Source organism: Blautia intestinihominis (genome assembly GCF_040096655.1).
In the GTDB taxonomy this organism is placed as follows: domain Bacteria; phylum Bacillota; class Clostridia; order Lachnospirales; family Lachnospiraceae; genus Blautia_A; species Blautia_A intestinihominis.
This window is the reverse complement of the sequence record NZ_JBBMEI010000010.1, coordinates 1-57,671: the sequence shown is the minus strand read 5'-3', so window position 1 is coordinate 57,671 and position 57,671 is coordinate 1. Positions and strand designations below refer to the sequence as shown.

General features: G+C 44.3%; 58 protein-coding genes, 1 rRNA gene and 2 pseudogenes (1 of these 61 running past the window's edge). 13 read left to right on the top strand and 48 right to left on the bottom strand.

The window, feature by feature from the left end; translation table 11 throughout:
* From WMO75_RS05015 to WMO75_RS04975, 9 genes are all read right to left on the bottom strand, one after another.
* Nucleotides 1-1,168: the 5' portion of an acetyl-CoA carboxylase biotin carboxylase subunit gene (locus tag WMO75_RS05015; protein WP_118699104.1), read on the bottom strand. The gene continues 200 nt to the left of window position 1, outside the view; only the first 1,168 of its 1,368 coding nucleotides appear in the window; its start codon is at nucleotides 1,166-1,168; the stop codon falls past the left edge of the window.
* 10 nt (nucleotides 1,169-1,178) lie between these two features.
* Nucleotides 1,179-1,607: a 3-hydroxyacyl-ACP dehydratase FabZ gene (gene fabZ, locus WMO75_RS05010; protein WP_118252329.1), complete on the bottom strand. Its 429-nt coding sequence runs from the start codon at nucleotides 1,605-1,607 to the stop codon at nucleotides 1,179-1,181.
* Between the two features lie 21 nt (nucleotides 1,608-1,628).
* On the bottom strand, nucleotides 1,629-2,084 hold the full coding sequence (gene accB, locus WMO75_RS05005; protein ID WP_303223292.1) for an acetyl-CoA carboxylase biotin carboxyl carrier protein: 456 nt from the start codon (nucleotides 2,082-2,084) through the stop codon (nucleotides 1,629-1,631).
* A gap of 6 nt (nucleotides 2,085-2,090) precedes the next feature.
* Nucleotides 2,091-3,332 carry a beta-ketoacyl-ACP synthase II gene (gene fabF, locus WMO75_RS05000; RefSeq protein ID WP_118252330.1) on the bottom strand — a complete coding sequence of 414 codons (1,242 nt, stop codon included), beginning with the start codon at nucleotides 3,330-3,332 and terminating at the stop codon, nucleotides 2,091-2,093.
* On the bottom strand, nucleotides 3,329-4,078 hold the full coding sequence (fabG, locus tag WMO75_RS04995) for a 3-oxoacyl-[acyl-carrier-protein] reductase (protein ID WP_303223294.1): 750 nt from the start codon (nucleotides 4,076-4,078) through the stop codon (nucleotides 3,329-3,331). The genes fabF and fabG overlap by 4 nt, the downstream gene beginning before the upstream one ends.
* Before the next feature lie 11 nt (nucleotides 4,079-4,089).
* The gene (fabD, locus tag WMO75_RS04990; RefSeq protein WP_303223295.1) at nucleotides 4,090-5,010 is read right to left on the bottom strand and encodes an ACP S-malonyltransferase; all 921 of its coding nucleotides are present in this window, start codon (nucleotides 5,008-5,010) and stop codon (nucleotides 4,090-4,092) included.
* A complete protein-coding gene (fabK, locus tag WMO75_RS04985; RefSeq protein WP_022215487.1) occupies nucleotides 5,003-5,941 on the bottom strand; it encodes an enoyl-[acyl-carrier-protein] reductase FabK in 939 nt (312 codons plus the stop codon). Before fabK ends, fabD begins: the two co-directional genes overlap by 8 nt.
* Before the next feature lie 26 nt (nucleotides 5,942-5,967).
* Nucleotides 5,968-6,195 (bottom strand): acyl carrier protein, encoded by a 228-nt coding sequence (gene acpP / locus WMO75_RS04980; protein ID WP_022215488.1) that lies wholly within the window; start codon nucleotides 6,193-6,195, stop codon nucleotides 5,968-5,970.
* Between the two features lie 68 nt (nucleotides 6,196-6,263).
* Entirely contained in the window at nucleotides 6,264-7,274 is a 1,011-nt protein-coding gene (locus tag WMO75_RS04975; RefSeq protein WP_303223296.1) for a beta-ketoacyl-ACP synthase III, read from the bottom strand.
* Between the two features lie 149 nt (nucleotides 7,275-7,423).
* Between WMO75_RS04975 and WMO75_RS04970 the strand changes: the two are divergent.
* Nucleotides 7,424-7,930, top strand: a pseudogene (locus WMO75_RS04970) (SulP family inorganic anion transporter); the annotation flags it as partial.
* A gap of 79 nt (nucleotides 7,931-8,009) precedes the next feature.
* The gene (locus WMO75_RS04965; RefSeq protein ID WP_118699108.1) at nucleotides 8,010-8,357 is read left to right on the top strand and encodes a molecular chaperone Hsp90; all 348 of its coding nucleotides are present in this window, start codon (nucleotides 8,010-8,012) and stop codon (nucleotides 8,355-8,357) included.
* A 120-nt stretch (nucleotides 8,358-8,477) separates the two neighbouring features.
* Here WMO75_RS04965 and WMO75_RS04960 read toward each other — a convergent pair whose 3' ends face one another.
* A complete protein-coding gene (locus WMO75_RS04960; protein WP_227222684.1) occupies nucleotides 8,478-8,918 on the bottom strand; it encodes a hypothetical protein in 441 nt (146 codons plus the stop codon).
* A gap of 292 nt (nucleotides 8,919-9,210) precedes the next feature.
* On the opposite strand from WMO75_RS04960, the gene WMO75_RS04955 reads away from it, so the two are divergent.
* Entirely contained in the window at nucleotides 9,211-9,528 is a 318-nt protein-coding gene (locus WMO75_RS04955; protein ID WP_118252333.1) for a helix-turn-helix domain-containing protein, read from the top strand.
* Nucleotides 9,529-9,586: 58 nt separating this feature from the next.
* Here WMO75_RS04955 and WMO75_RS04950 read toward each other — a convergent pair whose 3' ends face one another.
* The 15 genes from WMO75_RS04950 to WMO75_RS04880 all read right to left on the bottom strand — a co-directional run bounded on the left by WMO75_RS04950 (nucleotide 9,587) and on the right by WMO75_RS04880 (nucleotide 24,954).
* Nucleotides 9,587-9,757 carry a hypothetical protein gene (locus WMO75_RS04950; RefSeq protein ID WP_331529555.1) on the bottom strand — a complete coding sequence of 57 codons (171 nt, stop codon included), beginning with the start codon at nucleotides 9,755-9,757 and terminating at the stop codon, nucleotides 9,587-9,589.
* An 18-nt stretch (nucleotides 9,758-9,775) separates the two neighbouring features.
* Nucleotides 9,776-9,898, bottom strand: coding sequence for a hypothetical protein (locus WMO75_RS04945; RefSeq protein WP_331529557.1), 123 nt, complete (start codon nucleotides 9,896-9,898; stop codon nucleotides 9,776-9,778).
* Between the two features lie 44 nt (nucleotides 9,899-9,942).
* Complete coding sequence (locus WMO75_RS04940; protein WP_173905689.1) at nucleotides 9,943-10,548, bottom strand: ABC transporter ATP-binding protein; 606 nt, start codon at nucleotides 10,546-10,548, stop codon at nucleotides 9,943-9,945.
* Nucleotides 10,545-11,465: an oligopeptide/dipeptide ABC transporter ATP-binding protein gene (locus tag WMO75_RS04935; RefSeq protein ID WP_173905688.1), complete on the bottom strand. Its 921-nt coding sequence runs from the start codon at nucleotides 11,463-11,465 to the stop codon at nucleotides 10,545-10,547. The genes WMO75_RS04940 and WMO75_RS04935 overlap by 4 nt, the downstream gene beginning before the upstream one ends.
* A gap of 9 nt (nucleotides 11,466-11,474) precedes the next feature.
* Nucleotides 11,475-12,302 (bottom strand): ABC transporter permease, encoded by an 828-nt coding sequence (locus tag WMO75_RS04930; protein ID WP_291581484.1) that lies wholly within the window; start codon nucleotides 12,300-12,302, stop codon nucleotides 11,475-11,477.
* On the bottom strand, nucleotides 12,299-13,294 hold the full coding sequence (locus tag WMO75_RS04925; protein WP_243002373.1) for an ABC transporter permease: 996 nt from the start codon (nucleotides 13,292-13,294) through the stop codon (nucleotides 12,299-12,301). The genes WMO75_RS04930 and WMO75_RS04925 overlap by 4 nt, the downstream gene beginning before the upstream one ends.
* A 6-nt stretch (nucleotides 13,295-13,300) precedes the next feature.
* On the bottom strand, nucleotides 13,301-14,896 hold the full coding sequence (locus WMO75_RS04920) for an ABC transporter substrate-binding protein (RefSeq protein ID WP_303019340.1): 1,596 nt from the start codon (nucleotides 14,894-14,896) through the stop codon (nucleotides 13,301-13,303).
* A gap of 503 nt (nucleotides 14,897-15,399) precedes the next feature.
* A complete protein-coding gene (locus WMO75_RS04915) occupies nucleotides 15,400-16,158 on the bottom strand; it encodes an ABC transporter ATP-binding protein (RefSeq protein ID WP_118699111.1) in 759 nt (252 codons plus the stop codon).
* Between the two features lies 1 nt (nucleotide 16,159).
* A complete protein-coding gene (locus WMO75_RS04910; RefSeq protein WP_303223297.1) occupies nucleotides 16,160-16,960 on the bottom strand; it encodes an ABC transporter ATP-binding protein in 801 nt (266 codons plus the stop codon).
* A gap of 48 nt (nucleotides 16,961-17,008) precedes the next feature.
* A complete protein-coding gene (locus tag WMO75_RS04905; protein ID WP_349077710.1) occupies nucleotides 17,009-18,544 on the bottom strand; it encodes an ABC transporter substrate-binding protein in 1,536 nt (511 codons plus the stop codon).
* Nucleotides 18,545-18,570: 26 nt separating this feature from the next.
* Complete coding sequence (gene nikC / locus WMO75_RS04900) at nucleotides 18,571-19,434, bottom strand: nickel transporter permease (protein WP_173903261.1); 864 nt, start codon at nucleotides 19,432-19,434, stop codon at nucleotides 18,571-18,573.
* Nucleotides 19,431-20,375, bottom strand: a complete 945-nt coding sequence (gene nikB, locus WMO75_RS04895; RefSeq protein ID WP_118699115.1) for a nickel ABC transporter permease — start codon at nucleotides 20,373-20,375, stop codon at nucleotides 19,431-19,433. Before nikB ends, nikC begins: the two co-directional genes overlap by 4 nt.
* A 159-nt stretch (nucleotides 20,376-20,534) precedes the next feature.
* On the bottom strand, nucleotides 20,535-21,443 hold the full coding sequence (locus WMO75_RS04890) for a LysR family transcriptional regulator (RefSeq protein WP_118699116.1): 909 nt from the start codon (nucleotides 21,441-21,443) through the stop codon (nucleotides 20,535-20,537).
* 44 nt (nucleotides 21,444-21,487) lie between these two features.
* Nucleotides 21,488-23,938: a methyltransferase domain-containing protein gene (locus tag WMO75_RS04885; RefSeq protein ID WP_303223298.1), complete on the bottom strand. Its 2,451-nt coding sequence runs from the start codon at nucleotides 23,936-23,938 to the stop codon at nucleotides 21,488-21,490.
* A gap of 110 nt (nucleotides 23,939-24,048) precedes the next feature.
* A complete protein-coding gene (locus WMO75_RS04880) occupies nucleotides 24,049-24,954 on the bottom strand; it encodes an AEC family transporter (protein WP_303223299.1) in 906 nt (301 codons plus the stop codon).
* 246 nt (nucleotides 24,955-25,200) lie between these two features.
* Between WMO75_RS04880 and WMO75_RS04875 the strand changes: the two genes are divergently transcribed.
* From WMO75_RS04875 to pyk, 7 genes are all read left to right on the top strand, one after another.
* Nucleotides 25,201-25,659: a potassium channel family protein gene (locus tag WMO75_RS04875; RefSeq protein ID WP_303223300.1), complete on the top strand. Its 459-nt coding sequence runs from the start codon at nucleotides 25,201-25,203 to the stop codon at nucleotides 25,657-25,659.
* A 160-nt stretch (nucleotides 25,660-25,819) separates the two neighbouring features.
* Nucleotides 25,820-27,148, top strand: a complete 1,329-nt coding sequence (locus tag WMO75_RS04870) for an MATE family efflux transporter (protein WP_118252346.1) — start codon at nucleotides 25,820-25,822, stop codon at nucleotides 27,146-27,148.
* A gap of 594 nt (nucleotides 27,149-27,742) precedes the next feature.
* A complete protein-coding gene (locus WMO75_RS04865; RefSeq protein WP_022215511.1) occupies nucleotides 27,743-28,072 on the top strand; it encodes a metal-sensing transcriptional repressor in 330 nt (109 codons plus the stop codon).
* A gap of 73 nt (nucleotides 28,073-28,145) precedes the next feature.
* The gene (locus tag WMO75_RS04860) at nucleotides 28,146-28,514 is read left to right on the top strand and encodes a heavy-metal-associated domain-containing protein (RefSeq protein WP_022215512.1); all 369 of its coding nucleotides are present in this window, start codon (nucleotides 28,146-28,148) and stop codon (nucleotides 28,512-28,514) included.
* Nucleotides 28,515-28,527: 13 nt separating this feature from the next.
* On the top strand, nucleotides 28,528-31,083 hold the full coding sequence (locus WMO75_RS04855) for a heavy metal translocating P-type ATPase (RefSeq protein ID WP_349077709.1): 2,556 nt from the start codon (nucleotides 28,528-28,530) through the stop codon (nucleotides 31,081-31,083).
* Between the two features lie 111 nt (nucleotides 31,084-31,194).
* Complete coding sequence (locus WMO75_RS04850; RefSeq protein WP_118699121.1) at nucleotides 31,195-32,490, top strand: chloride channel protein; 1,296 nt, start codon at nucleotides 31,195-31,197, stop codon at nucleotides 32,488-32,490.
* A gap of 159 nt (nucleotides 32,491-32,649) precedes the next feature.
* Entirely contained in the window at nucleotides 32,650-34,074 is a 1,425-nt protein-coding gene (gene pyk, locus WMO75_RS04845; RefSeq protein ID WP_118699122.1) for a pyruvate kinase, read from the top strand.
* Between the two features lie 91 nt (nucleotides 34,075-34,165).
* Here pyk and WMO75_RS04840 read toward each other — a convergent pair whose 3' ends face one another.
* From WMO75_RS04840 to WMO75_RS04750, 19 genes and pseudogenes are all read right to left on the bottom strand, one after another.
* Nucleotides 34,166-35,479, bottom strand: a complete 1,314-nt coding sequence (locus WMO75_RS04840) for a hypothetical protein (RefSeq protein ID WP_303223302.1) — start codon at nucleotides 35,477-35,479, stop codon at nucleotides 34,166-34,168.
* A 66-nt stretch (nucleotides 35,480-35,545) separates the two neighbouring features.
* A complete protein-coding gene (locus WMO75_RS04835; protein WP_022215517.1) occupies nucleotides 35,546-36,304 on the bottom strand; it encodes a tRNA threonylcarbamoyladenosine dehydratase in 759 nt (252 codons plus the stop codon).
* On the bottom strand, nucleotides 36,305-37,132 hold the full coding sequence (larE, locus tag WMO75_RS04830) for an ATP-dependent sacrificial sulfur transferase LarE (protein ID WP_118252352.1): 828 nt from the start codon (nucleotides 37,130-37,132) through the stop codon (nucleotides 36,305-36,307). It abuts the gene before it with no gap.
* Between the two features lie 131 nt (nucleotides 37,133-37,263).
* A complete protein-coding gene (locus WMO75_RS04825) occupies nucleotides 37,264-37,806 on the bottom strand; it encodes a histidine phosphatase family protein (protein WP_118252353.1) in 543 nt (180 codons plus the stop codon).
* Nucleotides 37,807-37,945: 139 nt separating this feature from the next.
* On the bottom strand, nucleotides 37,946-38,812 hold the full coding sequence (locus WMO75_RS04820; RefSeq protein WP_303223303.1) for an EamA family transporter: 867 nt from the start codon (nucleotides 38,810-38,812) through the stop codon (nucleotides 37,946-37,948).
* 76 nt (nucleotides 38,813-38,888) lie between these two features.
* Entirely contained in the window at nucleotides 38,889-39,149 is a 261-nt protein-coding gene (locus tag WMO75_RS04815; protein WP_022215521.1) for a hypothetical protein, read from the bottom strand.
* Nucleotides 39,150-39,163: 14 nt separating this feature from the next.
* Complete coding sequence (locus tag WMO75_RS04810) at nucleotides 39,164-39,439, bottom strand: acylphosphatase (protein ID WP_303223304.1); 276 nt, start codon at nucleotides 39,437-39,439, stop codon at nucleotides 39,164-39,166.
* Nucleotides 39,440-39,460: 21 nt separating this feature from the next.
* Entirely contained in the window at nucleotides 39,461-39,976 is a 516-nt protein-coding gene (locus WMO75_RS04805; RefSeq protein WP_303223306.1) for a phosphatase PAP2 family protein, read from the bottom strand.
* Nucleotides 39,966-40,094: a helix-turn-helix domain-containing protein gene (locus WMO75_RS04800; protein ID WP_334290852.1), complete on the bottom strand. Its 129-nt coding sequence runs from the start codon at nucleotides 40,092-40,094 to the stop codon at nucleotides 39,966-39,968. The genes WMO75_RS04805 and WMO75_RS04800 overlap by 11 nt, the downstream gene beginning before the upstream one ends.
* A 37-nt stretch (nucleotides 40,095-40,131) precedes the next feature.
* Complete coding sequence (locus WMO75_RS04795) at nucleotides 40,132-40,350, bottom strand: hypothetical protein (protein ID WP_022215524.1); 219 nt, start codon at nucleotides 40,348-40,350, stop codon at nucleotides 40,132-40,134.
* A 27-nt stretch (nucleotides 40,351-40,377) separates the two neighbouring features.
* Entirely contained in the window at nucleotides 40,378-41,403 is a 1,026-nt protein-coding gene (locus tag WMO75_RS04790) for a transglutaminase domain-containing protein (RefSeq protein ID WP_118699126.1), read from the bottom strand.
* Between the two features lie 20 nt (nucleotides 41,404-41,423).
* The gene (locus WMO75_RS04785; RefSeq protein ID WP_015540605.1) at nucleotides 41,424-41,594 is read right to left on the bottom strand and encodes a hypothetical protein; all 171 of its coding nucleotides are present in this window, start codon (nucleotides 41,592-41,594) and stop codon (nucleotides 41,424-41,426) included.
* Nucleotides 41,595-41,625: 31 nt separating this feature from the next.
* Nucleotides 41,626-43,062: a serine/threonine protein kinase gene (locus WMO75_RS04780; RefSeq protein WP_302700013.1), complete on the bottom strand. Its 1,437-nt coding sequence runs from the start codon at nucleotides 43,060-43,062 to the stop codon at nucleotides 41,626-41,628.
* A 24-nt stretch (nucleotides 43,063-43,086) separates the two neighbouring features.
* Nucleotides 43,087-44,898 (bottom strand): DUF6320 domain-containing protein, encoded by a 1,812-nt coding sequence (locus WMO75_RS04775; RefSeq protein WP_022215527.1) that lies wholly within the window; start codon nucleotides 44,896-44,898, stop codon nucleotides 43,087-43,089.
* Nucleotides 44,865-45,827, bottom strand: coding sequence for an alpha/beta hydrolase (locus WMO75_RS04770; protein WP_118252369.1), 963 nt, complete (start codon nucleotides 45,825-45,827; stop codon nucleotides 44,865-44,867). Before WMO75_RS04770 ends, WMO75_RS04775 begins: the two co-directional genes overlap by 34 nt.
* Before the next feature lie 173 nt (nucleotides 45,828-46,000).
* Nucleotides 46,001-46,606: an outer membrane protein assembly factor BamB family protein gene (locus tag WMO75_RS04765; RefSeq protein ID WP_118252359.1), complete on the bottom strand. Its 606-nt coding sequence runs from the start codon at nucleotides 46,604-46,606 to the stop codon at nucleotides 46,001-46,003.
* 41 nt (nucleotides 46,607-46,647) lie between these two features.
* Entirely contained in the window at nucleotides 46,648-47,466 is an 819-nt protein-coding gene (locus WMO75_RS04760; protein ID WP_022213281.1) for a TolB-like translocation protein, read from the bottom strand.
* Nucleotides 47,467-47,633: 167 nt separating this feature from the next.
* Nucleotides 47,634-48,364: pseudogene (locus WMO75_RS04755) on the bottom strand (histidine phosphatase family protein).
* A gap of 20 nt (nucleotides 48,365-48,384) precedes the next feature.
* Nucleotides 48,385-50,196, bottom strand: coding sequence for an IS1096 element passenger TnpR family protein (locus WMO75_RS04750; protein ID WP_349077705.1), 1,812 nt, complete (start codon nucleotides 50,194-50,196; stop codon nucleotides 48,385-48,387).
* A gap of 191 nt (nucleotides 50,197-50,387) precedes the next feature.
* Here WMO75_RS04750 and WMO75_RS04745 point away from each other — a divergent pair, with 191 nt between their 5' ends.
* The 3 genes from WMO75_RS04745 (at nucleotide 50,388) to WMO75_RS04735 (ending at nucleotide 53,913) form a co-directional block, all read left to right on the top strand.
* On the top strand, nucleotides 50,388-51,683 hold the full coding sequence (locus WMO75_RS04745) for an IS701 family transposase (protein WP_435377830.1): 1,296 nt from the start codon (nucleotides 50,388-50,390) through the stop codon (nucleotides 51,681-51,683).
* Nucleotides 51,684-51,854: 171 nt separating this feature from the next.
* Nucleotides 51,855-52,586 (top strand): LytR/AlgR family response regulator transcription factor, encoded by a 732-nt coding sequence (locus WMO75_RS04740; RefSeq protein WP_173907448.1) that lies wholly within the window; start codon nucleotides 51,855-51,857, stop codon nucleotides 52,584-52,586.
* Between the two features lie 505 nt (nucleotides 52,587-53,091).
* Nucleotides 53,092-53,913 carry a sensor histidine kinase gene (locus WMO75_RS04735; protein WP_173907449.1) on the top strand — a complete coding sequence of 274 codons (822 nt, stop codon included), beginning with the start codon at nucleotides 53,092-53,094 and terminating at the stop codon, nucleotides 53,911-53,913.
* A 34-nt stretch (nucleotides 53,914-53,947) separates the two neighbouring features.
* On the opposite strand, the gene WMO75_RS04730 is transcribed toward WMO75_RS04735, so the two are convergent.
* The 4 genes from WMO75_RS04730 to WMO75_RS04715 all read right to left on the bottom strand — a co-directional run.
* Entirely contained in the window at nucleotides 53,948-54,517 is a 570-nt protein-coding gene (locus WMO75_RS04730) for a hypothetical protein (RefSeq protein ID WP_173907450.1), read from the bottom strand.
* A gap of 122 nt (nucleotides 54,518-54,639) precedes the next feature.
* A complete protein-coding gene (locus WMO75_RS04725) occupies nucleotides 54,640-55,371 on the bottom strand; it encodes a histidine phosphatase family protein (protein WP_303223309.1) in 732 nt (243 codons plus the stop codon).
* Between the two features lie 20 nt (nucleotides 55,372-55,391).
* Nucleotides 55,392-57,188, bottom strand: coding sequence for an IS1096 element passenger TnpR family protein (locus WMO75_RS04720; protein WP_118699129.1), 1,797 nt, complete (start codon nucleotides 57,186-57,188; stop codon nucleotides 55,392-55,394).
* A 346-nt stretch (nucleotides 57,189-57,534) separates the two neighbouring features.
* Nucleotides 57,535-57,671 (bottom strand): 23S ribosomal RNA (locus tag WMO75_RS04715); the annotation flags it as partial.

Here is a 57,671-nt window from a genome sequence, read left to right as displayed (position 1 = left end):
TCACCTTCGCGATCATGGAATCATAGTACGGCGGGATCGTATATCCACTGTACACGGCAGAATCAATACGGATTCCTTTTCCACCCGGAAAATACATATCTGTGATCGTTCCCGGTGACGGTCGAAAACCTTTGGACGGGTTTTCGGCATTGATCCTGCATTCGATCGCATGACCGGTAAGATGAATATCTTCCTGCTTGCAGGAAAGCGGAAGTCCGGAAGCGATACGGATCTGCTCTTTGACAAGATCCACGCCAGTCACCCACTCTGTGACCGGATGTTCCACCTGGATTCGGGTATTCATTTCCATGAAATAAAATCTGCCATCTTTATCAAGAAGGAATTCAATCGTTCCGGCATTTTCATACCCGGCTGCTTTTGCCGCTTTTACTGCTGCCTCACCCATTCTGGCACGAAGATCATCGGAAATCACCTCGCACGGAGACTCCTCGATCATCTTCTGATGATTTCGCTGGATGGAGCAGTCACGCTCTCCCAGATGGATCACATTTCCAAACTTATCTGCCATGATCTGAAACTCGATATGTCTTGGATGACGCACAAAATGTTCCACATACATCGTGGAATCGCCAAAAGCCATCTGCGTTTCTTTCTGTGCAGTACGGAAACTTTCTTCAAAATCTGCCAGAGTGTCAGCAACTCGCATTCCTTTGCCGCCGCCTCCAAGAGCAGCCTTGATGATGACCGGATACCCGATCGTTTCTGCTTCTTTCATTCCCTCTTCTACTGTGTAGATTGGATTTTTACCGCCGGGAATGATCGGAACACCTGCATTTGCCATCGTGTTTTTTGCCGCCTGTTTATTTCCAAGACTTGCGATCACACTGGATGGCGGTCCGATAAAAGTAATATTACACTGCTCACAAAGCTCTGCAAAACGACTGTTTTCGGAAAGGAAACCAAATCCCGGATGGATTGCATCGGCTCCTGTAACGATCGTCGCACTGATGATATTTTCCATGCTGAGGTAGCTCTGGGATGACGGTGCCGGTCCGATACAGACTGCCTCATCCGCAAGCTGTGTATGAAGCGCATCTCTGTCCGCTTCTGAATAAACAGCCACTGTCTCTATTCCCATTTCTCTGCATGCGCGGATGATCCGCACCGCGATCTCCCCTCGATTCGCGATCAGCACTTTTTTAATCATAGTGTGTCACCTATCCAATCATAAAAGTCAGTTCTGCATCAACTACCACTTTGCCGTCGACACTTGCAACTGCATGACCGACACCTACCGGTCCTTTGCATTTGATAATTGTCGTTTCCAGTCGAAGCTTGTCTCCCGGGACAACTTTTCCACGGAATCTGCAGTTTTTGATCCCGCCAAAATATGCGATCTTGCCTTTGTTTTCTTCAAGGCTCAGGATTGCTACAGCTCCTGTCTGCGCAAGAGCTTCCACCATCAGAACACCCGGCATGACCGGTTCCTGCGGGAAATGTCCCCTGAAAAAGTCCTCACGGAATGTCACACATTTATAACCGACGGCAAATTTGCCCGGTTCATAATCCTCGATATAATCCACCAGAAGAAATGGATGTCTGTGAGGAAGAATCTGTTCAATTTCTTTTACACCTAATTTATTCATGATCTATACTCCCCAGTTACTTCACACAATCCGGAACAACGGCTGTCCATACTCCACTGCCTGTCCGTTCTGCACATAAATCTCTGCAACTTTTCCGTCGAAATCGCTTTCGATCTCGTTCATCAGTTTCATCGCTTCCACGATGGCAAGTGTCTGGCCTTTTTTCACCTGATCACCAACAGAAACAAACGGATCTGCATCCTCAGACGGTGCTGCATAAAAAGTTCCCACCAGAGGAGATTTTACGATCATACCCTCCGGCTCGCTGGACGCTGCCTGTACAGTTTCAGCATTTACAGTCGCCGGACTGGCTGCTGCAAGACCCGCGATCGGCACATCCGGCTGATTTCCTGCAACCACTACCGTTTCTTTTTTCTTCTTCAGATGAATGCTGGTTCCGTTTTCTTCGTAAGCAAAATCTGTCAGTTCAGAATCTGATACTGTTTTTATTAATATAAGAAGATTTTCAAACTCCATAATCTATCAACCCTCGTATTTCTTCACAAGAAGTGTCGCATTGTGTCCGCCGAAACCAAGAGAATTGCTCATTGCATAGCGGATCTCTTTTTCCACCGGAGCACCGATCGCATAATTCAGGTCACACTCTTCATCCGGCTCTGTGGTTCCAACGGTCTGATGGATAAATCCCTCTTCCAGAGATTTTACACATGTTACAAATTCCACACCGCCAGCTGCACCGAGCAGATGTCCGATCATGGATTTGGTTGAATTTACAACCAGATTTTTTGCCGCATCTCCAAATGCCTTGTGGATCGCTCTTGTCTCAAACAGGTCGTTGTGGTGCGTGCTTGTTCCATGTGCGTTGATGTATTCCACCTCAGATGGCTGTACGCCGGCTTCTTCCATTGCCAGTTCCATTGCTCTTGCTGCGCCTGCTCCGTCCTCTGCCGGAGAAGTGATATGGAAAGCATCAGCTGTTGCACCGTAACCGACAAGCTCGGCGTAGATCCTTGCGCCTCTTGCCTTCGCATGCTCCAGTTCCTCAAGGACCACGATGCCGGCACCTTCACCAAGCACAAAACCACTTCTGTCTTTGTCAAACGGGATAGATGCTCTTGCGGCATCTTCTGTTTTGGTAAGGGCAGTAAGGGCAGTAAAACCTGCAACACCTGTCGGGCAGATACAGCTTTCCGTTCCACCTGCCAGCATGATCTCGGCATCCCCGTACTGGATCGCGCGGAATGCATCACCAATGCTATGAGTTCCGGAAGCACAGGCTGTCACAACATCTGTACATTTGCCGCGGAGTCCGAACTGAATGGAGATATTTCCTGCTGCCATGTTGGAGATCATCATCGGTACCATCAGAGGATTTACTTTTCCAGGTCCTTTGGTGAGGATTTTTTCATAGTTATTCTCTACCTGCGGAAGACTTCCGATACCGGAGCCAACGATCACGCCTGCGCGGAAAGAATCTTCTTTTTCCATATCGATCCCGGAATCTTCCAGGGCTTCTTTTGCTGCCGTCACTGCATACTGGCAGAACGGATCCATACGTCTCGCAGATCTCGGATCCATATGGTCTTTTGCGTTAAAATCCTTCACCTCTGCGGCAATCTTTACTTTGTAATCGGTGGTATCAAACTTCGTGATCGGTCCGATGCCGACTTTTCCCTCGCGGATCCCTGCCCAGAAATCCTTTACATTATTTCCAATAGGGGTAACTGCACCAAGTCCGGTGACAACGACTCTTCTCTTACTCATATGACCATTCCTCCATCGACCCGAATTACCTGTCCTGTGATGTATGCAGCATCGTCAGATGCCAGAAAAGCGACTGTTTTTGCGATATCCTCCGGCTTGCCAAAATGTCCGAGCGGAATCTGTGCGGCAGATGCTTTTTTTACTTCTTCGGATAATACTGCTGTCATTTCTGTCTCAATAAATCCCGGTGCCACTGCATTTACAGTAATTCCACGGGATGCAAGTTCTCTCGCCGCACTCTTTGTCATGCCGATGATCCCTGCCTTGGATGCCGCGTAGTTTGCCTGTCCTGCATTTCCGGCAATTCCAACTACAGATGCCATGCTGATGATACGTCCGCTGCGCTGGCGGAGCATCTGTCTGGAAACAAAACGCATCATATTGAAAGTTCCCTTGAGGTTGACATCGATCACGTTGTCAAAATCTGCTTCAGACATTCCCATCAGAAGGCCATCCTTTGTGATTCCTGCATTGTTCACCAGGATATCAATACTTCCATGTGTCTTTACGATATCTTTTACGGCACTTTCGCAGGCTTTATGATCAGCGACATTCCACTGTCTGGTCTCTGCTTCGCCGCCTTTTTCCTCGATCTCTTTCTGTACTTCCTTTGCGCGTTCCTCAGAACCGTTATAATTGATCACAACTGTTGCACCTCTCGACGCAAGTTCCAGGGCAATGGCTCTTCCGATCCCTCTGGAAGCACCTGTTACAACAGCAACTTTCTTTTTATTCTGCTCTGCCACTTATTTTCTCCTTATTTAAGTTCCTCACACACCAAAACAGCTTCTTCCCAGCTTCCAATGTGATAGGATTTTACATTTTTATCGATCTTTCGAAGGAATCCTGTCAGTGTTTTGCCCGGTCCGATCTCTACGAAGGTATCCACGCCTTCGCGGATCATGGTCTCCACACTCTGCTGCCAGCGGACAGATCCGCTGACCTGCGCTACCAGAAGTTCTTCGATCTTTCCGCAGTCTGTAATTACCTCTGCGTTGATGTTCGCCACATACGGAACTTTCAGGGGATTCATACTGACTCCGGCAAAAACCTTCGCCAGTTCTTCTCCTGCCGGTCTCATCATCGGTGAATGGAAAGGTCCACTTACTTTAAGCGGAAGTACCCTTCTTGCACCTGCCTCTTTGAGAGCTGTTCCCGCCTCGGCAACTGCTTTCGCTTCACCGGTAATGACAATCTGTCCCGGGCAGTTGTAGTTTGCAATGGAAACGCCCTCTCTGCCATTTAAGACATCCTCAATGACTGCTGCATCAAGTCCGAGTACTGCGGACATTGCCCCGGTTCCTTCCGGTGCTGCATGTTCCATAAAAATCCCTCTGGAGCGAACAGTGCGTACTGCATCCATGTCGCACATTCCGCCTGCCACTGCGATCGCACAGTATTCACCAAGGCTTAAGCCCGCTGCCATATCCGCATGAAGTCCCATTGCTTCGACAGCTCTCGTCATTGCAAGACAGGCTGTTACCATCGCCACCTGTGTATATTCTGTTTTGTCCAAAAGATCATTTTCTTCGAAACAAAGTTTCTTAAGGTCAAGATCTACCGCTTCAGATGCCTGATCAAAAACGGCTTTGGACAGAGGACTTTTTTCATAAAAATCCTTTCCCATTCCAACTGCCTGTGCGCCCTGTCCCGGATAAATAAAAGCGATCTTACTCATCTGCATTTACCCCGTTCATCAGCTTGCCTGCATCGACAACAGTTGTTTTGATGATGTCTTCACAGGAACGTTCCTCTTTGATCATGCCTGCAATCTGACCTGCCATCAGGCTTCCGTTCTTTGCATCACCTTCCTGAACGGCTTTTCTGAGGCTTCCCAGAGTAAGCTGTTCCAGTTCCTCAAACGGTGCGCCTGCTTTTTCCAGTTCCAGATATCTGCGGACCATGTCGTTACGGAGAACACGGATCGGATGTCCGGTGCTTCTTCCTGTTACACGACTGTCGATGTCTTTTGCTTTGATGATGCTGTTTTTATAATTTTCATGGATCACAGATTCTTTGGATGCTGCAAAAACGGTTCCCATCTGGATTCCTTTTGCGCCAAGCATGAATGCTGCTGCCATTCCTCTGCCATCTGCGATACCGCCTGCTGCGATCACCGGAATCTTCACTGCGTCAACGACCTGCGGAACCAGTACCATTGTGGTAAGCTCTCCGATATGGCCGCCTGCCTCACAGCCTTCGGCAACGACCGCATCTGCACCGCAGCGTTCCATACGTTTTGCAAGTGCTACGGATGCAACGACCGGGATAACTTTGACTCCGGCTGCTTTCCAGTCTGCCATGTATTTCTCAGGGCTTCCGGCTCCTGTGGTAACGACTTTGACGCCTTCCTCCACGATAACCTTAGCAACTTTTTCTGATTCCGGATTCATCAGCATGATATTGACACCAAACGGTTTGTCTGTCAGTTTCTTTGTCTCACGGATCTGCTCTCTGACCCATTCTGCCGGCGCACCGCCTGCTGCAATCAGTCCAAGACCGCCTGCATTGGATACAGCTGCTGCCAGATGACATTCCGCAACCCATGCCATGCCACCCTGGATCACCGGATATTCAATTCCTAATAATTCTGTGATCTCTGTTTTCATAATAAAATCCTCTTGTCCTGTGACTCTTATGCCTGATGCTCTGTCAGGTAGTTCATTGCGTCTGCTACGGTTGTGATCTTTTCAAGATCTTCACTTGGAATCTCTACAGAAAATTCTTCCTCAAGTGCCATTGCCAGTTCAAAAAGATCAAGGGAATCTGCATGAAGATCATCCATGAAGGATGTCTCTGCAGTGATCTCTGCTGCGTTTGCTCCTAAAGTGTCTGCTGTAAGTTCGATGATTTTTTCTAACATTTTTGTTTTCTCCTTTTTCTGTTCTATTTTTTATATTTATAAATTCAGATTATCTGTAAGTTGCTTTATCACTTCGTATGGCTGTCAATCCCCCACTCCAATACACTTGCTCCCCACGAAAGCCCTGCGCCAAATCCTGCCAGAACCAGCTTCTGCCCTTTCCTGAGGATACCCTTCCGGTTCAGTTCATTCAGCAAAATCGGAATGCTCGCGGATGACGTATTTCCATAATCCTGAAGGTTCATTGGAAACTTCCCGATATCCAGGCGAAGCCGCCTCGCAACTGCATCCACGATCCTCGCATTCGCCTGGTGAAGAACAAACCAGTCAATGTCCTCTATAGAAAGTTCATTTTCTTTCAAAACTTCCTGTATCACCTGCGGAACATTGCGGACCGCAAACTGAAAGACATCCTTGCCATTCATGGTAATGTATTCTGTTTTTGCTTCTTTGCAGTCTCTGTCAATACTTCGGATTCTGCCTGCGGCTCCCGGTCCGGTAAGTGCCGATCCGCCTTTTCCATCGGAGTGTGCCGCCGGTCGGTAGCTCTTGCCCTCTGCTGCCTTTAGAAGAACCGCTCCGGCCCCATCTCCAAACAGGATGCAGGTTCCGCGATCCGTCCAGTCCACCAGTCTGGAAAGACTCTCACTTCCTATGACCAGGATCGTCCGGCAGATTCCGGATGAGATATAAGCCTGGGCAGTATTATAAGCAAAAAGAAATCCGCTGCACGCAGCATTGAGATCAAATCCGACCGCTCTGACCGCTCCAAGTATTTCCTGTACCTGACAGGCTGTACATGGAAAAACCCGGTCAGCTGAACCCGTTGCCACCAGAATCATATCTACTTCTTCCGGTGAAACTCCGGCTTCCTCAAGTGCCTGGCGGCCTGCTTCCGCTGCCATGGAAACTGTCGTTTCCTTTTCCACAATGCGCCGTCGCTCCACACCAGTCCGTTCCCGGATCCATTTATCACTGGTATCTACAAAACCTGCGATCTCATTGTTATCCAGAACTCTCTCAGGGACACAGGCTCCCGTTCCCCGGATGACTCCGGTTATGGTCTGTTCTTTATTCATAATAGTTGTTTCCTCATATTCCTAATTTGTTTTGATTTTAGAATATTTTGATTGTCAAAGTATATCTCCAAAAAAAGCTTTTGTCAAGAGAAAAAATTAACAACTTTGCATTCCGCAGCTTTCTGGTTTGTATATAAACACAAACATGCCCGGCAACAGGAGCAATCGCAAGAACTGCTGCCAATATCAAAAACGGCGGACGTACACCGATCGCCGGAATGGTCCACTCTGTCACACTTGTCATCGTGCTTGTCGTTCTGATGCCTTATGCCGGAATGATCCCTATGCCGACGATCGCCGCGATCCTTTTTATTGTTGTCTACAATATGTGCCAGTGGAGAACGTTCCGTGATCTGCTCAAAACCGCTCCAAAAAGTGACATTATCGTACTTCTGGCGACTTTCGTGCTGACAGTCCTCTTTGACCTGGTCGTTGCCATCGAAATCGGTATGGTGCTTGCATGTCTGCTCTTCATCAAACGAATGAGCGAAGAAACCCATGTTGACAGCTGGGTTTATACGGACGATGATACACCGGATATCAATGAACAGCCAATGCGCGTTATGAAAAAAGCCGGCTTTGTTGAACTTGTCGGAGAAGAAAATTTCCGCCCGAATATATCCGCGGCATTAAAAAGAGCTGAAGAGGTTATCTAAACCTTTTCAGCTTTTCCTTTTGTCGATTTCGCGCTATAATAGAGTTATCAATATACAACATAGGAAGGGAGATTTTATCATGTCCAAAACAATCCGTGAATTAACAGAAGACCTGCTCGCAGCACCATCCGCATGTGCCGAAGTCAAAGAAACTGCACAGAATTATCTCGATGCTATCGGCGGCGAAAATGAAGCTGCTGCTGCCAAAACATTCGTAGCAGAACTTGAAGAAGACATCATGCCGATCGACGGTCTGATTGCTTTTGCAGAGTCCGATATGGGTGCCAAAGTTTTCGGTGAAGAAGGTGCAAAAAACATCCTGATCCACGCCAAAGAGATCAAATCCAACGGAGCAAAATACTGCGACTGCCCTGCATGTGCAGCGTGTGAAGCACTGCTTGAGAAGAAGGATGAAATCCTGAAATAAGGGTTATTGTTTATCAGATAATTACATAAGCATTTAGAATGCCCAGACAATGCCGCATACGTTTTATCGGCTGCCATTGTCTGGGCGTTTGTCTGACAAGCTAAAGAGACCCGCTGGCATTTACTTAATGTCCATCAGCTTCTCCTGCACTTTCGCCGGAACTCTGATCAGCTCGAACTTCCAGAAAATACTATATATGTAAGAAATACCAAAAATCTGCCCTATCGCCTTCGGTCCTTTATATTCTGGCAGGATCAGCTCTGCTTTTCCATCTATATCACAAATCTGAGTTGCATCGATCACTTTGTGAAACGCCAGAAGCACAGAACTTCGAGTCAGAGTTTTGCTGCTTTCCTTACGGGACACCAGCAGTTCTCCACTGTATTCCCCGTTTCGCTTTCTCTTCACCACATAAGAAAACGGAAGCCCCGATGAAGTATTAAAAAACTCCCCCTGACCTGCCAGAAGTGCATCCCACAATAATTTATCAAGTTCTGTTTTCTTCTCCAAAATCCCCTTCTGCAGCCTTTTCACTGCCACCTCACGCTCGCTCTGATACATACTCACAAAACATCACCGTTCCTTAGTCTCAAGTGTTTTAGTTTTTTATAATTAAGTCATTATGTGTAATATATCACTTAATTTAAGTCTGGCATTACGCAAGAACGAAACGCTCTTTAATCTTACCAGTATCTCCAATATTTCTCTTCCAAAGATAATTTTGTCTCTGGTTTTATTCCATATTTTTCCAAAATTAAGTATTATATATCTTGCTTTTTATATTTCAGGTTTTATATATCCTGTTTCAAGTAAGTTGGTGATATAAAATGTCACAAAAAGGAGAATTTGTGATATGAATACGAAGGAAAGTTTCAGCACACGGCTTGCGCAGTTAAGAACGGATGAAGAAATCTCTGCCAGAGAAATGAGCCTTGATCTTGGTCAGAATCCCAGTTACATAAATCGAATTGAAAATCAGAAAGCTTATCCATCTATGCAGGTCTTTTTCTATATTTGTGATTATCTCAAAATCACTCCTGGAGATTTTTTTAACCAGCATATGAGTTACCCGAAAGAAATAAATGAATTAATCAAAATCCTTCAGAATCTGAACTCCGAGCAATTGAAGTTGATCAAACAGATTGCAGAACAGTTTTGTAAAAAGAAATAAAAAATTAAAAAATGAACCACAGAACAGTTTTTGACAGCTATTCTGTGGTTTTTGTTTTTTATTTCAATGTATCCCAGTCAATCTTACGATCTCTGTAGTAATACTCTCTGTCATGGTCGTTGAGTTCTCGAAGGACACGGCAGGGATTACCAAGATGAACATGCCGTCCGCCCCAGTTTGCATAAAACGGCGGCTCGATATAACAGCCTTCTCCTGCTTCTGCGAACATTTCTTTGATCAGCTCTGCTCATTTTTCCATCTGGGATGGGCGGGTCTGATTGTAGTCGTACATTTTTTCCAGGCAGGTCATCTGGAAACCTACAAGTTCTTTGATGTTTGGATTGAAAAAAAATACCAGCTTATAAAGCATAGTGTTGATGTTCCATACTATATCTTTATAAACTGGTGTTTCTTCTATTTATCTAACTCAATTACTCTTGTGCAGACTTTCTTGATCAGTTCCGGGCTGTGGCTGACTACGAGCATTCCGATATTTCTTCGTTCTGTTTCTTCGATGAGAAAATGCCAGATCTGGCTCTGGGTGATGAGATCCAGCATGGTTGTGATCTCGTCTGCCAGAAGGAAACGGGTTCTCTGTCCCAGGGCTCTTGCAATGCAGAAGCGCTGTAATTCTCCTCCTGAGAGTTCTGTCGGAAATCTATTCATCCAGTCAGGTTCTATTCCCAGCTTTTCGATCAGTTCCGGTGCTGTCCTGTCTCCTTCTTCGATTACATTTTTCATGCGGAGTCTTGGATTTACCGCCTGCTCCGGGTGCTGCCAGATCATCTGTACCGGACAGTATGCGCCATATTCGCTGAGTGGTTTGCCATCAAGAAGCACTTCGCCACTTTGCGGTGCTTCATATCCGGACAGGATCTTACACAGAGTTGTTTTGCCAAAACCACTGGGAGCTATGATTCCTACACGTTCACTGCTGTCTGCACTTAAACTGAACTGTCTCAGTATCTGTCTGCCTTTTACATCATAACTAAAAGACAGATTTTTTGCTTCAAGTCTCATAATATGCACCTCACATATCCACTGCCGGAAGCTTTCCATGGAATCTCGCCCTGACATTCCTGTGATTTCCTGTCGCATCGTGGTGCAAACGGGCATCCCTGCAGGTTATCTTTTACATAAGGCTGTACCCCGTCAATATATCGAAAACCGTGTTTCGGCATCGCACGCCAGAGTGCTCTGGTATATGGATGCCTAAGAGTTTCTTCCTCATTAAAATCATCCACTGCCGCATCTTCGATCGTATAACCGGCATAAAATACCTGTACTCTGTCTGCCGTTTCCAGGGCAAGTTCCAGATCATGTGTAATGACAAGAACAGCAGCTCCCATATCCGCAAGCTGGCGAAAATGTTCCATTGCACGTTTTGCGAGTTTCGGATCCAGCCCGGGTGTCGGTTCATCCGCGATGACCAGCTTTGGATTCTCGATCAATGCTGTAGAGATCATGATTCTCCTGGTCATTCCCCCGGAAAGTTCAAACGGATACTGTTCCTGAACCTTTTTATCCAGAGAATATTGTTCAAAAATAGAATCCAGATGTTTCTTCTTTTCTTTGTTCTTTTTTCCTTTGCAGATCTGCTGTCCGACCTTCATTAATGGATCCAGATAAGAAGTACTCTGCGGGACCAGAACGATTTCTTTCCCCCGCAGTTTCCGGATGTTTTTTTCTGTCAGCGGCTCTCCGCAGTATCGTATTTCTCCACCCATTTCAGCATTATATGGCAAAATCCCCATGATTCCATGTGCCAGCAGACTTTTGCCCGAACCGGAAGAACCGACTACTGCCACCATTTCTCCTGCATGGATCGTGACACTCAAATCTTTGATCACAGGCAGTTCTGTCTGCTGTATTCCTTTCTGGTACTGGGTAAAAGATATTTTCATGTTGTTGATTTCCAGAATTTTTTCCCTTTCCATTCTCTTCTCCTATTCGTGTGCACTTGCCGGATCCAGCAGCCTGCGGAGATTTTCACCTGTTGTATAAAAACATACAACGGTGATCACCAGCATAATTCCCGGAAATAATGCAAGCCACCACTTGCCTGTGATCAGATATTTCATTGCTTCTGACAAAATAATTCCGATCGCAGGCTGTTCATTTGACAGCCCGAACCCAAGAAAAGTGATACTGGATTCATGAAGGATCGCATGCGGAAAAAGAAGGACAAGTCCGACAATAAACTGCGGAAGCAGATGTGGAACCATGTGTTTCATTACGATATACAAGTTGCTTTTTCCCAGTTTTCTGGCTGTTTTTATGTAAATCTGTTCTTTGAGCTGCAGCACTTCACCTCTAATCAGTCTCGCCAGAGATGTCCAGTGCGTCAGTGCAACTCCAAGAATGACTCCCTTAAGTCCTCTTCCGCATGCAACGCAGATAAGGATCAGAAGAAGCATATGCGGAATTCCCATGACCAGGTCTATGATCCATGTCACAATGGTATCTGCTGTTTTTCCCATTGTTGCAGATACAACTCCAAGAATAAATGCCATGACCGCGCTGAACGTAGCTGCACATACTCCTATGATGATACTGATAGAAAGTCCTCTGACTGTCCGTGCAAACATATCTCTTCCAAGCCAGTCTGTACCAAACGGATATTTCAGGCAGGGTGCAAGGTTTTTTCTGGAAAAATCTGTTGCCCTTGCTGCATCTTCGCAGAACAGGCCGCTGATACAGACTGCTATAAGAAACACCACGGCGATAACAAGCCAGAGTACCAGAGTTTTTCTGCGGTTCCATCTGTTTTTCATCTTCCCGCACCCCCTCTTCGGATCCGCGGGTCGATGACTCCGTACAGAATATTGGCTATAAAGTTTCCTCCAAACACAAACAGTGCACTTATGATCGTGATCGCCATCAGAAGCGGCATATCACTTCCAAGACCTGCACTGACCGCTGCCTGTCCAAGTCCCGGATAGGAAAAAACCTGCTCCACAAGCACTGAGCCGCCAAATATCTCGCTGATCGAAGCAAACTGAAGTGTCACTGCCGGGCCAAGGACATTGCGGAAACCATGGTTTTTGAATATCTGCCAGTTACTCTCTCCTCTTGCTTTTGCAAAAAGCACGTAATCGCTGTCACAGATGTCGATCATTTTTTCTCTGGTATGCATGGCAATATTGGATATTCCTGTGATGGAAAGTGTCACCGCCGGAAGGATTGCATGACGCACACGGTCAAAAAAAGTCACTCCGCTTGCCTCAACTCCAATCGGTACACTTAATCCTATCGGAAGTATTTTGAGCCATACTCCAAAAATGATAAGCAACAGCATAGCAATCCAGAATGCCGGGGTACTGGAGATCACCAGACAGTATCCTTTGATGATCTTATCAATCGGTTTTCCACGGTTCATCCCTGCAAGTGAGCCCAGCAAAAAACCAATCAGTCCTGACAAAATCCATGCAATGATCATCAGAAACAGGGAATTTCCAAGTTTTACGGCGATCACTGTCGTTACCTTCTGTCGATAAAGGAGAGATATTCCCATATCTCCCCTCACAAAATCTCTGAACCATGCAATGTAGCGCTGCAGGGGCGGCTGTCCCACGCCCCAGTATTCTTCAAGTTTTGCGATCTGTTCCTGACTCATGCTTCCAAGCGCAGCCTGTCCGACGTTCGCTTTCAGAGGATCGATCGGAGAAGCTGTCATAAGTGCAAAAGCAGCAACACTGACCGCAAACAGCAGAAGCAGCACTTTAATGAAATTTTTTAAGATAAATTTTGCTTTTGAATTATTCAAGATCTGTTACTCCCATGACCACTGATCTACGTTATTTACGATAGACCAGCCATGTCCGTGTGGATGGATCTTCTGGTCAGCTACTTTGAGTCCGTCTTTTACAAAGTACAGATGATCAATATTGCAGAGCCAGATCCACGGGATATCTCCCTCCTGCGTAATTCCGCTCTCTCCGTCCCACTGGGCTTTTTTCCAAAGGTCATACGATGCTTCCAGATCACTGGATTTCAGAGCTTCATCCATATATTTGTCTACGGTTTCGTTCGCATATGGAGAGTACTCTGCAAGGCCGGTCTCGCTCATTGTATGATAGATGTTGTACAGCTCCATTGGTGTATGTGCGCCCCATCCCCATACAAGTGGCTCAGACTCTGCTCTTGTGTAGGCAGTATCCCAGTCAACGCCCTCTGTTGTCACTTCAATTCCAAGTTCGGCAAGCTGATTCTTGCTGTCTTCTGCCAGTGCCTGGCGAACAGAATCGGATGCCGGATACAGCATGGTAAGTTCCGCACGTACGCCGTCTTTTTCACGGATTCCGTCATCACCTTCTGCCCATCCTGCTGTTTCAAGAATTTCTTTTGCTTTATCCAGATCGTATTCTACTTCTGCTTCCTCGTTATACCATGGCATTTTATCGCACACACTGTATGCCGGGGTTCCGTAACCATTCAGGACATTCTGGATCATTTCTTCACGGTCAATGCCGATATTGATCGCACGTCTTACTTCCACATCGCTGGTGAAGTCATTTCCATAAGTTACTCCGTCAATTTCCTCTGCTGCAGTTGCCGGAAGGTTGAATCCGCGGTTATCTACTGTCTGCACGCTGAACAGATCATATCCGTCAACCGTCATATCTGAATAAGATGCCGCCGTATGTGCCACGTCTACCGTGCCGGACTGAGCTGCTGCCAGTGCTGCATCTTCTTCCATGAAAAGAACGGTTACTTTTTTCATTTTTGGTGCTTCGCCGTAGTAGTCCGGATTCGCCTCAAAAATAACCTGCTGTCCTTTGTCCCACTGTTTCATGATATAACGTCCGGAACCGATCGGATCCTGTCCGTAATTCTCATCATAAGCATGTTCCGGAACGATTCCCACAATTGCCATTGTATATGGCCAGACTGCAAATGGTGTGTTCATGTGAAATTCAACCGTTGTATCATCCACAGCCACTGCTTCTTTCAGCATGGAAAAATCATTGACGGAACTGTTATCGCGGCAGTTGTTGTATGTAAATGCCACATCGGATGCTGTCAGAGCTTCACCGTCTGTAAATTTGACATCATCCCGGATCTTAACAGTCCAGGTAAGTCCATCATCGCTCACAGAATAATCTGTCGCCAGGTCCATACCGATAGAAAGATCTGTGTTTGTAGTAGTAAGTGTGCTCTGGATCAGTGGCTCATGCACATGCTCTCCTGCGCCCCATCCATATGCCGGGTCAAAACCGGACTCCGGCTCAGATGTTGTCGGCATGGTTACGATTACTTCATCTTTCGCTGTGCTTTCTTCCTGTGCCGCAAATACAGTTGCAGATCCTCCTGCAAAGGATGCTGTCACACAGACCGCCATCATAATTGCCAGTAATTTTCTCTTCATTGTCTCATTTCCTCCTTTTGTTCTTATTTATGCATAACGCTGTGTCTATCAACAGTTTTATGGTTTGTTTTTATTTATTATGCATAACAAGTTCTATCAGTATACCATCAATTTCGGTCATATATAACCGCCCCTAGGGGATATTGACATATTCATATATCGCATGGATCATACTGTTTTTTTCATGGCTTTACATCCCCCTGGGAGGCTTGTTTTTACACTGCGTTTTGTTAAAATATAGTCAACACAAAGAACTGTGTTATTTTATCAAATAAAGGTGCACAGACCTCCACCCTTAAGGCACCAGTTAACCCATAATAAAAAAAGTACTTCTAATCCGCGGGAAGTACTTTTTTTATATTTATATCATTTTTAATTCATGGTCTTCATTCATAACCGCAAATCTGCTTCCGATCGTTTCTGCAAGATGTCGATTATGTGTGATAGTAATCAATGTCTTTCCTGCCCTCCGGTTATTATTCGCTGATTATTATGCTGTTGATTTATAAAACTGAATCTATTAATTTCTTTGTATAATCCATCTTCGGATGATTGATGATATCATCCGGTGTTCCATATTCTACTGTCTTTCCATGATAGAGAACCAGTACTTTGTCGCAGAAGGCCTGCACCAGCGCAAGGTCATGACAGATCAGGATAAATGACAGATTCTCTTTTTCTTTCAGTTCAATCAGAAGTTCCAGGATCTGTTTCTGCACAGTTACGTCAAGTGCGCTGGTGGCCTCATCACAGATCAGGATCTCCGGACTGACTGCAAGTGCTCTGGCAATTGCGGCTCGCTGGCACTGCCCTCCGCTGACCTGATGCGGATAACGGTCCGCGTATTCTTTAGAAAGGCCGCATCTTTCGAGAAGATTTTCCACACGTGTTCGTGTTTCTGTGCGATTTATCCCCATATTCCGGAGACTTTCCCCAATTCCGTCGCCCAAAGTACATCTCGGGTCAAAAGATTCCATTGGCATCTGAAAAACCATCTGGATATCCTGATAGGTTTTCCTTAAGCTTTTGCCTCCGACATGGGTAATGTCCTTTCCTTTAAGAAAAATCTGCCCATCCGTCACCGGCTCCAGATGTGTGATCATTTTGGCAATCGTACTTTTACCGGAACCGGATTCGCCTACGATTCCAAGGCATTCCCCCCGTTCCAGTTCAAAGCTTACATCATCCACTGCAGTCATGGATTTTTTCCCTGATATAAATACTTTTTTGAGATGATCCGCTTTCAGGATAATATCCGCCATTCTACTGCACCTCCTGATTCTCTGCCCGATTCAGATGAAGCACAGAACCCATCAACTTCTTTGTATATGGATCTTTCGGATGATCCAGGACAGCCTCAGTTTCTCCATACTCTCTTACCTGTCCGTTCTGTAGAACCAGTATCCTGTCTGTCATCATCCTTACAACGCCGATATTGTGAGTTACAAGAATCATTGCAGTATTGTATTCTTTACGCATGAGCAGAAGTTCTTCCACTACCTGCTTCTGAACAGTCACATCCAGTGCACTGGTCGGTTCATCTGCCAGAAGCAGATTCGGATGCATGATCATGGCTGTACAGATCCCCACTCTCTGGTTCATTCCACCGGAGAGTTCAAACGGATAACTGTCCAGCACACGGTCACTGTCATCCAGACCTATCTTCTTCATGATCTCTCCGGCACGTTCCCGGATTTCCTTTTTGCTGACTTTCTCATGTTCGGATACTGCCTCATGTATCTGTGCTCCAATTGTCCGAACGGGACACAATGCAGTTTTACAGTCCTGGAAGACCATTCCGATCTCTGTTCCCAGAAACTTACGGAGTTTTTTTTCACTCATGTCTGTAAGGTTCTCACCTTTGTACCAGATATCACCTCTTGTAACCAGACCTTCTTCTCCCAGAATCCCCATGATTGCCTTGATGATCGTACTTTTGCCGCTTCCGGACTCGCCCACGATTCCAAGGATTTCGCCCTGCTTTAATTCAAAGCTGACATCCTCAACCGTTGGTTTTCCATTATAAGAAATTGTCACATGCTCTACACGAAGCAAAGAATCCATAATTTATTTTCTCCTCAAAAATTGCTGCTGCAAGCAGAAGCAATAATTTTATTCTACATCCAGGTCAGCAGTGATCTCATAGTAATCACATGGATGTGCTGCCATTCCTGTAACATTTGACTTGGTTACGATTCCCATATTCAGATGAGATACAAAGAAGAACACATCATCATCCAGAATATCCTGCTGAAGTTCTACTGCAAGTTTTGCTCTTTCATCCTTGTCAAACGTCTGGTGAAGCTGATCTGTCAGTTTTGTTACTTCTTCATTCTGATAGTTACCATAGTTCTTGGCACCTGTTACTGTACTGGTAAAGAAGTATTCCGGATCACCTGTCGGTGCTGTAGTTGTAGAACTTACATATACATCAAAGTCTCCATTCTTTGCAATCGTCATATGGTCAGATGTATTATTTACAACCACATCGATTCCGATATCTTTCAGTGTAGCCTGTGCGTACTCGGCAAGTTTCGGCTGTTCCAGACGGGTTGGGTAAGTCAGCCAGTTAATGCTGAGTTTCTGTCCGTCTTTATCCACATATCCGTCTCCGTCTGTATCCGTCCAGCCGGATTCCTCAAGAAGTTTCTTAGCGCCTTCCGGGTCATAGGAAACCGTTTCTACTGCATCATTTCCATAAGAAAAGCCGCTTGGGAAAGCTGCTTTTGCCGGAACTCCACGTCCTTCCATGATGACAGAGCAGAATCCGTCTTTGTCGATTCCCATCTCAACAGCTTTACGAACATTCTGGTCTTTCATGATCTCTGAATCCATATTGAACTGACCAAAGAAGCATCGGCTGGTCGCACAGGAATTAATCGTGTAATCTGAATTATTTTCAAATAATGCATAGTTGTCATACTGGAGTCCATAAGTACCCTGAATATCACCTGTCTGCAGGGCTGCGGTCAATGCACTTCCGTCTGCAAAAGATTTGACTGTAACTTTATCTACTTTCACTTCACCGCCCCAGTAGTTATCGTTTTTTACCAGATCGATCTGGGTTGGAGTGACGTTCTCTGCAATATATGGGCCAGTTCCGGCCACATTGGCAGAACCGCCTTCACCCTGGATTCCATAATCCATGTCAATGATCGCACCATATGGATCACCAAGATAATTGATGATCGCCGGACATGGCTCTGTTGTATAAATGGTAAGTGTCAGACCATCTGCATCAATATGATCGATCTTGAGGTCATAAGGTGCACGGTCATGAACTGCGATCAGATCTTCCAGACATTCCTTGACTGCTTCCGCATCCATGGTACGTCCACTGGAAAACTGTACTCCGTCACGAAGTGTGATCTTTACAGTTGTATCATCCACAAATTCATAATCAGTTGCAAGCCATGGCTCTACTTCCATGTTGTCATTATATTTGAACAGAGTTTCGCCAACGCCATAACGAAGTGCACTCCAGCCTGAATAGTTGTCATGTGGGTTTAATCCCGCATCTCCCATTTCCTCGCTGTATCCGGTTGTTCCATAAACAAAAGCCTTTTCACCGTCAGCCCATACGGTTGTAGACATTCCTGCTACAAGCATTGCTCCTGTCAGAATTGCTGCAAGTAATTTCTTCTTCATAATCGTTGTTTCCTTTCTTTATTCTCTTATTTCTTTGCTCTTTCTTTTGGATCCATAAAATCTCTGAGTGTATCCCCGAGAAGATTAAAGATCATAACGGTTATAAATATGGCAAGTCCCGGTGCAAGTACCATCCATGGTGAGATCTGAAGCATACTTCTTCCATCATTAATCATGCTTCCCCACTCTGCCATCGGAGGCTGTACGCCAAGTCCGAGGAAGGACAGTCCTGCAAGTTCCATCATCATAGTTCCGATATCAAGAACAGAGGTAACCAGTATCGGACCTGCAATATTCGGTAAAATATGTTTAAACATAATTTTCAGTGTGCTGCTTCCCGAAAGTCTCACCGCCATCAGATATGGTGAATCTTTCTGTGCAAGAGTCAGTCCTCTGGCAAGTCTGGCAAACTTCGGCCATCCGATGACAGCCAGTGCTATGATCGCATTCTGGATGCCACCGCCAAGTACACCAGCTACTGCGAGGGCAAAAACAAGGCTTGGGAACGCAAGAAACAGATCTGATATACGCATCAGCACAGTATCTATGATTCCTCCACACCACCCGCAGATGATGCCGATCACCGTTCCAAGTATCGTGACGATTGCCACCAGAAGCAGTGTCGCATAAATACTGGTCGTACTTCCTACCAGTACACGCGAAAACATGTCTCTTCCGTAGCGGTCTGTACCCAGTATATGTTCTGCACTTGGCGGTTTCTGTGCCAGCAGAAGATCCTGTACATCCGGATCATACGGACAGAGCTTCCGTGCAAAAACAGCAACAACCAGAAGTATCAGGGTCAGTATTGTAAAAAAGATCAGTTTTTCTCTCACATGGTTTTTCTTTATCTTCTGTTTTCGGACAGATATCTGTTTCTTCTGCGTCATGCTCTGTCACCTCCTAATCTTACTCGAGGATCCAGATAGTGATAAATGATATCCGTGATCAGGTTTACAACCACATAAATGATTGCCATCCAGGCTACATATGCCTGAATGATCGGGTAATCTCTCATGGTAATGGCATCTACTGCCATTTTGCCAACACCATCCCACATAAAAATAGTCTCAACGATCGTAGTTCCTCCCAGAAGACTTCCTATTGATAAAGCCAGCAGAGTAATGATCGTCAGCATGGAAGACTTCATAACATTCTTCCAGATGATCACGCTTCCTCTCACACCTCTCGCCTTTGCTCCGACCACATAATCTTTGTTCAGTTCTTCAAGGATCGTAGTTCTCACCTGTCTGGTATACTTGGATGCCATAGATATGGCAAGTGTCAGTGTTGGCAGAACGAGGCTTAAAGCTATATTGTCCGTTGTGATTACCGGAAACCATCCAAGTCTGATGGAAAAAAAGTACATCAGCACCAGTGCTGCAAAGAAGTTTGGCATGGAATTCCCGATAAAACTCAGGAAACGTATCAGGTAATCGCTCCATTTATTATGCTTTACCGCCGAAAAAATGCCGAGTGGAATTGCGATCAGCATTGTCAGCAATACAGATGATACGGTCAGCATGATCGTTGCCGGAAGTTTTTCTACAAATGTTTCATAAACATCTCGTTTGGATACATAGCTCTTGCCCATATCTCCGGTTGCCATTCCTGCAAACCATTTCGCATACTGAATAAGAAATGGCTGATCCAGACCATATTCCTTCCGCGTCTCATCAATGACTTCCTGTGAAACTGCTGAACCGGCATTCTCATACATATACGTTACCGCATCACCACCTGCCAAACGCATCATGGCAAAAGACAAAAAAGTGATCCCAATTAGAATCGGGATCAGCTGAAGAAGTCTTTTAAAAATGTATTTAATCATGAATTCTCCTTTTGTGTCTGTAAATCCTCAGACAAAATATCCGCATAGTAATTCGTCAGATAAAGTCTATCAGATGTCAAAAAAGCACACAACCCCGTGGGAGGGTTATGTGCTATTCGTAGTTCGAATACCTTTCGTCTGTTCTGGAATGAGTCGGAATTAACTTTTGGGAAGTCTGCTTACCAGAAAGTCGAGAAATTCCTGTATACTTTCATCAATTTTTTCGCCTTTGTGGAGCATATAGCCAAAAATAACCTTACTGTCACCCATATTCAGCGGGATTCCCGGCGTAGTACCTGTTTTGTTCTCGGAAAGATAACTGCCGCTTACATTTGCAACCCGGCTGTTCCTGAGCATTTTTTCCATAATGTAGTCACTGTTGGTCAGCACAGAAATATCAAGATCTTTCCACTGGAATGCATCTTCCCGTGCAGCTCCGATATCAAAAAATTCATCCTGATAATTCTGGATAAAACGGATTCCTTCCAGATCTGCAAGCTCTGCTTTGTCCTTTCTGGAAGCATAAATTTCTGTCTTCCGCCCTGAATACAGGACTACATCTGTTTCATACATTGTAAAAAACTGTAGTTTATTTTTGGTCAGCTCGTGCAGGAAGTTCTCCTTTTGCTGACTCAGGATATAAACAAATCCAATGTCATCCATGTAGTCACGGACACGTTCCATAACACTCCGTACGCCTGCTGTTGTGATCTGAAAGTGATAGTTTTTTTCATAGGTTTCATTATAAAAATCTACAAACTGATTGGCAAACCAGGAACTTGGATTCAGCGAAATACGAATCCATTTTGTCATGCCTCCCAAAGCCATATTCTCCAGAACATTCATCTCATTTGTGATCTTACATGCATAGTGATAGACTTTCTGTCCCTGCACTGTCAGTCGGATTCCTCTCGGAAGGCGCTCAAAAAGCTGCATTCCAAGAGTGTCTTCCAGTGCCTTGATCACCTTGCTCACACTGGGCTGTGTCGAATAGAGGATCTTCGCCGCATCACTGAAAGACCCTGCCTGGGCACATGCCACAAAATATTGTAATTGTTTTAAATCCATATGATTCTCCGCATATCCTTATAGTCTGTGCAGTTGTCTGCCTGTCATTTAACTGTCCGCAGCATAAACAGCGGAGTCGGATTATAAAATTCGTCTTTTTCAAGATAGATCCTGCTGCTGATTCCTAAGTCTACCCGGAAATCTTTAAGATCCATAGATCCCAGGGTTTCCAGATCCCATGCCGGACGGCTGTAGGAACTGATCGGAAGCTGACGTTTGATCTCCTCGCACTCGCGCATCATGTCATTTCCGAGTGTGTTATGTGCATGATTTTCCGGAAGGTCTTCCACATTTGAGAAGTCTGTGATTCCGTAGTTTGCATCAAAATTAAGCAGTACACCGCCTTTTTTGAGGACGCGAAGCCACTCCTGATATGCGTGACGCACATGCGGCAATGTCCAGGTCAGATTTCTGGAAATGATCACATCAAAGGTGTCATCCGGGAATTCTGGATTCTCTGCATCCATAACTGTAAATTCGCAATTTACGCCCTCTTCTTCTGCAAGGATGCGGGCGTTTTTGATCATATCCGGTGTCAGGTCGATTCCAGTCACCTGATGGCCTGCTTTTGCAAGAAGGATAGTGAAAAATCCTGCTCCACAGCCCACATCGAGAATCTTGAGATTTTTTCCCTCCGGAAGCTGTGTATTGATTTCTTTCATCCAGCGTTCTGCCATGGTGCTGTGAAGTTCCTGTCTTCTCTGCTCCAGAAAACTGTCGCTTCGTTTTTCCCAGTATTTTACGATTTTTTCCTTGCGCTCGTCGTAGCGGCTCACGATTCTTCCGTAGGCGACCATCGGTCCATTGCCAAGTACCTGCAGCGTGCCGCACTGATAGAGAAGAACGCCGTCGAACTCTGCGATGCTGACTTCTTTGACTTTTCCCTCATAGTCACGGACTTCTCCAAGGATATCGCCTTCCTGGATCATGTCGCCGACTTTTTTGAATGGATACCAGAGACCGCTTTCCTCTGCATCCTGATAGCGGACATCTGCCACATCCAGCGGATAGTATGTCCTGAAATCCTTGATTCCCTGATAGATTCCCATATGGCACAGGATATTGCGGACATCTCTTCTGGTAGAGCGGACTTCTTCGTAATTCCAGTCGCCCATTCCGCCACGTTCAATCAGAATACTCGGAATTCCCTGTGAAGCCGCATAGTTGTAGGAACCGCCGGACGCCACGTTGGATTTTACCATGTATGGAACATCGACCTGTTCTGCCATTTTACGGGATTCTGCGACAACTTCTTCTGCTGCCATTCCTGCATAATAGACATACGGTGTTAATTTCTCATAGTCATCTCCACTGTGGAGATCGATGTAATAATCTGTCACCGGCTGAAGTTCCTGAGACACTGCCCATGCAAGGCGCTCCATTTCTGTTCCCTGCGGGTCTCCCGGAAATTCGCGGTTGAGATTTTTGTCATCAGTCAGTCCCATACTGCCGTTACGGGCCTCAAATGCAGGTCGGTTCATGACTTTGACAATGATGATCGTGCCTGTTACTTTTTCAATTTTGAGTTTCTGGGACAATTCGATCGCTGCCTGGATCCCGACATATTCTCCGGCATGAACACCTGCTGTGATCAGCATGGTCTTTCCTGTACCATGTCCGTGCAGGACAGTCGCCGGAAGTTTGATCTCGCCGTTTGCAAGTTCTAATTCTCCATTCCACTTCTCACCCGGCTCCACTGTTATATTTTTGAGATTAAAAGAATCTCTCTTTCTTCCTGTCAGGAGGAAGATCGGAGAAGTGCTGTTATTGATGATCTCTTCTTCTGTCCAGACTTCTTTCCAGACCGCTTCATCGCAGGAAACATCAAGAAATCCTGTTTTCTGCATAGTTTCGATATCCCACTTCGGACGTTCCAGACGACTTAATGGAACCTGGCGGGCAATCTCTTCCATCTTTTCGATGTCAGTTCCGCTGTAATAGTCCTCCACGTTTTGTTCTTCTGTCTGCTGCCGGTCTTTCTCATAGCTGTTTCGCTTTTCTTCATTATAAAGATGACCGTACCAGTCTGCATCAAAGTTATAAAGCATACCGCCTGGTTTGAGCACACGCAGCCATTCTTTATATGCGAGGTCCGGACGTGGAAGATTCCATGTTACATTTCTGGTTACAATGGCATCAAAGCTGTTGTTTTCCACATCAAGAGCCTGTGCGTCGCCGGTTTTCCACACAATACACTCCGCTAATCCACCGGCATTCTGCTGTGCTTCCTTGAGCATTTCTTCTGTATAGTCGATCGCCGTCACCTGATAGCCGGCTTCTGCGAGAAGGATTGCAAAAAATCCCGGGCCGGTTCCGACATCAAGGATTTTAATCTCTTTTGGTTCGCGCTCCGGGAACTGTTTTCCCAGTAGATCGAGGAGTTTCTCCCTCCACATGGTCTGTCTGGCATCTGCCATTTCCTGCTGATTATATTCTGAATAACCTCTGGCCCGGTTGGTCCAGTAGTCATGGATTTCGTTTTTAAGATCGCTCATGATTTGTTCTCTTTTCCGTATAAAATGTTATTTTTTAAGTATATAAAAAAAACACCCCTCCTACAAGCCGGGAGGGGGGATGTTTTGTCAGAAATTTGACAAATATGTTTTTACTGGAGAAAAATGCTCCACAGACAGATAGTCGGAAGGGATAACAAGGTTGAGAAGATGACCATTTTTGTCGCAAATGGAGAATCGACCTGGTATTTTTCTGCGAGGATACTGGTCGTTGCACCTGCCGGCATTGCTGCAAGGAGTACACACAGTCCCAGGACCGTTTTGCTCAGAGGCAGGAAACGGCAGACGATATAAACGATCGCCGGAATGATAATAAGTCTGTGAACTGTGTATTTCACAACTGTCCAGTCCCAGAAATCTTTGAGATTGATATCTGCAAGGATCATTCCAATGACCATCATCGACATTGCCGTATTACAGTTTCCGACAGCAGTCACCGCACCGTCGAGTCCTGGCGGGATTGGAAGTCCTGTGATCATCAGGATCATTCCAAGTACACATGCCAGAATGCATGGATGTGTGACGACTTTTTTCACCGTTTTCATCTTATCGCTGCTTCCGGAAAAAACAGCCAGACCGGAAGACCACATCATGATTCTCTGCGGGATCAGGTACACGCTGGCGAGAGCCAGTCCTTCTATTCCGTAAACGCCTTCCGCGATCGGGTTTCCAAGAAATCCTGCGTTTGAGCAGATAGTTCCGTACTGCAGGCACTTCCGACGGTCTTCGGATTCTTTTCGGAACATGACTTTTCCATAGATAACACAGAATACCTGAATACCGATCGAGATAAAAAGAATCGCCAGATAATTGCTGAAATCTCCATCCGTTGCACTCTGGGTAAATGCATGGAGGATGTTGCATGGCAGGATCAGATAGATGACCAGATCATTGATGTTCTTCTGCCCCTGCGGACCGATGATATGTATCTTTTTCATTAAAAATCCTACAGCTACCAGAATAAAGATCGTGAGCTGCAGTGTCAGCAGTGTTTTCATATTTTTTCTCCTCTAAGTGCCTTTTTTCCTTATAACAATATCACTTTTTCTGTGATTATTTTTGGCATTTTTTGAGTGTAGCACATTGAAGTATGTACCGCAAGAAGGACTGGTATATGTTTACGGTTATGTACAAAAAACGTGATATTCTACACGGTTTTTGAATGTTTTTCTGTCTGAAACTGTCTGTACCGTTGACGCATTTCCTGGTTTCCGGTACAATATTTTCAAGTAATGGGAGGAATTTTGCATAATGAATACAGTCTGGGAAACCGGGCGCAGCCGGAGGTTTTTACGAATGCATTTTCCGGGATCTGGTGGGCTGCTTCCACCCTGCTCACTGTAGGCTATGGTGATATTTATCCTGTCACCACGATCGGCAAGATTTTTGGTATTTTTATTGCATTTCTTGGTGTCGGCATGGTTGCGATCCCCACCGGTATCATTTCTGCAGGATTTGTCGACCAGTATTCGAGACTTAAACGGATCGGGGAATATGGTCAGGAAGAAGATGTGCATTTTATCCGCATCCGCCTCACCGAAAATGATCAATGGGTGAATCACAGGATCATGGAACTGAACATGCCGGAGCGTATTATCATCGCCGTGATCCAGCGAAATCACAGGATCCTTGTTCCAAAGGGCGATACGGTCGTGCTTTATACGCAGACGTATATGGCAAATGCGGATGATCTGGAGATTTAACAAATCTGCTATTGACGTTTTTCTGGTTCTCATGCTACAATTCTTTCGTCCAAAACATAGTGTGGATTTTTCTGGCTAAACCATTTTTCGCCACACAATTATCCTTCGGGGTGATTGTGCGGCGTTTTTTATGTTTTAAATTTTATAAAGGAGGCTTATTATGAATGACACATTTATGAAAGAAAAACCGGTTTTCCCGCTGATTTTGTCGATGGCTCTGCCTATGGTGATCTCTATGCTTGTGAATTCTCTGTACAACATTGTGGACAGCTTTTTCGTGGCACAGATCAGTGAAAATGCGATGACTGCGCTGTCGCTTGTCTATCCGATCCAGAACTTTGCGAATGCGATCGCGATCGGATTTGGGATCGGGATCAGTGCTCAGATTGCGATCTGTCTTGGTGCCGGAAACAAAGAAACTGCCAGCAAAGCAGCGACTCATGGGCTTGCATTATCTGCCCTGCACGGTGTTCTTCTGACGATCGGATGCATCCTTGTGATGCCGGGATTTCTGGTGCTTTTTACTTCTGACGCAGATGTTATCGACCTTGGAATCCGGTATTCCACGATCGTTTTTCTGTTTGCAACTATAAACACTACTAACCTTTCCTACGAAAAAATCTTCCAGGGTGTGGGCAAAATGAAGGTTACTATGATCGGGCTTATGGTCGGCTGTGTTTCCAATATTATACTTGATCCGCTGCTGATCTTTGGTATCGGACCGTTCCCTGCAATGGGGATTGAAGGTGCTGCGATCGCAACTGGTCTGGGGCAGGTATTCAATCTTGTTTTCTATTTGATCGTCTACAAAATACAGCCTCTCCAGGTCAGATTAAGCCGGAAATATTTACATCCGGACAAAGCTCTGATCGCAAGATTATACTCTGTTGGCATTCCGGGAGCACTGAATCTTGCGCTTCCATCTGTGCTTGTTTCTGCATTGAACGGACTCCTTGCGGCCTACTCTCAGAGTTATGTGGTAATTCTTGGAATCTACTATAAACTGCAGACGTTTCTCTATCTTCCGGCGAGCGGGATCGTGCAGGGAATGCGTCCTGTGATAGGATATAATTATGGTGCCGGAGAGCACAAAAGAGTGAAAAAAATCTACTATGTTACGCTTTGTATGAGTGGTGTGATCATGCTTGTTGGAACCATCATCTGTCTGACTGTTCCGGGGCAGCTTATGGGAATGTTTACTACGAATCCGGAGACAATTGCTGCCGGAAAAACGGCTCTTCGTATTATATGTGCGGGATTTCTGGTTTCTTCTGTGTCTGTTACGGCATGTGGTGCGCTGGAAGGACTTGGAAGGGGGACTGCTTCTCTTGTTGTTTCGCTGTGTCGGTATTTGATCATAATTCTTCCTGCGGCTTTTATCCTTAGCCGCATCTTGGGGGCTGTGGGGGTATGGCATGCGTTTTGGATTGCGGAGGCGCTGACCGCTGGGGTGGCTTTCTTCATCAGCCAGAAGGTTATCGGGGTGTGATTCCCCGTGCCCCGTTGTTTTTTTGGTTTCTTGTTTCCTTTTTTGCTCGCCTGGGCGAGGTTAGGACCGAGGGGACGTGGCCCGTCCCCCTCAGGCACCCCTAGGCTTTTTTTGAGCTTTGGTGGAGACCCTGGTTGTTTTATGGGGAAGGTGATGCTGTGTGGGTCCATACTATTGGTGGGAATTGATTTGCCTGTAACGCGGTTTGGTCTTTTTTGTGGTTCTGATGACTTAATTGCGACTTTCCCATGTTCTGGTCTACTTTTCTTTGTGGTTCTGATAACTCGCTTGCGGCTTTCTCTTGTTTTGGTCTACTTTTCCTTGAATTTCCGATGACTTGCTTGCGGCTTTCTCTTGTTCTGGTCTACTTTTCTTTGCATTTCCGATGACTTAATTGTAGTTTTGTTATATCCTGGTCTATTTTTCTTTTTATTTTGGATGATCTGTCTGTAGCTTTCTTGCATTTAGGTCATCTTTTTTTATTTTCTCTTGACAAATACCCTCATGGGGTATATATTACAGGCATAGTAAACATACCCCGTGAGGGTATTTTGGATATGTATTTTGAGTATATTTTAGAAAGGAAGTTGGTCTATGGAGAATAATAATGATGTGACGAAGACTCCTGTCTGTTCCTGTTGTTGTACGAAGCATACGGATCGGTCGGAGGCGGAGAGGAAGAAGCTGGTGAATCGGCTGAAGCGTATCGAGGGGCAGATTCGGGGAATCATAGGGATGTTGGAGAATGATGCTTATTGTAATGACATCCTGATCCAGTCCGCTGCTGTCAATGCCGCTGTCAACTCTTTTAATAAAGAGCTTCTTGCGAATCACATCCGTACCTGTGTGGCACGTGATATCCGTGCCGGTAAGGATGAAACGATCGACGAGCTGGTTGCAACTCTGCAGAAACTGATGAAATAACTGTAACTGTAAAAATCACAGAAAAGAAACTCAACAAACACAAAGACAAAGTATTTAAGGAGGAAGAAAAATCATGAAACCAGCTGATATCATTATTTTACTTATTGTCATTGTCGCTATGGTCTTTGCAGCGCGCAAGGCTGCCGGACATTTTAAGGGAGACTCTCTCTGCTGCGGAGGCGGCGATGGAAGTTCCAAGAAACCGAAGAGAAAATTCCTGGACGGCCCTGTTCTTGGAACCAGGACGATCCGCATCGAAGGCATGCATTGCCAGCACTGCGTGGATTCTGTAACCAATGCTCTCAACGAGATCGACGGAGTCGTTGCAGAAGTTGATCTAAAAAAAGAAATCGCAACTGTTTCCTATGACCGTTCCATTTCTGACGGCGACCTTCGCGAAGCAGTAAAAAAAGCAGGCTTTACATGCCTGAGCATTTCATAAGAGGAGGCACACAATGGAACAATACAACGTCACCGGTATGAGCTGCGCTGCCTGCAGCACCCGTGTGGAGAAGGCTGTATCCAAAGTGCCGGGAGTCACATCCTGCTCTGTCAGCCTTCTGACAAACTCCATGGGTGTGGAAGGAACGGCTTCCCCCCATGATATTATCAATGCCGTAGAACAGGCAGGTTACGGCGCATCCCTCAAGGGAGCCAATAAGGAACAGGTTTCCATATCTGAAGCCGAAGAAGCCCTCGAGGATCACGAGACACCGATCCTCAAGCGTCGTCTGATCGCTTCCGTCGGATTTTTGCTCGTGCTGATGTACTTCTCCATGGGACATATGATGTGGGGCTGGCCGCTGCCTGCATGGTTTAATGACAACCATATCGCAATGGGTCTTGTGCAGCTTCTGCTTGCCGGAATCATCATGGTCATCAACCAGAAATTTTTCATCAGCGGATTCAAGAGCCTGTGGCATCGTGCCCCGAACATGGACACACTCGTTGCCCTCGGTTCCATGGCATCTTTTGTATGGAGTGTCTACGCACTCTTCGCCATGACAAGAGCTCAGGTCGACGGCGATTCTGCCGCTGTCATGAACTACATGATGGATTTTTACTTCGAATCCGCGGCAATGATCCTGACCCTGATCACCGTTGGCAAAATGCTTGAAGCCCGTTCCAAGGGAAAAACCACTGACGCTCTCAAGAGCCTCATGAAACTCGCGCCAAAGACCGCTGTCGTTCTCCGCGACGGTCAGGAAACTACTGTCCCGATCGAACAGGTCCACAAAGGAGACATCTTTGTGGTCCGCCCAGGAGAAAACATCCCGGTTGATGGTGTGATCGTCGAGGGAACCAGTGCTGTCAACGAATCTGCCCTTACAGGCGAAAGCATCCCGGTTGACAAAGCCGCCGGAGATCTTGTTTCTGCTGCTACTGTCAACCAGTCCGGATTTATCAAATGTGAAGCAACCCGCGTCGGCGAGGACACTACCCTCTCCCAGATCATCAAAATGGTAAGTGACGCAGCTGCTACCAAAGCTCCGATCGCCAAGATCGCAGACCGTGTTTCCGGTGTTTTTGTGCCGACAGTCATCACAATCGCGATTCTCACCACGCTTGTCTGGCTTCTGACCGGACATGAATTCGGCTATGCACTTGCCCGCGGAATTTCCGTTCTCGTTATCAGTTGTCCATGCGCGCTCGGACTTGCCACTCCGGTAGCGATCATGGTCGGCAACGGAATGGGTGCCAAGAACGGTATCCTGTTCAAAACCGCTGTTTCTCTTGAAGAAGCAGGCAAAGTCCAGATCGTTGCCCTGGACAAAACCGGTACGATCACCAGTGGTCAGCCGGAAGTGACAGATCTGCTCCCGGCAGATGGGATTTCTGAACAGGAACTCCTCACCATGGCATTTGCCCTGGAAAAAAAGAGCGAGCATCCTCTTGCCAAAGCGATCCTTGGCCACGCCGAAAGCCTTCATCTCACAGCACCGGAAGTCACCGATTTCCACGCTCTTCCGGGAAATGGACTTTCTGCTGTGCTTGATAATGAAACTCTGATCGGTGGAAGCATGAAATTTATCAGCAGCCAGGTAAGCGTTCCTGCCGCACTCTCCCAGAAGGCAGAAAAGCTTGCAGAAGAAGGAAAAACTCCCCTCCTTTTTGCCCGCAATGGCAAGCTGGCCGGCATCATCGCTGTCGCTGACGTCATCAAAGAAGACAGCCCGCAGGCAGTCAAAGAACTCCAGAATATGGGAATCCGTGTTGTCATGCTGACCGGTGACAATGAGCGTACCGCAAGAGCGATCGGTGCCCAGGCAGGCGTGGACGATGTCATCGCAGGCGTTCTCCCTGACGGCAAGGAAAGCGTGATCCGTTCCCTCAAAGAACAGGGCAAAGTTGCCATGGTCGGCGACGGTATCAACGATGCTCCTGCCCTCACACGCGCAGATATCGGAATCGCGATCGGTGCCGGAACAGACATTGCGATCGACGCAGCTGATGTCGTTCTGATGAAGAGCCGTTTAAGCGATGTTCCTGCCGCTGTCCGTCTCAGCCGTGCCACATTGAAAAATATCCACGAAAATCTTTTCTGGGCATTTTTCTACAATGTGATCGGCATTCCGCTGGCTGCTGGTGTATGGATCCCGATCTTCGGATGGACACTGAATCCGATGTTCGGTGCCGCCGCAATGAGCCTTTCCAGCTTCTGCGTTGTCACCAACGCCCTGCGTTTGAACCTGTTTAAGATCCACGACACAAAAAAGGACAAAAAAATCAAACAAGCTACTTCCATTGAGGTAAAAAATGATTATAATATAAAAGAAAAGGAGCAAAAAGCTATGGTAAAAGTTACAGTTAATGTTGAGGGAATGATGTGCGGACACTGCGAAGCACACGTAAATGAAGCAATTAAGAAAGCATTCGGTGTAGAGGAGGTCGTATCTTCTCACGAAAGCAACACAACCGTTTTTACAGCACCGGAGAAGGTTGATGAGGACAAGATCCGCCAGACGATCAAAGATGCCGGATACGAAGTAACCGGAATTACACAGGAATAAAATCTTACAAATTTATAATCATCATATTTCAAACATCAGACGGTTCCGCATACTATTTCGGAACCGTTTGTTGCATGTCATAAATTATTTTTTACTTTACGGGGGGAACTTATGAACAACACACAGGACAAAAATAATCCAGAAGAGACTAAAGATCTGGATTATTATCTCGGACACATCCGCTATGATATGACGAATCTTATCAAATGGCTGGTCCTCGCAGTACTGACCGGCCTGACCGTCGGCTTTATCAGCAGCCTTTTTGCGAGGGCACTCAAATTTGTCACAAATTACCGGGCAGAAAACACATGGATCTTTTTCCTGCTGCCGGTATCCGGTTTGGTGATCGTATTTCTTTATCAGAAATTTGGACGCGAGGATGGCGGTACGAATCAGGTACTCTCTACGATCCGCTCTCAGGATGATGTGCCTTTTCGCTCTGCTCCACTGATCTTTGTTTCTACGATCCTTACCCACCTTGTGGGTGGTTCTGCTGGTCGTGAAGGTGCTGCGATCCAGCTTGGCGGAAGCATTGGAAATCAGCTTGGAAGCTGGTTCCGGCTCGATGAAGAAGACCGTCATGTCATGGTCATGTGCGGCATGAGTGCTGCTTTTGCTGCTGTTTTTGGCACGCCGATGGCGGCTGCTGTATTCGCAATGGAGGTTATCAGTGTCGGAGTTATGTACTATGCGGCACTTGTTCCCTGCGTGATCTCATCCCTGATCGCATCGGAATTCGCTGCCGGTTTTGGCATCAATCCTGAGTCATTTCATGTTGTAAATATCCCTGAATTGTCCGTCATAACAGGCGGCAAAATGGTCATCATCGCAGTCGCATGTGCCGCAGTCAGCATCATTTTCTGCATGGTTCTTCAGGGTGTCAGCAGGCTTTATACCAGGTATCTTCCTAATCCATATGTCCGCATCGTGGCGGCAAGTGCAGTCATTATTGTGATCACTCTTCTGCTTCATACGACTGATTACATGGGTGCCGGAAACAACCTTATTGAACTCGCGGTAGAGGAAGATCAGACTCGTCCACTGGACTTTTTGTGGAAGATAATCCTTACTGCCCTGACTATGCGTGCCGGTTTTCGCGGCGGCGAGATCGTCCCTTCTTTCTGCATCGGAGCCACCTTCGGATGCCTTATGGGACAACTTCTCGGGCTTTCTCCATCCTTGTGTGCAGCCGCAGGCATGACGGCTCTTTTCTGTGGTGTTACCAACTGCCCGATCACCTCGATCCTGATCGCATTCGAGCTGTTTGGATTCCGTGGAGTTTCCTATTATCTGATCGCTGTCTCCATCAGTTATGCCGTTTCCGGATACTATGGACTGTATAAAGATCAGACAATTGTATATTCTAAATACAAAGCCAAATACATCAATCGTCATACCAGGTTTTAATCCCTGGTACGACGATTTTTAATGCATTTTTTCTATAATTCAGAGGCAAAAATGTTATAAAATTAACGTTTTATTTTGCTAAATCTTTACTTGTACATTAAAAATTATGTGTTAGAATAAAGGTGTGTTTTTTAGGTAAAGAAAAGTAGGAGGAAATTTATGCGCAAAACAAAAATTATCTGTACCCTTGGTCCGTCTACTGATAAAGACGGTGTTCTGGAAGAACTTGTTAAAGAAGGTCTGAACGTAGCACGTTTCAACTTCTCTCATGGTTTACACGATGAACAGAAAGGCCGTATTGATAAATTAAAAGAAATTCGTACACGTCTTGGTAAACCGGTAGCTGCGCTTCTCGATACAAAAGGTCCTGAAATTCGTATCCGCGAATTTGAAAATGAAAAGGTTACTCTGAAGGAAGGTCAGGAATTCACCTTAACCACAGAAGAGATCATGGGAAATGAGAAGATCGTTTCCGTTACCTATAAAGAATTATATAAGGATGTCAAACCTGGCAACAGCATTCTGATCGATGACGGTCTGATCGGACTTGAAGTTAAGAAGATCAAAGGTCAGGACATTGTCTGTAAAGTAGTAAACGGTGGTGTTCTCGGCAATAAGAAAGGTGTCAACCTTCCTGGTGTAGAAGTAAACATGCCATTCATCAGCCCTAAGGATCACGACGATATCCTGTTTGGTATCAAAGAAGGCTATGATTTCATTGCCGCTTCTTTCACCAGAACAGCAGCCGATGTCAAAGAAATCCGTGATATCCTTGAGAAAAACGGTGGACAGGACATCAAGATCATCGCCAAGATCGAGAACCAGCAGGGTGTTGACAACATCGACAGCATCATTGAGGTAGCTGACGGTATCATGATCGCCCGTGGTGACATGGGTGTTGAGATCCCGCTTGAGGATGTTCCGGTTATCCAGAAGGATATCATTGCCAAAGTATACACTGCTGGAAAACAGGTTATCACAGCTACTCAGATGCTGGATTCCATGATCAAAAACCCGCGTCCGACACGTGCAGAGACCACAGACGTTGCCAACGCGATCTATCAGGGAACAAGTGCGATCATGCTTTCCGGTGAAACTGCTGCAGGTAAATATCCTGTAGAAGCACTCAAGACTATGGTCAAAATCGCAGTTCGTACAGAAGCTGACATTGACTTTAATCAGCAGTTCAGTTTCCGCACCAAGGAGCACGCTACAAACGTAACCACAGCAATCTCTCATGCTACCTGCATGACAGCGATCGACCTGAATGCCAAGGCCATCATTGCAGTTACCCGTTCCGGCAATACTGCACGTATGGTTTCCAAATATCGTCCAGGATGCCCAATCATTGCATGCACTCCGGATGAACGCATCTGGCGTCAGCTGAATCTGGTTTGGGGTGTTACTCCACTCCTGACCAAAGAAGAATACAGCATGGAGATCCTTCTCCTTCACGCTACAGAGGCAGCCGAAGAAAACGGCTACGTCAAAGAAGGCGATGTTGTTGTTCTTACTGTCGGTGTTCCGCTTGGACGTTCCGGTAATACCAATCTGCTCAAAGCAACCGTTGTTGGCGAATACTAAGAATTGTATACAAAAAAAGCCAAGGTCATTATCCTCGAAAATGAGGATAATGACCTGTTTTTTTACTTATTCTGTGATTAATTTAACAATATTATTTCTCATATACAGTGATCACGACAGGTGTCTGGGATTCATCGTCATACTGCTGGATCCAGTAGTATTTCTCATCTTTCTTTGCCGTATCCTGGGATGTTTTTTCTTTCTTTAATTCTTTCAGTGCAGCCAGTTCTATGTGCGGATTCTTCCCGTCTATTCTATGAAAAACAACTTCATTCATATCTATATCCGTGAAGTTTTTGTTCTTATCTCTGACTGTAAACTTCTGGATCTCCTGACTGATCTCGCAGCTTCCACCAGTGGAAGTGGTCATTGTGATCTTCTTTTTGGCTTCTGTGATCCTGATGATATTGACCAGTTTCTGATTTTCTGTGAGCGTCATTATCATTCCGTCATCTGTCTGTTTCAGACGGATTCCAAGTTCGGATACCGGTTCCTTCGCAGTCAAAGTGATCCAGTTTACGCCCGGAACTTTGCTGTTGATGATCGCAATGGAATGCAGAGTTTTACTCTCACTGCTGAACGAAAATCCATGTTTTATCTCCTCAACAGAAGTAGAAATTGCAAGGTCTGTGATGTTTCCATCGGAGTCTTTTTTGACATCCACAATGCCTTCTGAAACTGCTCTTCCTTCCACTTCTTCCGTGTCAGAAGGGTCTGTCGGATTCGTGATTTTGCGTGTGCTGACTGCCGTTTCCGGGTCATATTCTGCTACTACTTCTGAAGATGTCGCGTATGCAAAACTTGCATATTCTTCGTCGATATCTTCGTCTGGAAGTTCCTTTGTATCGCTGCCACCGATACCATCATTTTTCGTTTCATCTTTGAAATTTTCTTCAGATTTACTTTCATTCTTTGTATCAGAATCCACAGTGTTTTCCTTCTCCGGATCTTTCTCTTCGCCATCTTTATTTTCGTCTGTATCTTCCGGATCAGATGCTGCTTTCGCCGGAATAACTTCCTTCATCTGATAATCGCAACCATTCCTCTTGCACGCATAGAGGATAAAACCATCCTTATCGTCGGTGGCTTCCTGACGTGAGATTTCTTTCAGATCATGTTCCTTTGTTTTTGGTATGGACGCTGTTTCTGATATTCCACACTCCTCACAGCTCCGTGTCTGCTGACCCTCAGTTACACAGTCTGCCGGGATCGTTACTGTCCATTCCGTCCATGAATGCTTCCCTGTCTCACAGCCATCCGCCACAGAAGATCTCGCTTCTGACTCCTCAGGATTTCCAGTGATACCTGGTTCTACTTCTGTTGACTTCGGTTCTGCATAAACGCTTCCGCTGACTGCCATTGTCATCGCAACTGTCAATGCAAGTGCTGCTGCTTTTCTTTTCATGTACTGCCCCTCCTCTGTCTGAAATACGTTCCATATGATGATTTTATCTTATCATCAAATCCTTTTTTAGTTTTTCCCTGCCAGGTCTTTGATCACTTCTCCTGCGATGATCAGTCCGACTACGGACGGAACAAAGGCTGTGGAACCTGGAATATCACGACGCTCTGTGCATTTATGTGCTGCGCCCGGAGGGCAGATGCAGTGTGTACGGCAGCTGATAGACATGTCCTCAATCGGGCGGATTGGCTTCTCCTGAGAGTATACCACTTTGAGCTTCTTAATTCCACGTTTTTTGAGTTCACGACGCATAACTTTTGCCAGAGGGCAGACGGATGTTTTGTAGATGTCTGCTACCTGAAAAGCAGTCGGGTCGAGTTTATTTCCGGCTCCCATACTGCTGATGATCGGAACGCCGGCTTCTTTAGCTTCCATGACGAGCTGGATCTTTGCAGTTACGGTATCTACTGCATCTACAACATAATCATATTGGGAAAAGTCAAACTCATCCTTGGTTTCTGGAAGGTAGAAGCATTTGTGGACATTAACTTCTGCCTTTGGGTTGATGTCGAGGATGCGGTCTTTCATAACATCGACTTTGTATTTGCCGACAGTGCTTCTGGTGGCGATGATCTGACGGTTCAAGTTGGTGAGGCAGACTTTGTCATCATCGATCAGATCAAGTTTACCAACTCCACTTCGCACAAGTGCCTCTACGGTATAACCGCCGACTCCACCGATTCCAAAAACGGCAACTCTGGAGTCCGCCAGTTTCTCCATGGCTTCTTTACCAAATAACAGTTCTGTTCTGGAAAACTGATTTAACATTTATATCTCCTTTTCTTTTTCATCCAGTGTTTCATTCATACTTCCGGTACGGTAGCCCAGAAGATCGAGAGTTACATAGTCAAAACCATACTCTTTGAGCTGGTTTGCAATTTTTGTTCTGTTGCCTTCCTCGACAATTTTGGTGATCTCGTCTGGAAGGACTTCGATTCTGGCGATGTTTCCGTGGATGCGGACGCGCACCTGATGGAATCCCATGTCCAGAAGAAGCTGCTCTGCCTTGTCTACCATGCCGAGTTTTTTCTCACTGATGGTCTCACCGTAGACAAAACGTGAGGAAAGACAGGCAAAGGACTGTTTGTCCCAGGTCGGAAGTCCCATTTCTTTGGAAAGTTCGCGGATTTCTTCTTTATAAAGTTCTGCCTGACGAAGCGGGCTGCTGACGCCAAGTTCCTTGACCGCGATCAGACCTGGACGGTAGTCGCCATTGTCGTCCATATTGGAACCCTCAGCAACTGCATTCATGCCATTTTCACGGGCAATCTCCCAGATTTTCTCAAAGAGTTCATGCTTGCAGAGATAGCAGCGGTTCTTCGGATTCTGGCGGAAACCGTCGATATCCAGCTCCTCAGATTTACAGACGATATGACGCACGCCGTTTTTCTCACAGAACTCTTTCGCTTCCTTCAGTTCTCTCTCCGGGAAAGAACAGGAACTTGCGGTAACTGCGATCACATTCTCTCCTCCAAGAGCTTCCAGCGCTGCTTTCAGCAGGAAAGTAGAATCCACACCGCTTGAAAAAGCAACTGCAACACTTCCCATTGCTTTCAGATTCTGCTGTAATACTTTATATTTATCATGGATATTCATTGCTAAACGCTCCTTTTAACCTAGTATACTAGTGTGTATTATAGCATACTGCATTCCGCACTACAACATAAAAACAGGCAGGAATTTTGCGCTGTTATGCGAATTTCCTGCCTGTATTTTTGTTTCATTTATCACTCAAAATCAAATCTTCTGACTTCGCAGTTTTTCACTCCGAATGTCGCGTATTCTTCGTTTGTCATCTCGTAGAAATAGGACTGGATCACCCTGGAAATCCCGTTGTGTGCCACGAGGATATAGGTTTTGTGATCGGATTCTTCTTTGATCTCGTCGAGGAGATTGTAGATCCTCTGTGCCAGATGCAGCATGGATTCTCCACCGTCGTATCTGGTAATGAACTGCTGCTTTGCTTTCTGGAATTCCTCTCCGTTGCGGGCAGTGGATTCGTATTTTCCGAAATTCTGCTCGATCAGTCTCGGCTCTACACGCGCCGGGATTCCGGTGATCTCAGAAATATGTTTTGCTGTATCTGCTGCACGCATCAACGGAGAATAAAGGATCTCATCTGCCTGGATCCCCTGTCGCAGAATCTCATGCCCTGTCTCGATCGCCTGCTGATGTCCCTTCTCTGTCAGCGCGATATCTGTCGCTCCGCAGATCTTATTCTCTACATTCCAGACTGTCTGTCCATGTCTCACAAAATAAAAATGTCCCATTGTATTTCAACTCCTGCTCTTTCGTTTTTCTTTATCTTACCATCTTTATCCTGTAAATGGGTATCTCTATTTTGTTATAATGTTATAGGAAATTTCTATCGCCCTGCCATCCATCCCATTCACAATGACTCTGATGATTTTACGCCATCGTCATAAGTACCGTTCCGACAGTGATCAGTACAACTCCCACCGCAGATTTGCGCGTCAGTTTTTCGTGGAAAACGATCCAGGAAAAAGCAATCGTCACGAGAATACTGAGTTTATCGATCGGCACGACAACACTTGCAGGTCCTTCCTGCAGAGCACGATAATAACAGAGCCAGGAAGCTCCTGTCGCGATACCTGAAAGTCCGATAAAAAGAAGCTCTTTTTTCTCAATCTCTTTTACTTCCTTCTGCTTACCCTGGACAAAAACCATCAGCCATGCCATCAGAAGCACAACTGTTGTACGGATCGCGGTTCCCAGGTTTGAGTCAATCCCTGAAATTCCAACCTTTCCAAGAATCGCTGTCAGGCTCGCAAAGACTGCTGAAAGCACTGCATAAATAAACCAACTGCTGTCTTTTTTCTTTGTATCTTCTATAACTTTCTTTCTGGAGATCATCATATAAGTACCGATCGCGATCAGACAGACACAGCCAAGCTTCGCCCATGTCAGTCCCTCATGGAGAAAGATCAACGCCAGGAAGATCGTCAGTATCGTACTAGATTTATCGATTGGCACAACCTTGTTGACATCGCCTTTCTGGAGCGCATGAAAATAGCACAGCCACGATGCTCCCGTCGCCAGTCCGGACAAAACGAGAAACAGCAGCGTCTCTCTGCTGATATTGTGGATTCCAGAAAAAGTCCCCGTGACCAGCACCATCAGCCATGAGAACAGAAGAACTACGATCGTTCTCACTGCTGTCGCCACATCTGAATCTGTTTTCTGAATTCCACACTTTGCGAGAATCGCTGTGATTCCCGCAAAAAAAGAAGATCCTACTGCGAATAAGATCCACATAAACAATCCCCCCTCTTTATTCATTTTATCTGCAAAAAGAGCAGGTCTCTGCCCGCTCTCTGCTAATCAATCCTTATTAATCCTCATCAAAGTTTACTGCGTAAACTCCCTCTGGAAGTCTCATTGTAAGGATTCCAAGATTAAATTCATGATCCATAACTGTGATATGATACTCAAAGATCACATCATCCTCAAACTTGGAAAGTAACACATAAGTACCATTTTCCTTGCCGTCGATCTGGTCACAGATGTCCTCGTAGACTGCTTCTCCGGAAATCTCTCTCGGATAGCCTGATGACTTGATCTTCTCCTCGATTGCCTGATATAATTCTTCCATTTGTGCATCTCCCTTCAGTAGCGGATTCCGAATCGCCGCTCATTCTCATCCAGAGAAATCCTCCGTCTTCGGATATCATCAATCTCTATATAACGGTCATTGTAAAGTGCCTGAATGATCTTGTCAATATCTTCCTCAAGCCCCTGCAATTCTGTCGAAACAGAACCGTCATATTCGTTCCTCGCCCATCCGGTCACGGTGTACATCTGTGCCAGGTATCCTAATTTATACCGGAATCCAACACCCTGGACTCGTCCATAAAAACTGATCGCTTCTCTGATTTTCTGCATGGTTTTTCCTCTATATTTATTCTATCTGTTTCTCAGTTTTTCCATAATTTTGTATCCTATATATCCTGACAAAATTCCGAGAAGGATTCCTCCCAGTACATCTGTAGGATAATGTACATATAAATAAAGTCTTGAGACTGCGATCAGGCAGGCAAGTACCAGTGCCGGTTTCCAGGCTTTATTTTTTGCAAAATACAATGCGCTCACTGTTGTAAACGATGCTGATGTGTGACCCGACGGGAAAGAAAAATCATGCAGCTTCGGAACCAGAAGCTGAACCGTCGTATTTACATCATACGGTCTTGTCCTCGCAAACAGATTTTTGAGTATCACATTGCACAGTATCGTCTGTACAACCAGTGCCGCCAGCATTACGCCGCCGGTCCGCCTTGTTTTCGGTATTACCAGAAAGATCGCCGTCAAAATGATCCAGATAATTCCGGCATCTCCAAGTCTGGTGATCCCGACCATGATCTTATCCAGCACCGGTGTATGCAGTGTCTGGATAAAATCCAGGATTTTTAATTCAATGCTCATAATCCTCACTCCATTGTTTATAAATGTATCTGCATGTGCCGATTGTCTTATGTATTTTAATCTTCTGCTCTTCTGTAGGATTGATCTCTGTTTTGAATCGCTTCAGCAATCTCCTCATCCTTTTCCTATTTATCCCATGAACAAGACCTAAGCTCCTACCGCAGTTTTCTCAGTTCGCCTTCGATCAGAAACACTTCGTCGCCCTCGTTGATGTCCAGCTCATACAGTCTGGCATCTTTTTCGTGGATGATTTTTTCTTCTCCTGTGAGATTGCTTTTGAGAAGTACTTTGTCTTTGATCTCAAATCCATCCGGCCACCCTTCACAGCCGAAATCCGGTTCTTCAATATGTAAAACCTGAAATGTTTCCAGCATAGTAATTTCCCCTTTTAGATAAAAAACTTATTCTTTTTCTCCCTCATTTGCATCTTCCATTGTGATGCATTCCTGTGCCTGTTCTTCTATGTAATGGAGGCTCAGGACTGCCTGCGGCCAGTTGACATTTACAACTGGTGTCTTTTTTCTTTCTTCTCCCGCTTTGCGGATCAGGTCGAGAAGTTCCTTCAGTACTTCTCTGGTAAGATAGCCGCCACGCCAGTGGAAGGTGAGTGTTTTGCCTTTCTTTGCAGCCTGCAGGGAGCGCTTGTAGACATCTTCCTGCTTCGTAAAGGAAAGTTTCTTTTCTTTGTAGTAAAAATGTTCGTGATCTGTGCAGTGTGGTGCCGGTGCGATCAGAGGCTCATGATCCCGGAAAATACTCTTATCGTCAAGATTAAAGTAATCGTAGCGGATATCCTGCACCTGGTCGCTCTTTCCAAGGGTGTTGTCAAAAGTCGCATCCAGATGATAATATACGCCGCCGACTTTGACGATATTCCAGGTGTGGCGGTATTTGATCCCCTTATCCGGATTGTTTCCGCAGATTGCGATGACGCACCAGACACCAAGCTCATCGAGAAGAACTTTGACCGCCTTGGCGATTCCCTCACAGACACCCACTCCCTGTCCGAGTGGTCCTATGATCTCGTGAGAATATGGTTTCTTGAGTTTATCGTAGCGGATGTTTTCGCAGATAAAATCGTGGACATATTTTTCCTTTTCCCATTCGGACAGGTTTTTGGCAGGCCGCACGAGCTTGTCTACCCGTGCGGTCATTGCCTTCTGGTGTTCTTTGATCTTACTTTTTTCGAAGAGATACTCCGGGATAAAGATGATATTCGGTGAGTCTTTGTAATAGCGGTACTTGTATCCGGTTGCCCAGAAAATCTCCGGATGATCCAGCCTCAGCTGAAAAAATACATCATATAGAGCATCTGCATCCAGTGCCGGAATCTGAAATTCATCCGCCAGTCCGCGGATTCCCTGCAGCATGGCATGATACGCCGCCTGCTTCTGTTTATCCATGTGGTTGTAGTAATACTGTTCCATCTTACTCGTATCTCCCGGATCTATTTCATAGAGTACTGCATCATCTCATAATGAAGGATACATCCCTCATAAATCTCCATCGGCAGAAGCGCCCTCGCCACCAGCTTAAGTTCCTCCTCTGGTCTGTCAATCCTCTGCAGATGTGCATAGTCTCCATCGATCTGTTTTACTTCATAATCACATTCTAACATTGTTTTTCTCCTTGTTGTAAAGTGGATATTTTTAATTTACCTTATTTCCATTCTCGTCATAGTTCCAGTCATCAAACCAGTCTGTCTCTTCCGAATCTCTGTTGTCAAAATCGTTGAACCAATCCGTTTCTTCTGTATTTTCCTCCAATGCAGCTTCTGTTGGGGAGATTTCAACTGTCGGAACAGGGGCTTCTGTTGGAGTTTCTATCGGAGCTTCCGTTGGTGCTGCACTTATTGTCGGAATGGCAGTTGCCGATACTTCCTGATTCTCTTTCGATTCGATTTTCTGTGAATTTCCCATTCTCATATAGCCAAATGCAGCCATTGCAATTCCCGCAATACACAGAATGCCGATTATCGCTGGCATTTTGGAGGATTTCTTTGGAGTTTTCGGCGTTTTATTCTCCGGTTCCACCGGCTGTACTATCACCCGTTCCGGTTTCACTGCTTCTGTTTTCTCTGCTTCTGTTTTCTCCAAATCATCTTCCAATCCGGAGAAAAAATGAATGTCTTCTTCTGCTCTTTCTTTTTCTGAAACTTTTGCTGTTTCCTGGTCTTTCTGGTTCTGGTCATAGCTTTGTAAAAGCTTTTCTAGTTCTTCATACATTTCCTGCGGACTCTGGTATCGATCTCTCGGATTAACTGCACATGCCTTCCGCAGAATATCGCCAAGTACATGGCCTCCCATTGCCGGGTCTGGAAGTATCTCTCCTTTTAGACGTCTCTGCTTTGCCTTTGTTACATCACTGTATGACACAACTTCCCGATCCTGTGGCACAAACGGCAGCTTTCCCTTATTTGCAAGCTGGTATAAAACAATCCCCAGAGAGTAAAGATCTACCGTAGCATCATACACTTTTCCGTAAAAAACTTCCGGAGCCATATAGCTTTCAGTTCCTGCCCGCGTAGACCCTGACATCGTATGTTCCAACTGTTTGGAAATTCCAAAATCGCCTAATTTATACTCCCCAAACTCTGAAATAAAAATATTGGCTGGTTTGATATCTCTGTGTATAACACCTTTTTTCCTGCATGCCTGCAGCCCATCGCACAGATCAAGTCCCAGTTTCAGGATTTCTTTCATTGTAAGGTTTCTTTCGCTTCGAAGCTGCACCAGACTTTTAAGAAGTTCCATCCTTATAAAAAGAGTCCACCCATCAGGTTCTTCCTGAATTTCAGAATCCTCAATCGCCACAATATGTGATGCACTTTTCAAAGATTCCATAATATTAATCTCTGAAGTAATATTCGCCTGCGTTTCCTGTAAATACGATGCCAGTGAAATCCTTTCGGATTCCAGTTCTCGCCTTTTCTGCTCATCAAGCGATACGTGAATTACTTTCAATGCCGCTCTGGCAGCATATTGGGTATTCTCTTTCCGGATTTCATAGACATCTCCATACGTTCCTTTTCCGATAAGCTTAACTACTTCCCAGTTTTTCCATGGTAACGCTTTTTCCTGTCCCATATTTTTCTTTCCCTTTTTAATTTTTTATATTCTTAATTTCTTTCTGAATTCACGCAACATGTCCTTTTTCTGAAAAATAAACAAACCTGCCAGCGTCAGAAAGCTGATCCCTGCACTTAATACAGACGGCCAGGTGTAAGTAATGAGGCCGACTGCGGTCAGGATTGCAGGAATACATCCTATACCTGCGGATTGTATCAGATAGTACAGGTATTCTTCTCTTTCCAGATGGTTGATCTTTGCGATCACAGGGATCGAACCCAGGACTGCCAGTGCTCCGAATGGAAATACGAAGTCGATCGACCAGCCATGCCATCCCGTAAAATGATCCCACAAAACACATAAAACCGTTATGATCAGAAGCTGCCACATTTCATTCTTGAGGATGTTTCTTCGCTTCAGATAAGCCACATGAACCACCAGCCAGGCACAGAAACAGCCTGCTGACGCGAACCAGAACCAGTTCAGTGTTCCGAGCATCAGATAGTTGAACATGCCGCAGATCACAGCAACTGCCAGGCACAAAAATGTGAAAGTCTGCATCACTTTTCTGTCCTCTTTTTTTTGTTTTTCACCGCATCCCGGGAATTCATTTTTTTCTTCTTTGCAGGAAATCCCCTCTTCTTTCAGCATGCGGACAAAGTTTTTCTGGATCCTGTCATCCGGTATTTTAGAGGTAAAATCTACCACAAACTGATCTTCATAAGAACAGGAGCAGACCTGCAGGGAATTCGTGCTTGCAAAGATACCGAACCTGTCAATATACGTCTTATATTCCGGAGGGAATTTGAGAATTCCGATATTGGAATATACTGCTGTAATACTTCTTCCTCCCAGATTTGCACCTGCAATGAGGAAATATCGTTTGATCTCCAGTGGGACTGCACGTATGAACGGATTCTTTTCCAGACGGACATAACCGTTCATATCCATTGCGATCCTGTCTTTCTGAAGTTTTTCTTTAAACTGGTCTTTTACGGATTGCAGAAGCTGTTCGAAAGTTGTACTTTCCTCAAATTTATAGCCTACTTCGATCCAGCCAAAGAAATTTCCCATTGACTGTGATGGAAAATAATTACGCAGATTGACCGGGATCATCAGTGTGATCGGGCGCTTCTGCTGGTTCTTCGGGATATCCTCATGAATCGCGCGAAGCAGAAGTGCAGTCAGAAATATCGTGATCGACACACTATAAGAACGGGCTTTTGCCAGAATCTCTTTCACCGAAAAAATGACTTCCGTGATCTGCATATCGGAGTGAATCAGTTTCTCTCCTTTCAGCTGCACTGCCGGTGGTTTTTTCTCTTTGTTTTTTGGGATTTTTGACGAATAATACTGTGAAAAACTGTCCTCTTCCTGCTCGCCGGGAGTCGCCTCATCTGCCAGTTCGATCCATGGAAGTTTATCTTCAGGATGTGCCAGGATCAAGTAATCCTGAACCAGTTCTGTAACGAAATTCATCGCTCCTGTTCCGTCTGTCAGTGCATGATAAACCTCGAAATTGATCCGGTTTCTGTGGTAGCTCACGCGAAACAGAAGCGACTTCTGATCCGGTATATAGAGCTGGCTGCACGGTGGTTTTTTCTCCGGTTTTACGACTGCCCGGATGTCTCTTCGCTCCAGATAAAACCAGAACAAACCCTTGCGGAGCACCGCCTGGAACAGTGGATATTTCTCCATTGTCTGGTCCAGTGCTTTCTGCAGAATATCCGGATCTACCTCTTCTTTCAGCTGGCAGTAAAACCGGAAAACCCTGCTGTCATTCTTCCCCGTCACCAGCGGAAAAGCCAGTGCCGCGTTATCTAATTTTCTCCATTTTGAATATCCTGTTTCCACGTTTTATCCGCTTCTTTCTCCAAAAACTTATTCATGATCTCAAAGCTTTCCTGCACATGAAGGAACCGGATCCCCAGTGCAAAATAGCCGTGAAGTGCTTCCGGGATCCTGTGCACTTCCACATAATTTCCCGCTTCTTCCAGGCGTTTACCGTATGCTTCTCCTTCGTCCCGCAGGGGATCAAACTCTGCGGTAAGGATCAACGTATCCGGCATATGGGAGAGGTCTTTTTCGAGGATCGGTGCGAAATATGGGTTCTGTCTGTCATCTGGACTGCTCTCATATAATTTGAGATAATCTTCCATTTTGACTGCTGTGAGGAGATAGCCTTCGCCATTTTCCTGCACGGATCTATAGGGGGATTCTTCTGTATAACAGTTGTTCAATGCTGGATAGATCAGGATCTGTTTCCGTGGCATGAACTCTCCTCGTTCTCTTGCAAGAAGGCAGACCGCCGCCGCAAGATTTCCTCCTGCGCTGTCTCCAATGATCGTGATTCTGTCCGGATCAGCCGGAAGGATCAGTCTGCCTGTATAAAGTGCTTTCGCCGCCGCATAACAGTCCTCCAGCGGAACCGGGAAATGATATTCCGGTGCAAGACGATACTCCACAGACATCACGATATGCCCTGTAGACTGCGCCATCCTGCTGCATACGCGGTCATAATTCTCCACACTTTCCGTCACCCAGCCGCCGCCATGAAAAAAGAGCAGAACCGGATATTTTTCTCCATCCACAGGCTCTCCGCTCATAGCTTCCTCACTCGGAAAATACAGCCGCACAGGTACTTCATAAGCTCCATTATACACTTTTGTATCCAGTTTCTTCACAAATATACGCATCGCATCCAGCTTCTTAATATCTGCCAGCCGCCGTGACGCCTCCACCTCTATATTTCCATAAGATAGTGCATGTAAGATTGTTTGCATTGTCTTTGAAATCAAATGTTTACTCCTTGTCTGTGTGAATTAATATCTTACTCAACATTATATTATCTATTTTACTCTTTCGCAATTTGATTTTTGTTTTCTGTTTTGGAGTCAAAAAAAACTGCCAGCGGTGTTTTTCACACCACTGGCAGGTTGGCATTTCCATGTCCGGACTACGAATATCTTACGATTCTGCCGTTCCTCATATTAAAAATAATTTTATGAACCTTCCGGGATGAATAATTCCTTGAGTTCATATCGTACAAAATAGTAACATAGTTTCCGGAAGCAGTTACTTTGTATGGCCAGTAATTTCCGGTTCTGAATGTGTTTGTTTTCCAAATAATCTTTCCTTTAGTCGATATTTTGTAAACATACTTGTCATAGTAGCCGGTTACATAAAGATTATCGTACCTGTCAAAACCGAAAATATGCCCTGCCGGGCTGATTTTGGATGTGCTCCATAAACGTCTGCCGTCTTTTTTCCGAAATGCAATTACTTTGGAACTCTCAAAAACATAAACTTTGTCTGCGCGAACAAGGCAGGTTATCTGCTTAAGTTCTGTAGCAGGATAACTCTTTGTTGTATATTTCCAGACTAATCTGCTCCTGCTGTCCAGCCCCCGTACAGTCATAAACTTCTTACCGCTTTTGTAATAAGTTTTCATTCTGACTGTAGTTGCTGTCCGATTTGCAGCCTGAGCCTGAACAGGCATCATCGCCATTAATATCAAAAACAATATGACCGGTAACAGGATTTTTCTGGTCTTCTTTTTCATAGATATCTTCCTTTCCGGGATTATCCCAAACATTCTCAAAGTTACCTGGCGAGTCCGCCACTCCATTTCGTCAATGCTTTTTTGTTATTTCCATTTAAATCGCATCTGCATTTCCTGCTTTCCCAGGAATATTTCGATTCTGTGTAGTAAATGTATTTGCCCTTTACGCTTACCTGCGTGACATTTTCTCTGGTAATCAGTTTTCTGCCGCTGCCATTGCGGTTCATGATTGCAAGACTTCCTCCATGTGGAAATTCTGTCGCTGAAACAAGGAGTTTTCCATTACTCAGACGGCGAATATCACTCACGCCATAATTGGTATAAGCAACTCTTCTGGTCCTCACATTCATAATGCTTAAATTATAATATGCACCACCATACTGTGTGCAAAGACCAAAATAAAGATAAGTTCCATCACAGGCAACCGGTGCCAGAGATCTCGCAGGTCCTGATTTATAAAGCAGTGTTCTGGACTTTCTGGAACTGATCGAATACTGTTTGATTCGAATATTTTTGTAATTTCCTCCAAATGAACCATAAGAATAAAAGTTTCCACTTGTATAGTAAATAACCTTTCCATTTGTAACAAAGCTTCCACCCGAGCAGTCTCTGACAAGTGCCTGTGTTTTTCCATTTCTTCTCATATAAATCGTGTATCTGTTATATCTGTCATTATATTTCATGGAATACACCGTATTTCCAATTTTCTGAGACTTATAAAAACTTACCCTCTTATAAGAACTCAATCCTGACGCTGCCTGCACCTCCGTTGGTGTCTGTACTGTTGTCAATGTCATACACATCACAATCGCCAGGACAACACCCAACATTCTTTTAAAAATTTTGGTTCCCCTTTCCATTTTTTTCCTCCTTCATTTTTTATATATTTTCAGCCAACATCGCTGTTGCCTTCTTTATATATTGAAAATAATATGTCTGATCTGTTAATTTATAGTTTTAATATACCATACACCTGTCCTATACGCAAGAAAGGACAAGATTCTTTTGAATCTCGTCCTCTCTCAATTTAATCATGTCTTTCGTCTTTATTATCGTAGCATTCGCAGAATCTCGCTGCAAAGGCAGGCGGTTCGTTGTTTGCGTAAAGGTGGGAAATGTCGCCGAAGGAATTCATTCTGAAACTTGCGATTCCTTTGCGTCTTTCTTCTGTTGTTACGGTCGTTACGGAACTTGGCGCAGCGGCGGCTCCGTGCCAGAGGACCATTGGGGATACGCTCATCAGATGGCTCAGAAGCACACATTCCAGGCCGAAATGGCAGAAAAAAACGATGGTATCGTTGTTTGCTTTTTCGACTCTGTAGTAGTGTCCTTCTCTGACATAACCATGTTCTGCGAGAAGCTTATCAAATTCTCCTGTGACATAGTCGTAATGTTTTTTGTATCTGCTGCCTGGAGGCGTTCATTTTCAAACCAGTGATCATACTGATAAAAACGCTCGTCCATGCTCCAGTCCTGTGGAAGCCAATCCCAGAGAATGATCTTGCGGTCCGTTACATCCGGACGGTCGATCAGAACATCAAACTCTCTGAGCCAGTCACATTCTGTCGCTGTTCGGTTCATTTTTTGCAGAGTAAGAGAGGCCGTATCCTTTGCTCTTCCGAGAGGTGATACATAAAAATCTCTGATGTCAAGTTTTGAAAGTTTCTCAGAAAGATATTCTGCCTCTTTCCAGCCTTTTTCTGTCAGAGAATCTATAGTATAATCCGGATCCCCATGACGCACGATCAGTAATTTCATACTTTAAAGTCTGTCCTTTCTTACTTTCTGCCACAGCATTTTTTATATTTTTTTCCACTTCCACATGGACATGGATCATTTGGATAAATTTTCTTCGTCGCTGCATTTGACGGAATAAATGACGGAGTTGATGCTATACTTCCCATCGGCACCATAGACGGCATAACCCTGGATGATGCTTCCGGTCTGGACATACGTGCGATCTCATTTGGTGTATATCCACGGAAATCCAGCATTCTGGTATTGTTGTTTACATTCATCATAATGGCAGCAAACTCTTCTGTCTGTTTTTCTGAATTAAACACAATATTTCTGCTGTTAAATTCCTCCATGATATCAGAAAGCATTCCATCCATGGAAAACTCTTTAAATACAATATACATCAGTTCCACGATCTGAACTGTATTCTGATGAAGTTCCTCTCTCAGGAAATTTTCCAGTTTTTTATATGCCGGATCTTCAGATGGATATCCATGCTTGGCATAATCCAGAACTTCCTCCGGAGATGGCATGTAAAACTCTCTGTCTCCCTGATACTCCTCAATTCTTTCATAAAGATTATCCTGAAGAACTGTTTTAAAGATCATTTTGTCGCCACGTACAATACACATATTATCGTTTTCCGGAACCTGTTTCAGAATCTCAAGAAATTCATCATAGCTCACTTTGTATTCCGGTCTTCTGCGATACATACGATATACAATCTTTAACGGTGCGATTGCATAAATAAATCCCAGCATAGTCTGGCAGGAACGCATCCAACTTACCTGTCTGCATAATTTATTAAATTCCGGCGTATTAATTTCTTTATATAAGGAAATAACATCTTTCGGAACTTCTGCATGATGATCACTGTAAGAAACCACGTATCCGGCATCACTAAGCCATCCCAGTTTGAGCCAGTCTTCTTCAGTCGCAAGGAAGCACTTCTTATCTAAAATTGTCTCAAAAGCATCTGCTTCCCATTCATCTGCCTGAAGAAAAATCTCTCTCATTCCTTCCGGACTCAGGACATATTTGGCAAGTTCGTCTGCAAGAATTTCTTTAGAATCACCACTGCATGTGATATTGAATTCCTTTGCTTTTTCTTCAAGATCTTCTTTTTTATAAGAAAGAAGATACTCTTTTACATCCGGATTTCTGCTTCCTTCTTCTTCCAGTTCAAGCTCTGCCATTTTTTCTTCAATAAATGGGTTCAGATAACAATCTGCAAATTCCTTCATAATTGTATTTGCAGATTGTTTATTATGAAGTTCCGGACTTACCGGGTTAGTACTGGTCATAAGAATTTTATTGTTTTCTGTATCTGCTTTGATCTCTTCAAAGTTACGATGATCAGATTCTCCATCCTGCAGTCTGAAGGTATCTTCAAGATAAGTATTTCTTTCTAATGCATCTGTCCATATGCTTTCATCTTCTCTGCTTACCTCTTTTATGATCACCGGAAAACATACTTCTCTGTCACCATCATCTAATATTGCTTTCTTGACTTTGTTTTCAATATCTACACGATATTCTGGCAATTTTTCTTCTGCATGAATCCTGAAAGTAAACCATTTCTCTGTATCCATCAGATCATTTACAAACGTATCTGCCGCACTTCGGAAATCATACTGCCAGTTTGTAACGGTTTTGCCGCCTTCTGCCCATTCCCGAACATGTACTTTTTTCTGAAAAAATTCAAATTCATGCAAAGATGAAGTTTCATATTCCAGAATTTCTTCAAGAACGACTGCCATCTGTGAGAATGTGATATTTGACGGAACAAGACATCTTCTCCAGATGGGGGGTTTTGTTCCTTTTCTGGTTATTTTTAACTGATAAAATTCCATATGTTCATCCTTTACATTAAACTTATATTAGATTTCTTACACCAGTTTACAACTTTTTTCATAAAAAATATCGTACAGGACTTTCTGATGTATAATGAGTTTGCTTACAACATTACAAAGGAAAGTGACCCTGTACGACAAAAACATTATACAACGAAAAAACTCTGATTGGTAGACTTCATCGATATTTTTTGATTTATTTTGAAACTTTTTCTGCTCCAACAGCAGATACCCTGTTTTTACTCATACTGTCAATACTTGCATTAGAATCTGCTCATTCCGTACGCTTCCTGTATCAGCATTTTTTATCTGGAATAACGGAAAAATCTCTGAATGCTTTTTACTATGCATGTTCCTATGCAAAAATTGATTATTCCAGATTTATGAATACCACTGCAAAGACCGCATTGAAGGTCATCCCAGACTCATTAAAAACACAGCCTGTATTTCTTTGTGTTGATGATACGATGGTACCCAAGTCTGGTACGAAATTTGAAAACGTTTCAAAACTGTTTGACCATGCCGCACATAACGGTTCGAACTATCTGAATGGACACTGCTTTGTAAGCATCATGCTCTGCATGCCTGTATGGAACCAGGATAAGATCTCTTATCTTTCCGTTCCACTTGGATACCGTATGTGGCAGAAAAAAGAATCCAAGCTGGAACTTGCTGCCTCTATGATCCGTAAAGTCATACCTGAATTTCAAAACAGGGAACATGTCATTATTCTCTGTGACAGCTGGTATACGAAGCAAAATCTGGTCTGTATTGTCAACGAATATCCGAACCTGGATCTTATTGGTAATGCAAGGATTGATTCTGCCATGTATGACCTTGCTCCTGCACGTACAGGCCACAGGGAACGTCCGGCTAAACATGGAAAACAGCTTTCCGTTGAGACTGACTTTACCTTTTCCGATGAAAAAATCGGTGATTACTATACCGGTGTCCGCCGTGTCCTTACCAGGATCTTTGGCAGTCAGGAAGTTTTGGCTTATGTCACAGCCACAGAAAAAGAGCATGGCACAAAACGCCTGTTTTTCAGTACGATCTTTCCAGAAGAACTCCAGATTTTCTGCGCATGGCAGGAAAAAGCACCATTGAATCAGACCGGCAGTGACTGGATGAAATATATCCCGCTGTTTTTATACTCATTTCGCTGGAATATCGAGACAAGCTACTATGAGCAGAAAACATTCTGGTCTTTTTGCAGCTATATGGTGCGGAGCTGCAAAGGGATTGAAATGCTGGTCAATCTGATCAATATCAGTTACTGTGCTATGAAACTTCTGCCGTATCAGGATAAAACTTTTTCTGAATACCGCACAAAGAGTGTACAGGAATTTCGTTTTGAATTAAGTCAGGGTATTCGCAGCCAGATATTTTTGGCCACTTTCGTCAAAAACATCGAAACACACATAAAAACAAATGCTGTGAAAAAGGCTTTAAATCAGTTGATTCATCAACAAATCTACCATTTATAAAGTTGTAAACTGGTGTTTGTTTTAAGTTTGATTTAAAATAAAAAGCCAAACCATCTCGCTCCTTCTGTAAAAAATACAAGTTTTTCATTTTACAGTTTTCTGTTATACTGTATTTATAATTTTACCCTTAACTTCGTTTTACAGTTTATTTTTTTGAAAGAGGTGTTCCTTATGGTTCTTGCTCTTATTGACGATTCTAAGACAGATTGTGACAACCTTCATGACATTCTTGTCGAGTATGCTGCGCATCACTCAAATGATCTGATTCTGCATTGCTTTTCCAGCGGAGAAGAATTTTTGAAAAATTACCGCCCGTGCCAGTATGCTGCAGTATTTCTGGATATTTATATGAATGGAATCACCGGCATCGAAACCGCAGAGGTTATTCGCAAAACCGACGCAAATCTGCTGTTGATTTTTATCACATCCAGTCCTGAGCATATGGCAGATGCTTTTCGCATTCATGCCTATGAGTATGTTACCAAACCCTTTGAAAAAAGCCGCATTTTTCGCCTGATGGATGATTTAATGAAGCGCACTACCAGGGAAGAACGGCTGCTTTCTTTTATATCAAACAGAGAATCTCATACCATTCCATTTTCTGATATTATTTTCGTTCGTTCTTCTGATCACTGTTCGGAAATCGTGACTCAACAAGGCCACAGTTATATTACACGCATGAATTTTCGCGATATATCGGAACTGTTGACAGATGATTTCCGTTTTCTTCTTATCATTCGCGGAATACTGGTGAATATGGATTATATCATCCGATTTGCAGACCATTCCTGTTACATGGAGGGAATGCATCAGCTCCCTGTAAATGTAAAAAAATACAAACATATTGAAGAACTCTGGAAAAATTATATTTTTCAGAAAATACGCTCCGAGCAGACTTTATAAGGAGGGCACTATGACTGTATCCGGCTATTTAGCAGAATTAACTTCTTATCTTCCATTTCTTCCTGCTGCTGTTTTATGTTATTGCCCTATGAAGCATCAGCTGAAATTAAAAAAAACTCAGATATTTCTCTGCATTTTTATTTTTTTCATAACGCTCATTCCGATTGCCGCTTATCTGAAATGCAGATTTTCTCTCAGTGACAATTTTTTTACTTTCCCGATGCTGATTTTATTTTTTTTATTCTTTCAATTCTCTGTATGCGCAAATTTCAGCCAGTCTCTGGCCGTTTTTGTTTTTGTATGTGCCCTTTTAAGCTTTTCCTCTAATTTTACCAATGGTTACGATGCTGCTCGCTATCCAGATTCTGCTGTGTTTATCTCCCGCGTGGACACCAGTTTATTTCATTTTGGCGTCAGTCTGCTTATGCTCTTATTGCTTACATTGCCTCTTATGCAATATGGCAGCTTTCTGATTGATTCTCTTTCTTCGCCAAAAGTCTGGTATATGACTGTTTTAATCTCGGGTACTTTTCTAGGAGTGAATATCCTGGTCATACCACAGAGGCATGAAACGCTATATCTAAACCGTATGTTTTTTATCTTCTGGTGCGTTCTGGGTATCCTGCTTTCCCTGATGCTGATGATCTATGTACTTTTTTATTTTGTTGCAGTTGCTTTACTGGATTCAGCCAAAGTCTCGGAAAGAAACCATTTTCTTGAAATGCAGGAAGCCCAATATCTGAAACAGACTAAATATATGGAAGAAACCGCACGTGTACGCCACGATTTTCGTCATACTCTTCATACTCTGAAAATGCTGGCAGATGAAAAAGAGTATGACTCTCTGAATCAGTATCTGAAAAAATATATAAATGCTCTTCCAGTCAGCCATGTTATTACTTATTGCCAGAATAACTCTGTAAATGCCCTGTTAAACTATCTGATACCCATTGCCAGAGAATCTGCTGTTGATATCCGTATATACATAAACATTCCTGAGCATCTTCCGGTTACCGATATTGACCTTTGCAGTATCCTTGGAAATGTCCTCGAAAATGCGATAGATGGATGCAAAACTGTTTCATCTGAAAAAAGATCTGTTCAGTTGTCCGTCACCACCCGGCATGATTCCTATCTTTATATTGTTTCTACCAACACTTTTGATGGTATTGTAAAAAAAGAAAAAAACCAATACCAGACCACTCGAAAAAATGGTCATGGTATTGGTCTGTCATCGATTCAGCTCACTGTAGAAAAGTACAATGGAACGGTACAGTTTTCTAATGATGATTCCAGATTTTATGTGGATATTATGATACCCATCTGATTTTCTTTATACTGGCGCAGAGACCGATTTTCTTTTATGATTCACTTTCTGCGTCAGTTTCTGTCTCGCTGAATGATTTTAAAATATTTGCAGCGACAGTCTGTGAGTCCTCATCTTCCAAAGGTCCTATAAGAATCGTATACATATTTCCGCTTTCACCAACAAATGCAATTCCGCTCACTTTATTTTCTTCATCATCAAATCCAACTACCGGGATATTATTTATTTCTACATCTGCAAGCCCTGTGAATCCCTGTGTTTCCAAATTCTTTTTTACTGCGTCCAGTTCGGCTTTGGCTCCCATGTCTTCTGATGTATTACAGGTAATTGCCAAGGATATTTTTTTGTCCGGGCTGTCCAGCTTGTATACAATATTTTCAGTCTCTTCATCGCTCGCTTCAGTCCATTCAGTCGGAAGATACAAATCAAATCCATAGTCAAAGGACATCCATTCTCCTTCATAAAGTTCCGGATCGATATCTTCATAACTCCATACTATAGTATCACTTCCACTCTGCGTTTCTGTTTCTGCAAATACCGGCATTGTACCTCCAAATATCATCATTCCAGCCATCAGAAAAGCCATTGTTTTTTTTCTCATCATTGTTTGCATCTCCCTTCGTTTTATTTATCTCTATTTTACTTTTTTTTACAGTTTTTTCAATAAAACTGACGGGAGTGGAAACGGAAGCGACGTAAGTGGCCTCTTTCAGATCACAACATTATTTACTCATGACGTTCATCTTTATTATCATAGCATTCACAGAATCTCGCTGCAAAAGCAGGTGGCTCGTTGTTTGCATAAAGATGTGAAATATCTCCGAAAGAATTCATTCTGAAACTTGCGATTCCTTCTCGTCTTTCTTCGGTTGTTACTGTAGTCACGGAACTTGGGGCGGCACAGGCTCCATGCCAGAGAACCATTGGCGATACACTCATCAGATGGCTCAGAAGAACACACTCCAGTCCAAAATGACAGAAGAAAACAAGTGTATCATTATTTGCCTTTTCTACCCGGTAATAATGTCCCTCTCTGACATACCCATGTTCTGCAAGGAGCTTATCAAACTCTCCTGTGACATAGTCATAATAACCCCTGGCATCTGCTTCCTGCATTCGTTCATTTTCAAACCAGTGATCATACTGGTAAAAACGTTCATCCATCGTCCAGTCCTGCGGAAGCCAGTCCCAGATAATAATTTTTCGATCTGTTACATCCGGACGATTAATCAGAACATCAAACTCTCTGAGCCAGTCACATTCTGTTGCTGTGCGGTTCATTTTTTTGAGAGTAAGAGATGCGGTGTCTTTGGCTCTGCCGAGCGGTGACACATAAAAATCTTTGATATCAAGTTTTGAAAGTTTCTCAGAAAGAAATTCAACTTCTTTCCAGCCTTTTTCTGTCAGGGAATCTATGGTGTAATCCGGATCACCGTGACGCACGATCAATAACTTCATATTTTAAAGCCTGTCCTTTCTTACTTTCTGCCACAGCATTTCTTGTATTTCTTACCGCTTCCGCATGGGCATGGATCGTTTGGATAGATTTTCTTTGTTGCCATATTTGACGGAACAAAAGTCTTATTTGCTATGCTTCCCATCGGAACGATTGACGGAATCGTTCTTTCCGATGCGGACATACGTGCGATCTCATTCGGTGTATATCCACGGAAATCCAGCATTCTTGTGTTATTATTTACATTTGTCATGATAGAAGCAAAAGTTTCCATCTGTTTATCTGATTCAAACACAACATTTCTGTTCTTAAACTCTTCTGTGATATCAGAAAGCATTCCATCCATAGAAAACTCTTTGAACACAATGTACATCAGCTCTGTGATCTGAGCTGTATTCTGATGAAGTTCTTCTCTCAGGAAGTTTTCAAGTTTTTTATATGCCGGATCCTGGGATGGGTAGCCGTGTTTTGCATAGTCCAGCACTTCTTCCGGTGACGGCATATAGAATTCTCTATCTCCCTGATACTCTTCGATCCGTTCATAAAGGTTTTCGCGAAGTACTGTTTTGAGGATCATTTTGTCATCGCGGACGATGCACATATTGTCGTTTTCCGGAACCTGTTTCAAGATTTCAAGGAATTCGTCATAGCTTACCTTGTAATCTGGTCTTCTGCGATACATGCGGTATACGATCTTTAATGGCGCGATCGCATAAATAAATCCGAGCATAGTCTGGCAGGAACGCATCCAGCTTACCTGTCTGCATAATTTGCGGAATTCCGGAGTGTTGATCTCTTTATATAAGGAAATAACTGCTTTCGGAACTTCGGCATGATGGTCGCTGTAGGAAACCACATATCCTGCATCGCTGAGCCAGCCAAGTTTGATCCAGTCTGTTTCTTCTGCAAGAAAACATTTCTTGTCCAGGACTGCCTCAAATGCATCTGCTTCCCATTCATCTGCCTGAAGAAAAATCTCTCGCATTCCTTCCGGACTCAGAACATATTTCGCAATCTCCTCTGCAAGTTCTTCTTTGGTGCTGCCACTGCAGGTGATGTTGAATTCTTTGGCTTTTTCTTCGAGATCTTCTTTTTTGTAGGAAAGAAGGTATTCTTTGACATCTGGATTTCTGGTTCCTTCTTCTTCCAGCTCAAGCTCTGCCATTTTTTGTTCAATAAATGGATTCAGATAGTTATCCGTAAATTCTCTCATGATTGAATCAGTGGATTGTTTATTATGAAGTTCCCGACTTACTGGCTTTGTGCTGGTTATGAGGATTTTATTGCTTTCTGTATCTGCCTTAATTTCTTCGAAGCTGCGATAATCAGATTCTCCGTCCTGCAGTTTGAAAGTCTCTTCAAGATAAGCATTTCTTTCTAATGCATCTGTCCATATTTCTTCATCTTCTCTGCTTACTTCTTTCATGATTACAGGAAAGCATACTTCTTTGTCTCCCTCATCTAATACCGCTTTCTTAACTCTGTTTTCAATATCTACACGATATTCTGGCAGTTTTTCTTCTGCATGGATTCTGAAAGTAAACCATTTTTCTGTATTCATCAGATCATTTACGAAAGTATCTGCTGCATTTTGAAAATCATACTGCCAGGTTGCGCTTTCCCCGTCTTCTGTCCATTCCCGGATGCGTACTTTTTTCTGGAAAAATTCAAATTCATATAAAGATGAAGTTTCATATTCCAGAATCTCTTCAAGTACAACTGCCATCTGTGCAAATGTGATATCTGCAGGAACAAGGCAGCGTCTCCAAATAGGTGGTTTTGTTCCTTTTCTGGTTATTTTTACCTTATAAAATTCCATATGTTCATCCTTTACGTATAAATTTATTATTAGTTTTTATCTCAGTATACACTGAAACAGTTCAAAGATACAGTCCGCCATTCTATATTTAAGAAATAAAAAAACCAATGATACAACAGATTTCTCATCTGCTCTAGCATTGGCTTTTTTCTATCGTATCTTCAAAACCACATACATGTTGACATTTCTGAATCAATAACCAAGCTTCCGTTCGAAATCGGTCACCTCATGACTTCGTCATTCGGTGTCATTTGCTCGCAAATGTTCAATCCAGTCTGTAAACAGCCCTCCGTGAGTAAACTCACTCCGTTCTGTTTCCATTCTGTCTTGACCGCTTTCTCACTAGTTGGTCAAGCCCTCACCCTATTAGTAGCAGTCAGCTCCATGCGTTACCGCACTTCCACCCCTGCCCTATCAACCTCGTCGTCTTCAAGGGGGTTTACTCCTTTCGGATGGGATATCTCATCTTGAGGGGGGCTTCAC

Bases quoted from the DNA above. Each gene is read 5' to 3' on its own strand.
- fabZ (WP_118252329.1), bottom strand. From the start codon at position 1,607: ATGAATAAATTAGGTGTAAAAGAAATTGAACAGATTCTTCCTCACAGA.
- accB (WP_303223292.1), bottom strand. From the start codon at position 2,084: ATGGAGTTTGAAAATCTTCTTATATTAATAAAAACAGTATCAGATTCT.
- fabF (WP_118252330.1), bottom strand. From the start codon at position 3,332: ATGAGTAAGAGAAGAGTCGTTGTCACCGGACTTGGTGCAGTTACCCCT.
- fabD (WP_303223295.1), bottom strand. From the start codon at position 5,010: ATGAGTAAGATCGCTTTTATTTATCCGGGACAGGGCGCACAGGCAGTT.
- fabK (WP_022215487.1), bottom strand. From the start codon at position 5,941: ATGAAAACAGAGATCACAGAATTATTAGGAATTGAATATCCGGTGATC.
- acpP (WP_022215488.1), bottom strand. From the start codon at position 6,195: ATGTTAGAAAAAATCATCGAACTTACAGCAGACACTTTAGGAGCAAAC.
- WMO75_RS04975 (WP_303223296.1), bottom strand. From the start codon at position 7,274: ATGAATAAAGAACAGACCATAACCGGAGTCATCCGGGGAACGGGAGCC.
- WMO75_RS04965 (WP_118699108.1), top strand. From the start codon at position 8,010: ATGTCCAAAACAATCCGTGAATTAACAGAAGACCTGCTCGCAGCACCA.
- WMO75_RS04960 (WP_227222684.1), bottom strand. From the start codon at position 8,918: ATGTATCAGAGCGAGCGTGAGGTGGCAGTGAAAAGGCTGCAGAAGGGG.
- WMO75_RS04955 (WP_118252333.1), top strand. From the start codon at position 9,211: ATGAATACGAAGGAAAGTTTCAGCACACGGCTTGCGCAGTTAAGAACG.
- WMO75_RS04950 (WP_331529555.1), bottom strand. From the start codon at position 9,757: ATGTTCGCAGAAGCAGGAGAAGGCTGTTATATCGAGCCGCCGTTTTAT.
- WMO75_RS04945 (WP_331529557.1), bottom strand. From the start codon at position 9,898: ATGCTTTATAAGCTGGTATTTTTTTTCAATCCAAACATCAAAGAACTT.
- WMO75_RS04940 (WP_173905689.1), bottom strand. From the start codon at position 10,548: ATGAGACTTGAAGCAAAAAATCTGTCTTTTAGTTATGATGTAAAAGGC.
- WMO75_RS04935 (WP_173905688.1), bottom strand. From the start codon at position 11,465: ATGGAAAGGGAAAAAATTCTGGAAATCAACAACATGAAAATATCTTTT.
- WMO75_RS04930 (WP_291581484.1), bottom strand. From the start codon at position 12,302: ATGAAAAACAGATGGAACCGCAGAAAAACTCTGGTACTCTGGCTTGTT.
- WMO75_RS04920 (WP_303019340.1), bottom strand. From the start codon at position 14,896: ATGAAGAGAAAATTACTGGCAATTATGATGGCGGTCTGTGTGACAGCA.
- WMO75_RS04915 (WP_118699111.1), bottom strand. From the start codon at position 16,158: ATGGCGGATATTATCCTGAAAGCGGATCATCTCAAAAAAGTATTTATA.
- WMO75_RS04910 (WP_303223297.1), bottom strand. From the start codon at position 16,960: ATGGATTCTTTGCTTCGTGTAGAGCATGTGACAATTTCTTATAATGGA.
- WMO75_RS04905 (WP_349077710.1), bottom strand. From the start codon at position 18,544: ATGAAGAAGAAATTACTTGCAGCAATTCTGACAGGAGCAATGCTTGTA.
- nikC (WP_173903261.1), bottom strand. From the start codon at position 19,434: ATGACGCAGAAGAAACAGATATCTGTCCGAAAACAGAAGATAAAGAAA.
- nikB (WP_118699115.1), bottom strand. From the start codon at position 20,375: ATGATTAAATACATTTTTAAAAGACTTCTTCAGCTGATCCCGATTCTA.
- WMO75_RS04890 (WP_118699116.1), bottom strand. From the start codon at position 21,443: ATGGATTTAAAACAATTACAATATTTTGTGGCATGTGCCCAGGCAGGG.
- WMO75_RS04885 (WP_303223298.1), bottom strand. From the start codon at position 23,938: ATGAGCGATCTTAAAAACGAAATCCATGACTACTGGACCAACCGGGCC.
- WMO75_RS04880 (WP_303223299.1), bottom strand. From the start codon at position 24,954: ATGAAAACACTGCTGACACTGCAGCTCACGATCTTTATTCTGGTAGCT.
- WMO75_RS04870 (WP_118252346.1), top strand. From the start codon at position 25,820: ATGAATGACACATTTATGAAAGAAAAACCGGTTTTCCCGCTGATTTTG.
- WMO75_RS04865 (WP_022215511.1), top strand. From the start codon at position 27,743: ATGGAGAATAATAATGATGTGACGAAGACTCCTGTCTGTTCCTGTTGT.
- WMO75_RS04860 (WP_022215512.1), top strand. From the start codon at position 28,146: ATGAAACCAGCTGATATCATTATTTTACTTATTGTCATTGTCGCTATG.
- WMO75_RS04855 (WP_349077709.1), top strand. From the start codon at position 28,528: ATGGAACAATACAACGTCACCGGTATGAGCTGCGCTGCCTGCAGCACC.
- WMO75_RS04850 (WP_118699121.1), top strand. From the start codon at position 31,195: ATGAACAACACACAGGACAAAAATAATCCAGAAGAGACTAAAGATCTG.
- pyk (WP_118699122.1), top strand. From the start codon at position 32,650: ATGCGCAAAACAAAAATTATCTGTACCCTTGGTCCGTCTACTGATAAA.
- WMO75_RS04840 (WP_303223302.1), bottom strand. From the start codon at position 35,479: ATGAAAAGAAAAGCAGCAGCACTTGCATTGACAGTTGCGATGACAATG.
- WMO75_RS04835 (WP_022215517.1), bottom strand. From the start codon at position 36,304: ATGTTAAATCAGTTTTCCAGAACAGAACTGTTATTTGGTAAAGAAGCC.
- larE (WP_118252352.1), bottom strand. From the start codon at position 37,132: ATGAATATCCATGATAAATATAAAGTATTACAGCAGAATCTGAAAGCA.
- WMO75_RS04825 (WP_118252353.1), bottom strand. From the start codon at position 37,806: ATGGGACATTTTTATTTTGTGAGACATGGACAGACAGTCTGGAATGTA.
- WMO75_RS04820 (WP_303223303.1), bottom strand. From the start codon at position 38,812: ATGTGGATCTTATTCGCAGTAGGATCTTCTTTTTTTGCGGGAATCACA.
- WMO75_RS04815 (WP_022215521.1), bottom strand. From the start codon at position 39,149: ATGGAAGAATTATATCAGGCAATCGAGGAGAAGATCAAGTCATCAGGC.
- WMO75_RS04810 (WP_303223304.1), bottom strand. From the start codon at position 39,439: ATGCAGAAAATCAGAGAAGCGATCAGTTTTTATGGACGAGTCCAGGGT.
- WMO75_RS04805 (WP_303223306.1), bottom strand. From the start codon at position 39,976: ATGAGCATTGAATTAAAAATCCTGGATTTTATCCAGACACTGCATACA.
- WMO75_RS04800 (WP_334290852.1), bottom strand. From the start codon at position 40,094: ATGAGGAGATTGCTGAAGCGATTCAAAACAGAGATCAATCCTACAGAA.
- WMO75_RS04795 (WP_022215524.1), bottom strand. From the start codon at position 40,350: ATGCTGGAAACATTTCAGGTTTTACATATTGAAGAACCGGATTTCGGC.
- WMO75_RS04790 (WP_118699126.1), bottom strand. From the start codon at position 41,403: ATGGAACAGTATTACTACAACCACATGGATAAACAGAAGCAGGCGGCG.
- WMO75_RS04785 (WP_015540605.1), bottom strand. From the start codon at position 41,594: ATGTTAGAATGTGATTATGAAGTAAAACAGATCGATGGAGACTATGCA.
- WMO75_RS04780 (WP_302700013.1), bottom strand. From the start codon at position 43,062: ATGGGACAGGAAAAAGCGTTACCATGGAAAAACTGGGAAGTAGTTAAG.
- WMO75_RS04770 (WP_118252369.1), bottom strand. From the start codon at position 45,827: ATGCAAACAATCTTACATGCACTATCTTATGGAAATATAGAGGTGGAG.
- WMO75_RS04765 (WP_118252359.1), bottom strand. From the start codon at position 46,606: ATGAAAAAGAAGACCAGAAAAATCCTGTTACCGGTCATATTGTTTTTG.
- WMO75_RS04760 (WP_022213281.1), bottom strand. From the start codon at position 47,466: ATGGAAAGGGGAACCAAAATTTTTAAAAGAATGTTGGGTGTTGTCCTG.
- WMO75_RS04750 (WP_349077705.1), bottom strand. From the start codon at position 50,196: ATGGAATTTTATCAGTTAAAAATAACCAGAAAAGGAACAAAACCCCCC.
- WMO75_RS04740 (WP_173907448.1), top strand. From the start codon at position 51,855: ATGGTTCTTGCTCTTATTGACGATTCTAAGACAGATTGTGACAACCTT.
- WMO75_RS04735 (WP_173907449.1), top strand. From the start codon at position 53,092: ATGACTGTTTTAATCTCGGGTACTTTTCTAGGAGTGAATATCCTGGTC.
- WMO75_RS04730 (WP_173907450.1), bottom strand. From the start codon at position 54,517: ATGATGAGAAAAAAAACAATGGCTTTTCTGATGGCTGGAATGATGATA.
- WMO75_RS04725 (WP_303223309.1), bottom strand. From the start codon at position 55,371: ATGAAGTTATTGATCGTGCGTCACGGTGATCCGGATTACACCATAGAT.
- WMO75_RS04720 (WP_118699129.1), bottom strand. From the start codon at position 57,188: ATGGAATTTTATAAGGTAAAAATAACCAGAAAAGGAACAAAACCACCT.